This window comes from Ramlibacter sp. (assembly GCF_035548915.1).
Taxonomy (GTDB): Bacteria; Pseudomonadota; Gammaproteobacteria; order Burkholderiales; family Burkholderiaceae_C; genus Ramlibacter.
This window is the reverse complement of record NZ_DASZSE010000050.1, coordinates 1-57671: the sequence shown is the minus strand read 5'-3', so window position 1 is coordinate 57671 and position 57671 is coordinate 1. Positions and strand designations below refer to the sequence as shown.

The following is a 57671-nucleotide window of genomic DNA, read 5'->3' as shown; positions in this document are numbered from 1 at the left end:
CGTTCGACGGCGTGGTGATCAAGGGCGATCTCTCGCAGACGCTCGGGGCGCCCGTGCAGCGCGGCGAGACCCTGATGGTGATCGCGCCCGACAACGACTTTCGCCTGATCCTCGAAGTCGACGAAGCCGACATCGCGGCGATCCAGGTGGGGCAGCGCGGCGAGGTCGCGCTCGCCTCGCGCCCGGGTGAGCCGCTCGGGTTCGAGGTGCGCCGGATCGTGCCGGTCTCCTCGTCGTCCGAAGGACGCAACTTCTTCGAGGTCGAGGGGCGGCTGCAGGACCCGTCGGGCGCGTTGCGCCCGGGGCTCGCGGGCATCGCCAAGGTTCACATCGGATGGCGCCCCCTGGCGATGCTGCTCGCGCACCGGCCGGCGGCCTGGCTGCGCATGGCATGGTGGGGGCTGGTGCCCTGATGGCCGAGCCGCTCGTGAGTCCCGCATGGCACAGGGTGGCGGCGCTGCGGCCGAGCCTCGTGCCGGGCCTGCGCATCGTGCGCCATCTCGTGCGCGATCAGGTGTGGCAGGTGCTCGTGGCGCCTTCGACCGGCGCCCAGCTGCGGCTCAACCCCGTGGCCTACGACCTCGTGGGCCGCTTCGACGGCACGCGCAGCGTCGACGCGTTGTGGCAGGAGGTGCTCGCGCTTCGCCGCGACCAGGCGCCCACGCAGGACGAAGTGCTGCATCTCGTCTCGCAGCTCTTTCGCGCCGGCATGCTGCAGTTCGACGCGGCCCCGCACCTGTCGCTTCTCTTCGCCGATCGCGAAAGGCAAAGCGAGCGCCGCCGCGCGGCGCTGCTCAATCCGCTCATGCTGCGCACTCGCCTCGCCGACCCGGGGCCCTGGCTCGATCGCCTCGCGCCGCTCGCACGGGCCGTGTTCAGTCGCGCGGCATTCGCGATCTGGCTCGCGGCGCTCGCCTGGGCGGTGCTCGCCGCCGGATCGCACTTCGACGAACTGAAGGTGCAGGCGGCCAAGCTCGTCGATGCGCCGCGCAGCTTCCTCATCGCGTGGATCTGCTATCCGTGCATCAAGCTGCTGCACGAACTGGGCCACGGGCTTGCCGTGCGCCGCTACGGAGGCGAGGTGCGCGAGTTCGGCGTGTCGCTCATGTTCCTCGTGCCCGCGCCCTACGTGGACGCGAGCGCGGCCAGCGCATTCGCCTCGCCGCGCGAACGCATGGTCGTGAGCGCGGCGGGCATCCTCGTGGAACTCGCGATCGCGTATGCGGCGCTCGCGGCGTGGCTCGTGCTCACGCCGGGCACGCTGCGCGACGCGGCGCTCGTCGTGCTGCTCATCACGTCGATCTCCACGGTCGCCCTGAACGGCAATCCGCTCATCCGGCTGGACGGCTATCACATCCTCTGCGATGCGCTGCAACTGCCCAACCTCGCCTCGCGCAGCCAGGCCTGGTGGCTGCGGGCGTGGACGCGGCTCGTGAACCGCGAAGCGCCCGCGGCCGACGTGACGCTCGCCGCGGGCGAGCGCAAGTGGCTCATCGCCTACGCGCCGCTCTCGTGGGCGTGGCGGCTTGCGCTGCTGCTCGCGCTCGTCATCTGGGTCGGCAGCCACAGCTGGCTGTTCGGATGCGTGATCGCCGCGTTCGCGCTCGCGTGGCTTGCTCGGCGCGCCTGGCTCTGGCTCGCCGCGGCCGGCCCGCGCGCACAGCGCGGGGGGCTCGCGGCCGGCGCGCTGCTGGTCGTGGCGCTCATTGCCGTGCCCGTTCCCCAGTCCGTGGTCGTGCGCGGGGTGGTGTGGCCCTCCGCCGAAGCGCTGGTGCGACCGCAGGTCGCGGGGTTCGTGCGCGCGGTGGAGGCCGAGGATGGGCGGCAGGTGCAACCCGGCGATCCGCTCGTGGCGCTGGAAGACCCTGTGCTCGTCGCGCAGCGCGATCGCCTCGAGGCCGAGCTCTCGGGGCTGCGCACGCAGCAGTTCGGCACGATGCTCACCGATCCGGTCGCGTTCGAACGGCTTGAGCAGGACGTGCGGCGCGCACAGGCGGAAGTCGACCGCACGCGGCAGCAGCTCGCGCAGCTGGACCTGCGCAGTGCCGCGGGGGGCACGGTCGCCTGGGCGCGGCCCGAGGACCTCGAAGGCCGCTATGCGCGCCGCGGCGAATTGCTCGGCCACATCGTCGCGCGCGGCGCGGTGACGGTGCGGATGGCGCTGCCCGAATACGAATTCGCGGCCGTTCGCGGCCGCGTGCGCGGCGTGGAAGTGGTGCTTGCAGAAACACCGTTTCTCACGCAGGCGGCGCAGCTCGTGCCCGGCTGGCCCGGCGCCAGCCATGAGCTGCCGTCGGCCGCGCTCGGCGACCGTCAGGGCGGCCCCATCCCGACCGATCCGGCCGACAAGGAGGGCACGCGCAGCCGCTTTCCCGTGTTCGTGCTCGAAGCACGGCTCACCGGCGTGCTCGCGGCGGATCGCATCGGCGGACGGGCGTGGGTGAAGCTCGCGCTGCCGCCCGAGCCTGCCGCCTTCCAGCTCGCCCATCGCGCGCGGCAGCTCCTGCTGCGCGAGTTCAGCCCGTCGGGGCGGCTATGAGCGCGGCGGCGGCAAGGACGAATGCGGGGACGACATGGCCCTTCCCGGGGCTGCTCTGGGGCGGGTACCCGCAGCGCAAAGTGCGTGCCGCGCAGCGCCGCCCCGAGCGGCTGCGCGAGGATGCATTGCGCGTGTCGGCCCAGGCGCTGGCCGCGGGCGAGCGCAACGCCGGCGCGGACGCGCTCGAGCGCAAGCTGGCCGAAGCCTGCGAGGCGCTCAAGCGGACGCTGCACGTGCAGCCTCGCTGGCAGCAGATCATGGCCGCGCGGGCCATGCTCGGGGAGCGGCTCGTGGAGATGGACACGGGCGAAGGCAAGACGATCGCGATCGCGCTCGCCGCCGCGACGGCCGCGGCGCTCGGCTCGCCCGTGCACGTGGTCACCGCCAACGACTATCTCGCCGCGCGCGATGCGGGCGAGCTGGCGCGCTTCTATGCGCGCCTGGGCCTGCGCGCGGGCTGTGTGAGCGGCGGCATGGACGAGCGGCAGCGGCGCTTCGCGTATTCCGCGCACGTCACCTACGTCACCGCGCGCGAGCTCGCCTTCGACTACCTGCGCGACGCGGTGAAGAGCCCGCGCGACGGCACGCCGCTCGAGCAGCGTGCGCGGCTGCTCGCGGCGGGCTCCGCGTCCGCGCCGCTGCTGCCGGGCCTGTGCGTCGCGCTGATCGACGAGGCCGACACCGTCCTCCTTGACGAGGCGCGCGTTCCCTTCGTGCTGGCCGAGTCGCGCGGGCGCGACGGCGAGGCCGCCTTTCTCGCGCAGGCTCGGCACTTCGCTTCGATGCTGCGCGAAGGCACGCACTTCCGCCTGGAAGCGGGCGGCTCGGAAGTGCGGCTGCTCGCGACGGCGCACGACGTGCTGCGCCTTTGGCCGCGCGTGAGCGATGCGCTCTTCGACCATCCGGCGCATCGCGAGAACGCGGTCGTCTTCGCGCTCACCGCCCGCCACGTCTTGCGCAAGGGCCGCGACTACCTCGTGCGCGGCGGGGCGGTGGAGCTCGTGGACGGCGCGAGCGGCCGGCTGTCGATCGGCCGAGCGTGGTCGCATGGGCTGCACCAGCTCGTCGAACTGAACGAAGGCCTCTCGCCCACGCAGCCGCACGAGCCGCTCGCGCGGATCACGTTCCAGCAGTTCTTCGCGCGTTACGTGCGGCTCGCGGGAATCAGCGGCACGCTGAACGAAGGGCGGCGGGAGCTCGCGCGCGTCTATGGCGTGCACGTGCTTCGCGTTCCCGCCCACCGGCCGCGCCGCGTCGAGGCCGGGCCGACGCGGCTCTTTGCCGACGGCGCCGCTTTGTGGACTGCCGTCGCGCAACGCGCGCAGACCCTGAGTCGCGCGGACCGGCCGGTGCTGATCGGCGTGGGAAGCGTGGCCGAATCGCAGGCCTTGTCTCGCGTGCTGCGCGAGCGCGGCATCGCGCACCGCGTGCTCGACGCAAGCCAGGGCGAGGAGGAACGTGAAGTGCTGGCCGCGGCCGGCGCGGCGGGCGCGATCACCGTGGCCACGAGCATGGCCGGGCGCGGCAGCGACATCCGGCTCGATGCGCGCGCCGCGGCCGCCGGCGGCCTGCACGTTCTCCTCACGCAGCAGAACGCATCGCCTCGCACCGACAGGCAGTTTCTCGGCCGCGCGGGACGCCAGGGGCAGCCGGGCAGTTGCGAGCACTGGGTCGCCGCGGACCAGGGCCCGGTCGCGCGGCTCCTGCGCGGGCGGCGATCGCGCGAACTGGCGGCGCGCTGCGCGGGGTGGCCCGCGACCGCGCTGCTGCGTGCGGTACAGACACTGCGCGCTTATACTGAGATGCAACAACGTGTAACGCTTCTGCGCGCTACAGAGGCCGAAGGGAGGCATTTCGTGTTCAGCAGGAATTCGATCGCATGAAATCCGTCTTCGGCAGGCTCGCTGGATTGGTTGCTCTGGCGTCGATGCCTGCCGTGGCGGCCGTGCCGTCGCCGCTCGGGTGCCTGATCGAGCCCTTCCAGAGCGCGGAGGTGGGCAGCCCCGTGGTCGGCGTGATCGAGGCGATCCAGGTCGAGCGTGGCGACCGCGTGACGCGTGGGCAGCCGCTTGCGACGCTGCGTGCCGACGTGGAGCGGATGTCGATGGCGGTCGCGCAGAGCCGGGCGAATGCCGTGGGCGAACTGAAGGCCGCGCGTGCCAATGCGGAACTCGCGCGGCAGAAGCTCGCGCGCGCGGAAGACCTCGCGCGCCAGCAGTTCATCTCGGGCCAGGCGCTCGAGCAGGCGCGCGCGGAGGCCGTCGTCGCCGAGAACCGCCTTGCGCAGGCCGAGGAGCAGCGCGGCATCTATGCGAGCGAGCAGCGGCTCGCGCGAGCGCAGCTCGAGCTGCGCACGATCCGCAGTCCGAGCAACGGCGTGGTGGCCGAACGCTACGTGTCGGTGGGCGAGCGCGTGGAGGAAAAGCCGATGTTCCGCGTGGCGGAGGACGACCCGCTGCGCGTGGAAGTCGTGCTGCCCGTGAGCGTGTTCCCGCTCGTGAAGAAGGGCATGCGCGTCACCGTGCTGCCCGAGCTGCCGGGTGCCACGCCGCGCGAGGCGCGGATCATCATCGTCGACCGCATCGTCGAAGGCGCGAGCAACACCTTTCGCGTGCGACTGGAACTCCCCAACCCCGACCGGTCGCTGCCGGCCGGCTTGCGCTGCAAGGCCGAACTCTCGGACGTGGAAATCGCGCTGCATCGCGCAGCCGCGACGCCTCTGCGGCCCACCGCGGCGCGAGCGTCCGCCGCGCCGCCGCCGCACGCTGCATCGCCCGCGCCTGCGGTGCCTTCGATAGCGCCGTCCGCGCAAGGCGCGCTTGCACTGCGGCTCTCGCCACAGCTCGGCGCTGTGCCGAACACCAGGCCCTGAGCCATGTGGCCGCGGCTCCTGCGCACGCTCACCCGGCCGCCTCGCAGGGCGGCGCTGCAGGTGGAAGCGTGCGAGCAGCGGCTGCTCTTTTCGGCCGACACGTCGGCGCTGATCCATGCCGCGCTCGGCCTGGGCGCCGACTTCGAGCCCGCGCCCGTCGTGCGCATGCTCGAGCCGGCGCCGCAGGCCGTCGCGAGTCCCGCGACGGTGACGGCGAGCTACGTGACGACGCAGCTCGCGTTCGAAGCCAATCGGGGGCAGCTTGCCGCGGGCACCGACTTCGCCGCGTTCGGCAGCGGCTATGCCGTGACCCTCGGCGCCGGCAACGCAAGACTCGCGGTGGCCGGCGCATCGCAATCCGTGGAGCTCGCGCTCGTGGGCGCTGCCGCGCCCGCGGGGCAGGGCGAAGGGCTGCTTGCCGCGCGCAGCAACTACTTCGTCGGCGCGGACCCCGCGGGCTGGCACACCGACATCGACAACTACGCCGCCGTGCTGTACCCGGACGTGTATCCGGGCGTGGACCTGCGCTATTACGGCACCCAGAGCCAGCTCGAATACGACTTCGTCGTCGCGCCCGGGGCCGATCCCACGCAGATGGCACTTCGCATCGGCGACGCGCAGGACGTGCGCATCGCGGCCAACGGCGACCTCGTGCTCGTGCTCGCGGGCAGCGGCGAGGAGATCGCGTTTCACGCGCCGCTCGCCTACCAGATGGGCGACGGCGGCCGCGAAGCCGTCGCGAGCCGCTACGTGCTGCAGGCGGACGGCACGGTGCGGTTCGAACTGGGCGCGTACGACACGGCGCGTGAGCTCGTGATCGATCCGGTGCTCGCGTACGCGACCTACTTCGGCGAGCACGCCAAGGAGTCCGCGCTCGACGTCGCCGCGGGGCCCGACGGCAGCGTGTACGTGACCGGCCGCACGCAATCCAACGGCGGCGCCCTCGCGGACGAGCTGGGCGCGGGCGGCGGCGGCGACATCTACGTCGCGCGATTCAGCGCGGACCTCTCGACGCTGCTGTGGTCCACGCGCATCGGCGGCACGGGCGACGAGCAGGGCAACGGCATCGCGGTGGATGCGAGCGGCAACGTCGCGGTCGCCGGCTGGACGAAGTCCAACAATTTTCCACTCGCGAACGCGGACCAGTCGACGAGATCGGGCGGCCAGGACGCCGTCATCTTCAAGCTGAACGCGAATGGCAACGCGCTTGTCTTCAGCACGTACTTCGGCGGCAACGGCGGCGCCGACACGGGCAACGACGTGGCGGTCGACAGCTCGGGCAATGTGTATGCGGCGGGCATGGTCGAGTCGACGCTGCTGGGCCTCGTGAACAGCCAGAACGCATTCCTGAACAAGTACTCGGCCACCGGCACGGCGGTCTACCAGCAGCAGTTCGGGGGCTCGGGCGACGACGCGGCCAATGGCATCGCGGTCGCGTCGGGCGGCGTCGTCTACATGGCGGGCGACACGAAGTCGGACGACCTGCCGGTGCTGGGCGGCGTCCTCGGACTCAGTTCGAAGGATGCGTTTCTCGCGCGCTTCGATGCGTCGGGCAACGTCGTGTACGACACGTACATCGCGAGCGACGACGACGACTTCGCGACCGCGGTGGCGGCCGACGGGGCGGGCCACGCATACGTCGTCGGGCAGACGAAATCTCCGCGAGGTTCCGACTTCGCAACCACGCCGGGGGCCGCCCAGACGGTGCGCGTGAATCACACGACGGGCTACCTTCGCATCTACGACACCAACGTGACGGGCGCGGGCTCGCTGCTGTATTCGACTTTCGTGGGCGGCACGGGCGACGCCAACGGCAACGACGGGGGTGGCTTGAGCGACGATCCCACCGGCGTCGCGCTGAGCGCGGGCAAGGTCGTCATCCTCGGGCAGACGACCACGGCGAATCTCATCACCACGCCCGACGCCATCAGCGCGACGAGCCCGGGCGCGAGCAGCGGCTTCCTGTGGGTGCTCAATCCCGCGGGCGGCGGCACGTCAGACGTGCAGTACGGCACGTACTACGGCAAGAGCCTTGCGACCGGCGGCGTCGCGGTCGCGAACGGCAACGCCTATTTCGTGGGCTCCACGTCCACCGCGGGGCTCGCTACGGCGGGCGCGTACAGCACCACGATCGCGGGCGGGCAGGACGCGCTCGTCGGCGTGCTGCGCCTCGGCAATACGGCGCCCGTCCTCGGAGGCAGCAACGCATTGGCCTCGGTGCTGGAAGATTCGGCAGCGGGTGGCGGCACGCTCGTGAGCGCGCTTCTCGCCGGCCACGTGACGGATGCGGACGCCGATGCCGTGTCGGGCATCGCGCTCTATGCGGCCGACGGCGCGAACGGCACCTGGCAATACACGACGGACGGCGCCACGTGGTCGCCGTTGCCGGCCGTCTCGAGTGGGCACGCGCTGCTGCTCGCGAGCGACGCGCAGACGCGCCTGCGCTTCGTGCCGGGCGCGAATTTCGCGGGGACGGCCGCGGTTTCCTTCCGCGCGTGGGACCGCACGAGCGGTGCCGCCGGCGGATTTTCCGATCTCGCGGGCAACGGCGGCTCGAGCGCGTTCAGCGCGCAGACGGCGGATGCGACGATCGACGTCGCGCCCGTGAACGATGCGCCCGTGCTTGCCACGGGCAATGTGGCGGACCTCGTCGTGCTCGAGAACTCCGGCACGACGAGCCTCGGACTCTCGGGCGTCACGTACGGTCCCGGCGGCGGCGCCGACGAAGCAGGGCAGACGCTCGCGGTCGACGTGGTGGAAGTTCCGTCGCCGAGCTTCGGCGACATCGTGCTGGCCGACGGCACCACGGTGGTGTCGGTGGGGGCGAGCTACACCGTGGCGCAGTTGCAGGGCATGCAGTTTCGCGCGGCCTCGGGCGCGACGGGCGGACCGGCGAGCTTGCGCTACAACGTGCGCGACAGCGGCGGCACGGGCTCGGGCGGCAACGACTCGCTCGCGCAGGCACTCTCCATCACGATCTCCGGCGCGAACCAGGCGCCCGTGCTCGGTGGCGCCCATCCGATGCCCGACCAGCTGGAGGATGCGGCCGCGGGGACGGGCGTGCTCGTCGGCGATCTCATCGCCGGCTTCGTGAGCGATGCGAACGTGAATGCATTGCAGGGCATCGCGGTGACCGCGGCCGACACGTCGCATGGCGCGTGGGAATATTCGACCGACGGCGGCGCGTCCTGGCATTCGCTCGCGGGCGTGTCGGAAACCCAGGCGCGCCTGCTCGCAGCCGACGGCGCGAGCCGCGTGCGCTTCGTGGCCGATGCCGACTGGAACGGCACAGTGGCGATCGGCCTCGTGTTCCGCGCGTGGGATCGGACCGCTGCCGCGGCGGGCGGGCTGGGCGACGCGTCCGTGTACGGCGGGAGCACCGCGTACAGCGCGCAGACCGCGAGCACGAGCGTCGTCGTGCAACCGGTGAACGACGCGCCCACGGGACCCGCGACGATAGCGGACGTGACGGCCATCGAGGCCGGCGGCGCGGTGAGTCTCGGCATTGCCGCATCGGATTACGGGCCCGGCGGCGGCACCGACGAAGCGGGCCAGGCGCTGCATGCCGTGATCACCGCGTTGCCCGACGCGGCGCTGGGCGCCGTGGTGCTGGCCGACGGAGTGACACCCGTCGCCGCGGGTGGCAGCTATACCCTCGCGCAACTCGAAGGCATGCGGTTCCTGCCCTCGGGCGGCAGTGCCACCGGCACTTCGAGCTTCGCCTTCGACGTCGTCGATGACGGCGGTGGTGCGAATGGCGGGATCGATGCGCTGTCGCAATCGCTGCAGGTCACGGTCGTGCCGGCGAATGCGGCGCCCGAGCTTTCGGGCACCGAGGACTTGCCTGCCATCCTCGAAGACGAAAGCGCGTCGCAGGGCACGCTGGTGGCCGACCTCATCGCGGGGCACGTGAGCGACAGCGACCCCGGTGCGCAGCGCGGTATCGCGATCACGGCGGCCGCGAGCGCGAACGGCACGTGGCAATACAGCACCGACGGGGGCGCGCACTGGAGCGACGTCGGCCCCGTGGCGAACGACAACGCGCTGCTGCTCGCGGCCGATGCGGTGACGCGCGTGCGCTTCGTGCCCGCGCCCGACTGGAACGGCACCGCTTCGGGGCTGCAGTTCCGCGCGTGGGACCGCACGCGCGGCACGGTGGTCCTCACGCACGTCGACACGACGGTCAATGGCGGCAGCACGGCGTTCAGTTCGGCCACCGCCACGACGAACATCGCCGTGCAGCCCGTGAACGATCCACCGGTGCCGCTCGGCGGCCCGAACGCGCCGGCGTCCGCGACGATCGGCGGCGCGGACGTGCCGCTCGGGCTTGGAAGTCTCGCGTATTCACCGGGCGGCGGCGTGGACGAGCAGGGGCAGGTGCTGCGAGTCACGATCGATGCGTTGCCCGATCCGGCGCTTGGCACGCTGGTGCTCGCCGATGGCGTCACGCCCGTGTTGCCGGGCACGCCGTACACGCTGCAGGATCTGCAGGGCATGCGATTACGGCCGGCAGCCGCGGGCGCGGGCGGCACCGCGACTGTGTCGTGGACGGTGCATGACGATGGCGGCACGGACCATGGCGGAGTGGATTCGACGGCGGACCATGTCGACGTGGCCGTGGCACCCGCGCCGACGCCTGCGCCAACGCCCGCGCCGACACCTGCGCCGACGCCTGCACCGACGCCTGCGCCGACACCTGCGCCGACGCCTGCGCCGACACCTGCGCCGACACCAGCGCCGACACCTGCGCCGACGCCAGCGCCGACACCTGCGCCAACGCCTGCGCCGACACCTGCGCCAACGCCCGCACCGACGCCTGCACCGACACCAGCGCCGACACCAGCGCCGACACCTGCGCCGACACCTGCGCCGACACCTGCGCCGACACCTGCGCCGACGCCCGCACCGACTCCCGCGCCGACGCCTGCGCCGACTCCTGCGCCGACACCCGCGCCGACACCCGCACCGACTCCCGCGCCGACTCCCGCACCCACGCCGGCCCCCACTCCCGCACCCCTACCCGCGCCCGCGAAGGCGCCCGCACCCATGACGACACCCCAAGCTCCCGCGAAACAGGACGGCTCGTCGCATCGCGTCGCGCTGATCGGCAAGATCGACGACGCCGCGAGCGAAGTCTCGGCATTCCTCGAACAGCTCGGCCTGGAGCCGGTGGTGATCGGCAATGCCACGAGCGCGCTGGCCGCGATCGAACGCGTCGAGGAACTGCGCGGTGTCGACTTCGCGATCATGCTCCCCGCGCGCGACGACGAGGCGCCGCAAGGCATGCTCGCGATCGGCTTTCTGCTCGCGACGCTCGGGCGCTCGAAGATTTGCTTTCTCTCGAAGGCGACACCGTGGCAGGGCGCGTTGCAGGTCGCGCTCGACGAGGGCGGCCTCTGGAAGCTGCTGCTCGCGCGCGAGATGAAGCGAGCCGGTGTCGATGTCGACCTGAACAAGGCGATCTGACCGGCCGGACGGCGGCGCCACCGCAGGGCGCCCCGCCGAACGCCCCGCGCCCGCTCACCGCTTCGCGAGCTTCAGCCGCCGCAAGAGCCAAGGCAGTGTCGGCGCCTGCACGAGCAGGCTGAAGAACACGACCGCGTACGTGCCCACCACGAGCGTGTCGCGCCCCGGAAATTCCGGCAGCGACAGCGCAAGCGCGATCGAGATCCCGCCTCGCACGCCGCCCCACGTCAGCACCTTCACGGCATGCGGCGTGGTGTGCCGCAGCCACGGCCGCACGAGCAGGGCGGGAATTCCCGTGCTCAGGAACCGCGCCGCAAGCACCACCGGCACGAGCATGCACGCGGCGGGCCACAACGCCGCGGTGCCCCCGAGCCCCATCAGCTTGAGGCCGATCAGCCCGAAGAGCAGCAGGTTCAGCACTTCGTCCAGCAGTTCCCAGAACGAGAACAGGTTCGCGCGCGTGCGCTCGCTCATCGCGCTCTTCGCGCCATGATTGCCGATGACGAGTCCCGCGGCCACGACCGTGAGCGGCGCCGACACTTCGATGCGCTCGGCCAATGCATAGCCGCCGGTGGCGAGCGCGAGCGTGAGGATGATCTCCACCGGATAGCTGTCCACTCCTTTGAGGAGCGCGAACGCGGCGTAGCCGAGCACGACCCCGAGCGTGAGCCCGCCCACCAGCAGTTCCAGCAGCATGACGGCGATGTCGGGCGCCTGCGGCGTGCCGCCGCCGGTGGCGATGCCGAGCATCACGAGGAAGGCCACCACGCCCGTGCCGTCGTTGAAGAGGCTTTCGCCCGCGATTTCAGTTTCGAGCGCCTGGGGCACGTCGGCCGTGCGCAGCAGTGCGAGCACCGCGATCGGATCGGTCGGCGAGATGAGCGCACCGAAGAGCAGGCAGTATTCGAGGTCGATGTCGACCCCCATCGCGCCCAGGAGCCACCAGGCGCCGAAGCCGACCAGTACGGTGGAGAGGACGACGCCGATCGTGGCGAGCACGATCACCGGAATCTTCTGCCGCGCGAGGTCGCTCAGGTTGATGTGCAGGCTGGCTGCGAACAGCATGACCGAGAGGAAGCCGTGCAGCAGCAGTTGCGGCAGGTCGAATCGCGCGGCGACGCCGCGTGCCCAGTTCGCTGCGCCGGGAACGAGCGGCGCGGCGAGCGCGAGCACGCCCGAGACCAGCAGTCCGGTCGCCGCGATGCCGATCGCGTCGGGCCAGCCGATCACGCGGTGGTTGATGTAACCGAGGACGGCCACGGCCGCCAGCAGCACGGCGATGAGTTCGAGGAGGGACATGCGGACAGGATAGCCCGTCGGCGTGCTTGCTTTCGCGAGGGAGCGGTCCGGCGCGCCTCAGGAGCGGTGGGAGGAGCGGTGAGAGGAGCGAGGAGAGGAGCGAGGAGAGGAGCGGGGGGGGCGTCTCACGAGCGAGGCGAGCCAGCGAAGCGGTGCGGTGATGCGCCAGCTCGTGCTGCTGCGCAGCGCCGCGAGTTCCGCGTCGCGCGCGGCGAGCTGCGCCTCGCGCGAGGCGAGGAGGCGAGCGAGTTCGGCCTCGTGCAAGCGGTGCTGCTCGGCGGCTTGGCTGGCGAGTTCGAGCTCCGGCGACGACCCTTCAGTGGCGGGCCGCGATGCGGCCGCCTGCGCCTCGGACACGATCGCACCGAACGAGACCGGCCTCGGTCCCGGCAGTCCGCTTTCCACCCCCGCATGCGCCACCCCCGCATGCGCCGCCTCCGCATGCGCCACCTCCGCATGCGCCCCCTCCGCATGCGCCCCCCCCGCATGCGCCACCCCCGCGTGCGCCGCCTCCGCAGGCGCCGCCCCCGCGTGCGCCCCCGCACCCCTGCCGTCATCCCCGCGAAAGCGGGGATCCAGAGCGACCATCTCCCCGGGCACCAGTCGCATCAGCTCCCGCTCGATTCCATCCGCATCGAGCAGCAGGAACGCCTCGGCCGCCTGCACCTGCGCCCCCAGGGTGTACGTCCGGTAGCGATTCAACCCGCGCACCTGCTGCGCATAGTCCTGCTGCGCAAGCTGCGAGGCATACTTCGCACCCGCCGCGTGCTTGCGCTCGACCCAGCGCGTGATGTCGACGAAAACATTGGGCACGAGCGGTGCCCCGACCTCATAGAACGCGACCCGCACCCCGCTCGCGCGCGCGGCTTCGACGGCCAGCCGGGCTGCCGCGCGATGATCCGGATGCACTTCCCACGGTGAAGGCGCATAGACGAGATCGATGCCCCCGTCCCTCACGCAGTCGACGGTCCGCGCCACGAGCGCTTCATCGACGCGAAGCGAACGATCCGCGATGCGCCAGAACGCCGGCTCGCCACAGCCGAGCACCGCGCACGCCGCGCGGCATTCCTGTTCCCTCACCTGAGCGTCACCATAAAGCGCGCCGTCCGTGAGCACGACGACGTGCACCGGCACGCCTTCGTCCGCATGGATCGCCATCGAGCCGCCGCAGCCGAAAGTCTCGTCGTCCGGATGCGGCGCCAGCACGAGTACCGCGCGTGCGGGAATCCGCGCGAGGGCGTGATAGGGGACGAGGTCGTGTTCCACGAACGCGAGTCGGGCAAGGGGTCAGGGATGATAGCGAGCGAGCAGGGCCGAGATGAGCGCGTACAGTGCGCCCGCGCCGAAGATCGCGCCGAGAGCCGGTAACGAGCGCGACGAGCGAGACGAGCGCGACCAGCGCTCCGAAAGAGCCGCCGCATCCGCGGACTTCGCCTCACCCCCTGCCGCCGCGTAGGCGAGCGCGAGCGCGGGAACGATGAAGTAGCGCCCCTGCACCCCGCCCACACTCTGCGCCGGAAACGGCGTCCACGTGACGAGCAGCGCGAAGAACGCGAGGAGCACGCTCGCCGCGGCCGTGCCAAGGAGCAGCAGGCGCGCGTCCGCGGCTTGCCTCAGCTGCGCTCGCGCGAGCGAAACCGCGAGGCACACGGCGAGGCCACCCCAGAGCGAGGGGTACCAGAACGCATCGAGGCCGGTGTCGAGCCAACCGAGCACGCCGATGAACGAGCGCTCGTACAGCCGGGCCAGATCGGGCTGGGCGAGCGACGCTCCGATCAGCCGCACGACCTCAAGAGGATGCTCGACGTAGTAGCGCACCAATTCGCCGGTGCCGTGATCGCGCCGCACGCGCAGGTCGACCGTGTGCGTGATCGCGTAGCCGGTCCAGACGAGCGTCGCGATCACCGCGAGGATGCCCGCCACCGCGTGCGCGCGCGAGCCGCGCCGCCACGCGAGATACACCTGCAACCCGATGAGCGGCGCCACCTGCGCGCGCGTGGTCGCGACGAGGAACATGCAGCCGGCGAGCACCCAGGGCTCCCAGGACGGCCCTTCGCCGGGTTCGAGCATGCGCCGCATGAAGAGCGAAAGCCCAAGCACGGCGAGCGCGGTGGTGATGCCGTCGAGCGTCGGCAGCACCATCTGGAACACCGTCATCGGCAACAGGAGCAGCGCGACGGCCAGCAGGGGCGGACAGTGGATGCGAAACGCCACGACGAGCAGCGCGGCGATGCACCCCATGCACAGCAGGCGCGCGAGCCAATAGCTTTGCAGCACCGTGAGCTCCAGCGCGCGGCCGAGCGCGAGTCCGCTCGCGTGCGGCAGGTACGCGAGCGGGAAGTAGTAGCCGGTCCCGGGAGCCGGTCGAAACGCGCGATCCCGCGTCCAGCGCAGCTCGCGCGTGAGTTCGCTGTGGCTCGCCGTGAGCGCGCGGCCTTGATGCGCGACGATGTCCTCCAGATAGGCCGCGACGAAGGTGTGGAGCACGGGGTCGGTCGTGCCGCCGCTTTCGCCTCCGGGAGGCGTTTCCAGCAGCCACTGGCCCCGACTCAGCATGTCCGCGCGCAGGACGTGGCTGTTCTCGTCGGGCGACTGCATCGGCGGGACGAGCGCGCTCACGCACGCGGCCAGCACCACCAGCACCAACCAGAGCGCCGCGCCGCCCGTGCGCCTCATTCGAGCGATGACACCCACACGCCGGCGAAGATGATGGCGGCCCCCGCGAAGGTCTGCCAGCGCAGGGGTTCGCCGAGCGTGAAGTGGGCGAGCACGGGCACGAAGAAGAACGCGAGCGCGACGAACGGGTACGCGACCGCGAGCGGCACCTGCCGCAGGAGCGCGATCCACATCACGGTGGCCGCGGCGTACACGGCGAGCGCGACGACGAGGTGCGGGTTGAACACCCATTGCTGCCAGCCCCGCCCCTGCATGGAAACGGCCGCGAGCTTGAAAAGCACCTGGCCGGCCGCGAGCGAGGCGACCGTGAGGACGAGGAGGGCGTACTGCGTTCGGGACATGGCGGCTTCGCTCTCAGTCCGGCAGTTCGTCGTGGATGGGCTGGCGCGGCACGTTCGATACGTCGAAGCCGACGAAGGCGAGCAGCAATTGCAGGCCCACGAGCGTGGGGAGCGCCGCGAGCATGATGGTGCCGAGCGGCGCCGCGACGCCGGTCGATACCGAAAGCCACCAGTGCCGGGCGCCGAACACGACGCCGAACGCGAGCAGCGCCGTGCCGAACACGAGCTCCAGCGAGCCGACCGTCATGTCGCGCAGGAAGTAGCTGTAGGCGATGCGCTTCACGAAGTTGCGCACGTGCTTCGCCATGAATTCACCCGCGACGCGTCCGATGCGCAGGCTGCTCGTCTCGTCGCCGTACGACGCATCCATGGGCACGTCCTTCACCACCGCGCGCACGATGCTCAGGCGAAACAGCATGTCGGTCTCGAAGAAGTAGCGCCGGCTCAGTTTGTCGAATGGCACGCGCCGCAGCACCTTCGCGTGGATGGCCGTGAAGCCGTTGGTCGGATCGAACAGATTCCAGTAGCCGGTGGAGAGTTTCGCCATGAACGATAGCACGGCGTTGCCCGCGAGCCGCGCGGGCGGCATCCGGCGGATGTGCGTGAGATCGTAGAAGCGGTTGCCCTTCGTGTAGTCGGCGCGGCCCTCGGCGATCGGCCGCACGAAGCGCGCGATGAGCGCCGGGTCCATCTGCCCGTCGCCGTCGATCTTCACGAGGACATCCGCGCCCGCGGCCAGCGCGGCCGCATAACCCGCCATCACGGCGCCGCCCACGCCCTGGTTCTCGGCGTTGCGCAGGACCACCACGCGCGGGTCCGTGCAGTGGTCCCGCACGTGGTCGCCGCTTCGTTCGGGGCAGGCGTCGTCCACGACGTAGATGCGCCCGACCTCGCTGCCGATCCGCGCGAGCACGCCGAGGACCTGCGCCTTCACGCGGTAACAGGGGATAATGACGGCGATCGTGATCTGCATCGGGCAGGGACTCGCGCGCGATTGTAAAGAACCAGTGATCTCCTCCGATTCCAGCGCGCAGACCGAAGACGCCGCGATCGAGGGGCTGCGCGGACTCGCGGCGCTGGTCGTCGTGGCGGTGCACTTCGCGCCCCTCGTCACGCCGGCGGGCGGCCCGTGGGGCTTCGCGGCCTCGGGCGTCGATCTCTTCTTCGTGCTGAGCGGCTTCGTCTTCGCGCCCTACTTCTTCGGCCGCCGGCTCGCCTGGGCGCCGCACCTCGTGCGCCGGGCGTTTCGGCTCTACCCCCTCTATCTCACCGCGCTCGCGGTGTACGTGCTGCTGAAGCTGCCCGACCCGGCCGCCACGCGCCATCTCGCCGAGCATGTCTTCATGCTGCACACGCTGCGCTCGCCCGAGGTCGCGTTCTTCTACAACGGCGCGTTCTGGAGCCTGCCGCCCGAAGTGGAGTTCTATCTCGCGCTGCCGCTCGCCGCGGGCCTGCTGCGTGGCCGGGGCTTCGGCATGTTGTTCGCGGCAGCGCTCGGGCTGCATCTGGCGCTCGTCGCTCTCGCGGACGGCGCGCAGCCCGCAAGCCCCGCCAGCATCGCGACGATTCATCTGCCCGGGCTGCTGGTCGAATTCTGCCTGGGCGCGGCCGCATGGCAGCTCGCGCGCGAGGGCGGCGCGCGCCGCCTTCGCATGCTCGCGGGGCTGCTCGTGCTGGCCGTCATGCTCTGGCTCTATTCGACCTACATCGCCGAGGATCCGGCGCGCGCCCAGTTCACCGCGCACTGGCTCGCGGGCAACGTCGGCGTCGGCGCGGCGTGCGGTTACGCGCTCGTGGTGAGCGCCCTCGCCGGCCGGCCGAACCCGAGCGGCTGGCGCCTGCGGCTGTGTCTCCTGGGCGGCCAGCTCAGCTACGGGGTGTACCTCTTCCACAACGCGCTGCTGCAGATGCGCGTGAAGTACGGCTGGCCGATCGACGGCTGGGTGGCCGTGGCTTGCTGCCTGCTCGCGACGCTCGCGCTCGCGTGGGTGCTGCACCATGCGATCGAAGCGCCGGCGCGCGATTTCGGCCGCAACCTGAGCCGCCGGCTCGCGCCGGCGCGGCTTGCCTGATCGGCGTCACGCGCGGTCGAAGTGGACCCAGTGCATCGCCCCCGCGGCGTCGCGCAGCAGCGCGGCGTAGCGCGCGGGCTCGAGGAGCTGCCATTCGTCTTGCGTGAAGGGCGAGGGTGCCGCCGTGCGCGGCCGGAAGATGGCCGGCATCAGCAGCGGCGACGGGCTGAACGCCTCCACGGCGTGCGTGCCTGCTTGCGCGTGAAAGTCCTCGAGGGTGCGGCACGGTCGCGGCAGCACTTCGGAAGGCGCGGTCCGCAACGGCCGCGCGAGAGCATCCACGCGCCGCAGTCCGCCGCTCAAGCGCCAGAAGAGCGGGTAGCGCTTGCGAAAGTAGATGTCGCGCGCCTGCGCCATCAAAGGCCCTTTGCTTGCCTTGTGACGGTACTCGTGCACCGCATCGGCGGCGCCGCTCACGCCGAGCGTCCAGCCGCCCGCGCGCAGCCTGAGCGACAGGTCGCTGTCCTCGAAGAACATGAAGTAGTCCGGATCGAACAGGCCGCCGCAGGCGTCGACCGCCTCGCGGCGCACAAGTAGCACGGCCCCGGAGAGGAAGTCGACGCGCGAAGTGCCCGGGCATTCCATCAGCGCGCGCTGGTGACGCAGGTGGTGCCGCGCGGCGATTCGCGCGAGCGCACGAAAGCGCGGCGCGAGGGTGAGCGACAGCGTGTAGGCCGGTGTCTGGGCGAAGGCGGCCGGCAGCAGGAAGGTACGCCGCGGGTTCCACCACATGCGCGGCGAGAGCGCGGCGCAGCGCGGTTGCGCTTCGAGCTCCTTCACGAGCGCTTCGAGCGCGGCGGCCGTGATGCGCGCGTCCGGGTTCAGCAGCAGGAAGAACGCAGCGCTCGACCGCGCATACGCGAGGTTGCAACCGCGGCCGAATCCGAGGTTCGCTTGCGCGTCGATGCATTCGACGCCGTCGCGCCCGCGCAGCGCCTGCGCGAGCGCCTGCGCCTCGGAGGCATCGGCGCTGTTGTCCACGACGAGGATGCGCCCGCGCGGCCAGGGCCCGAGCACGCGCAGCGCCTCGCGCACGTCGGCGGCGCCGAAGTAATTGACGATGCAGATGTCAACGCAGGCGGGCGAGGACATGCCAGGTCTCGGCCGCGAGGCTCGCGCGATCGATGGGCAGCCCGATGCGCTCGGCCGCGGCGGCGAAGTCGGCGAATTCGGGCGGCAGGGCGGGCCCCGCGGACTCGCATCGCTCGACCTCGAAGCCTTCGCGCTCCAGCAGTTCGCGCAGGCTGCGCGCGGTGAAGAAGCGCACGTGCGTCGTGCACAGCACACCGACCGGCAGATAGTCGAAGCGGCCCTGCGCGAGGTCGCGGACCACCGACCAGTGGCCGATGTTCGGCACCGACAGGAGAAGCCATCCGTTCGGGCGCAACAGCCGGCGCGCGCGAGCGAGCATCGCTGCCGGCTCGGCCACGTGTTCGAGCACGTCGAGCAGGCTCACCGCGTCGAAGTGGCCGTCGAGCGCGGCATCCAGATCCTCGATGCGGCCGCGCATCACGTGCAGCCCCGGGTGCCGCGCCGCTCGGTCGGCCGCGGCGCTCGGCTCCACGAGCCAGGCCTTCCCGCCGCGCGCTTCGACGAAGGCGCGCGCGAAGCCGCCTTCGCCGCCGCCCACGTCGAGCAGCGTGCGCACGTCGCCGGGCAGCAGCTCGAGCATTTCCCCCCGCGCGAGCTGCTGATAGCCGGCGTAGGAATGCACGAACGCCCGCGGCGCGCGAACGGCACGCGCCCCGAAGCGCGCCGGCACGTCCTCCCAGGCAAGTGTTTCGTCGGCGCGCAGGACTTCGGCCGCCTGTGCCGCATCCACCATGAAGGCCCAGGCAACGCGATCCGCAGGAGCCGGGGCCAGGGGAAGGGCCACCGGCAGCGCGGCGCGCCGCGCCACGTAGGCTTCGAAGTCGGCTCGCGTCGTGTAGGCCGGGCACCACTCGCCCGCGGCATCGCGCGGATCGGCCGCGACGGCGCACGCGGCTGCGGATGCGTCGAGGCAGCCCGCAAGCTCGTCCGCGAGCGACGGCGCGGCGAGCAGCGCGGGATGCAGCAGGACGAGCAGCCGGTCGGCGCGGCAATCGCGCAGATCGTCGGCGGGCGCGCGTTCGCCGATGGCGCGTTCGTGCCATCCCACCACGTTGTTCGCGGTGCCGAGCGCCTCGCGCAGCATCGCCACGCCGCAAGCGAGTTCGTCGCAGCCCGCGAGCGTGCTGTCGGTGAGCAGCAGCACCTGGATCGTCTTCGGCGCCGCGGGCGCAAGCGGCATGGCCGTGAGCAGGTCCGATGCCCACCAGCCGCCCGGGTCCGCCTCGATCGCGTCACCGAGGAACCGGTAGCAGGCCGCGACGGTCTGCGGATCTTCGGCCGGCCCGATCGCGCTCATCTCGATGCGGTAGCGCCGCCCGCCCAGGTGGCGGCACACGAACGCACCGATGTCGCTGCCGGTCGCGCGCGCCAGGCGCAGTGCGCCGCCGGCGAGCCGCCGCGTTCCGCCGGCGAAGGGCACGACCATCTCCGCCCCGTCGGGCAGCACCGGCGCGTCGCCGATGATCACGAGCACCTCGCCGCGGCCGAGCATCCGGTAGAACTCGCGCGGCGGGGTCTTCTCGTGGTCGGGTACCTTTCCGCCGTTCAGGTAGCGCTCCAGGCCGCGGTACTTGTCGTCGAAGTGCCGCTGCACGGCCGGGTCCACGCGCGGGTCCTGCGTGACCGAGGAAGACATCGAGTTGATCGTCGCACCCGTGGCGCGTCCGAGAAACGCGATGCCGAGAAAGAAGCTCTCGAAGTGCGCGGTGACGAGCACGAGGCCGCGGCTGCGCCCGGCGAGTAGTTGCCGCGCGTCGCCGGGCCCCGCGATTTCGCATTCGAGATCGTCCACGCGGCCGCCGGCGGCCAGGCGCGACTCGTATTCGTCGCGCGCTTCCGCGACGAAGCGCCCGCGCGTCCAGGCTTCGATGTCGGCGGGGGGCGCATCGGGCCGCAGTTCGCGGTAGGCGATCGCGCACTGCCGCCGCAAATGCCGAAACCCGAGCGCCATCGATCGCCAGTCGCGGCCCAGCATCGCGTTGAGCTCGCCCCGCACGCGGGCGAGCCAGTGGCCGAGGGGGATCGGCAGCCGCGCGAGCGCGGGCAGCACGCAGGCGAAATCCCAATGGTGAACGCGGCGCGCGATCTCCCAGCCCCAGCGGCGAAGGAAGGAGTCGTGCGCCACGTCAGGCGCCGCGCGGATGGGAGACGAAGCGCTCCACGTCGCCGGGTCCGCGGATCGTGAGCCACGACGTGTGGATCGGCATGCGGCTCCGCCACTTCGCCTCGAATGCGCGGCCGCTCGCGAGGATGCGTTCGGCGAGACCCGCGGCGATGTCGCTGCCCGAGGGCGTGTCCGACCAGTGCTCGCAGTACGCGTCGACGATGGCCGCCTGCTGGCCGGCGGCCTGCGCCTGCAGCACGAGGTCCGTCGCATAGAAGTCGAACGCGAGCGCCGGGTCCAGCCGCAGGCGCGCATCGGCCCGCACGGCGAAGAGCAGCTCGTCGAGACTGTCGGCGCGGCGCGGAAGCGGCGACGCCTCGCGCAGCAGCGTGCCGCGATCCAGCACGTGCCCCGCGCGCGTTTCTCCGTCGAGCCCGTACACGCCCGCGACCGAGAGCGCATCGAACGCTTCTTGCGCCTGCCGCAAGCGGCCGAGGAAGAGCTCGTCCCAGCCGGCGGGCAGAAAGACGTCCTGGTGGACCCAGACGAGCCAGGTGCCGGTAGCCGTGCGCAACGATTCGATCGCGCCGTTGAATGCCTGCGCGGCCGACCGGGCATTGAAGTGCGCAATGAGCGGATAGCGGCCGCTTGCGATGCAAGGCGAGGCGCACAACCGCTCGCGCAGCACCTCGAGCCGGCTCACGGCGGTCACGAAGACGAGTTTTTCGGCTGGAATGGAAGTCATAGGAAGTCGGTATCGCCGCCCGTCAACCACCAGTCGAGCCGGGCCAGGTCGGACTCGGCGATGTCGGAGCGACAGGGAATCCCGATCCATGCCGCAACCGCCGTGTGCTCGATGCGGGTGGGCGTGAGCGATTGTGCCACCGCGGGCGAGGCCCACATGGTGAGCCGCTTCGCTCCCGCGCGCTGCGCCGCCTGCGCGCACGCCGCCCAGGCAGGCGGCAGGTCCACCGGGCGGCCGATCCAGTCGAGCCACTGCGCGGCCTCGCCGGTGAGGTCCAGGATCGCCACGCCCGCCGCGCCGCCGAGCCATCGGTCGCGCAGCGCGATCGCGCGGTAGGTGCGGCCCGGCCGCTCGAAGAAGCGCCAGCGCACGTAGGCGGTAGTGCGCTCGCCGAGGACCTGGCCTCCGCAGGCGGCCAGCATGCGGCGCCAGGCGCGCTCGACGGTGGCGTCGAACCGGGCGTCGCGCTCGTCGAGCGGCACCGCGGCCCACCGCCAGCCCAGCTGCGGCCGAGCGGTCGCGAGGTTCCACGTGAGCCCGTGCACGGGGCCGCCGTCGTGCAGCAGCTTCGACTTCACGGCCAGCCGCAGGTGCCGGTCGCTCGGAAACCCGAAGGCGATCGTGTGCTCGCGCCCGGCGCCCACGTGCGCATCGTAGAACGCTTGCGACACGTGGAAGAAAGGGCCGCGGCGCGTGAGGATGCCCCGCCACTCGGGGGTCACCATCACGTCGCCGATCTGGATGCCGCTTCGGCTTTCGCCTCGCACGCGCAGCGCCCGCGGCAAGCCCGCGCAATGCGCGACGAGCTGTCCTTCGTGCCACATCCCGGTGCCGAAGCCGCCGCCGCGCACGTACTTCCACTCGTACCACGCGTCGCTCGCGCCCTCGCCGAAGACGCGCCGGTGCAGGGCGACGAGTGCGGCGGCGTCGTCGGGCACGAGGTCGCGCAGCTCGAAAGCATGGCCCGCGATGTCGATGCGGCGCGGCACCGGCTCCTCGGCCCGCGCGGTCATGCCTGCCACTCGTGCGCGAGCGTGACGAGCCCCTGCTCGAGCCCGGTCTGCGTCACGTGCAGCAGCACGCACCGGTCCACCTGCTCGTACAGGTGCACCCCGTCCTCCGAAATCAGGAAGGCGGTGATCCAGTAGTCGCCCTTCAGGAGAGGCAGGCGCGGGAACACGATGCTCGCGCGGCCGCGCCCGGCTTGCATGCGCAAGGCGACGCCGTCGTTGTGGCTGGACGCGCTCGCGACCGTGAGGCCGTTCGCGTCGGAGATGCCGAGGGCCACCGCGGGAACGGGCAGGGCCGGATCGGCCGCGAATTCGAACGTGAGGGCAAGATCGCTACGGCCGCTTCGCAGCGCGAGCTCGGTGCCTTCGCAGCCGTCGGCCGAAGCGCCCACGCGCGTGATCCACGCCGCGCCCGTGCCGGGATTGGCTGCCGTGTCCGCATGCGAAGCGCGCGCGGGCGCGAGCGCCGCGTTCAGGCTCGCCTGATACGCAGCCGTGACTTGCGCCGCTGCGCCGATCTCGCGCAGCTGCCCGGCTTCGATCCACATCGCGCGCGAGCAGAGCGCCTCGACCTGGTACATCGAGTGCGAGCAGAAGAGGATCGTCTTGCCCGCGTCCTTCAGGCGCATGATGCGGTCGAACGACTTGCGCGCGAATGCGCCGTCGCCCACCGAGAGCGCCTCGTCGATCACGAGGATGTCCGGCTCGACGGCGGTCGCGACCGCGAACGCGAGGCGCATGAACATGCCGCTCGAATACGTCTTCACCGGCTGGCCGATGAAGTCGCCGATGTCGGCGAAGGCGATGATCTCCGCGAGGCGCTCGTCCACTTCCGCGCGCGAAAGCCCGAGGATCGCCGCGTTCATGTACACGTTCTCGAGCCCGGTGAAGTCGGGGCTGAATCCGGCGCCGAGTTCCAGCAGCGGCGCGATGCGCCCGCGCACGTCGAGCCTGCCTTCGGTCGGCTGAAGCGTGCCGCACACGAGCTGCAGCAGCGTCGACTTGCCCGCGCCGTTGCGCCCGACGACGCCCATCACTTCGCCCGGCGCGATCTCGAAGTCGATGCCGCGCAGCGCCCAGAATTCGCGCGCGTAGCGGCGCCGCGCGCCGAAGAGCAGCTGCTTCAGGCGGTCGGCCGGCCGGTCGTAGAGGGCGTAGCATTTGCCGAGCCCGCTCGCGTGGATCGCTGGCAGCCCCACCGTGTTCAGACGACTTCCGCGAAGCCCGGGCGCACGGCCCGGAAGAAGGCCGCGCCGCCTGCCGCAATGGCGACGCACACGGCGAAATTCAGCGCGAGCGCGCTCCACGACGGCCACGTGCCTTCGAGCAGCACCTGGCGCGTGCCCGTGATGAGCGGCGCGAGCGGATTCACGACGAGCCACGGCCGCAGCGCGGCGGGCACCGCTTCCAGCGGAAAGAAGATCGGGCTCATGAACATGAGGAGGCTCAGCAGGAGCGCAATCAGCTGGCCGATGTCGCGGATGTACGCGCCAAGCGCCGCGAGCCACCAGCCGAGTCCCACCACGAGCGGCGCAAGCGGCAGCCACACGAGCGGCAGCGCGACGAGCGTGGCCGGCAGGCGCCCCGAGTCCCACCACGAGAGCGCGAGCAGGAGCACGAGCGCGATGGCGAGGTGAACGCCCGCCGCGAGCGCGCTTGCCCACGGCAGCACTTCGAGCGGGAAGCGCACCTTCTTCACGAGGTGCGGCTGGTCGAGCACCACGCGCGGCGCGCGGCTCACGCATTCGGCGAAGAAGTTGAAGAGCGCGAGTCCGCAGTAGAGGCGCACCGCGAAGCCGATGTTGCTGCCTTCCGGGGCGCTGCCCCAGCGCACGCCGAAGATGTGGCGGAACACGAAGGTGTAGACGGCCAGCGTCAGCAGCGGCGTGAGAACGGCCCATCCGAGGCCGAGCCAGGAGGCGCGGTAGCGTGCGTGGACGTCGCGTTCGGCGAACTGGCGGATGAGGCCGGCGTGCCGCCACGGGACGAGATAGGTAACCAGCGAGCTCATCGCCGGGGGGATTCTAGCAGCGGGGTCTTCGCGGGCGCCCCGGACGGGAACGGTTGATGCTTGCGCCTTTCCCTGCGGCACCGACCCGCGTGCCGAGGAGGTGACTCATGACCACGGACTTCTCTCACGTGAGGCCCGGCGACAACGGCTACGTGTCCGGCGGATTGCGCGACTTCTTTCTCTACCGCGATCTGGGCGTCGCCGCCGCGACGCACGGCAAGGTGATCGCGCACCTCGTGAAGGCGAATATCGCACCCGAGAGGGGCACGGGCTGGCACCGGCACGAGGCGGAGTTCCAGATCGTGATCATGCTCAAGGGCTGGGCGCGCTTCATGTACGAGGACCAGGAGACGCTCGTGTCGGCCGGCGACTGCGTGCATCAGCGCCCGGGCATCCGGCACTACCTGTTCGACTATTCGCCCGACATGGAGTACCTGGAGATCGTGTCGCCCGCCGACTTCAGGACGGTGGACGTGGAGCCCGTGTGCGACATCCCCGAGCCCACGCCGTGGGTGGAGGAGTCGACGAGCTAAGAGCGGGTGACTTACTCCCTCTCCCTCCGGGAGAGGGAGCAAGTCACGACGTTCCCAACTAGAACTCGGCGTCCAGTTCCTCGACTTCGTCCGGCTCCTCCTGCGCGAGCGCGACCCACGCCTTCATCGCGGGCAGCTCCATCACGCGCTTGCAGTAGGCGGCGCAGGCCTTGTCCAGCGCCACGTCGTAGGTGAGAAAGCGCGTCACGACCGGCGCGTACATCGCATCGGCCATGCACGGCTTCGCGCCGAAGAGGTACGGCCCGCCGTAGCGCGCGAAGCAGTCGCGCCATATCGCGACGATGCGCTCGATGTCGGCCTGCGCCCGCGACCACACCTTGAACCCCGGAAAGCGCGCCTTGATGTTCATCGGCAGCGCCCCGCGCATCGCGGAGAAGCCGGAATGCATCTCCCCGCAGATCGAGCGGCAATGCGCTCGCGCGGCGGCGTCGGCGGGCAGCAGCCCCGCCTTGGGCTTGATCTCGTTCAGGTACTCGCCGATCGCGAGCGTGTCCCAGACCTTGATGCCGTCGCTCTCCAGCGCCGGCACGAGCATGGAGGGCGACAGCAGCAGGATCTCCGCCTTCATCGCCGGATCGTCCGGCGGGATCATCTTCTCGGTGAAGTCGAGGCCGGCAAGCTTCGCCATGAGCCAGCCGCGCAGGGCCCAGGCGCCGTAGTTGCGGCTGCTGATCGTCAATCGGGGCTTGGCCATGACAGCGCTCCTCGCGGAAATCGGGGCTGCCTCCGACCCCGTGCCCCCGAGCAGCAAGCGCCATGCCACCGTTCTGGCGCGCAACTTGCCTTCATCCGCACCACAGAGGGCCGCGAGGCACCCGGAGTCGAGCATGCTCTATCACGCCTACCAGGCGCATTGCGACGCGCTGTCGCCGCTCAGGCTCCTTGCGCAGCAGCAGGGAGCGGCGCTGCGCCTGCCCCATGGCGAAGGCGCGCCGTTTCGCAAGCTCAGGGCGGCGCTGGAGGTCTTTTCGCAGCTGCGCCTCACGCATGCCCGGCCCGCCTACGGCATCGATTCGGTCGCGACCGACGCACGCGTGTGGCCCGTGGTCGAAGAGGCCGTGTTGCGCCTGCCCTTCGCGACGCTGCTTCGCTTCCGCAAGGTCGGAGCACCGCCCGCGCCCCGGGTCCTGCTGGCCGCGCCGCTGTCGGGCCACTTCGCGACGCTGCTGCGCGAGACCGCGCGCACGCTGCTCGAGGACCACGACGTCTACATCACCGACTGGCACAACGCGCGCGACGTGTCGCTGCGCGAGGGCGCCTTCGGCCTGGACGACTACATCGACTACATGGTGCGGTTCCTGGCCGCCCTCGGGCAGCGCGCGCATCTCGTCGCCGTTTGCCAGCCGTGCGTGGCCGCGCTCGCGGCGACCGCGGCGATGGCGAAGTCCGGGCATCCGTGCGAGCCGCTCAGCCTCACGCTGATGGCCGGCCCGGTGGACTGCCGCGTGAACCCGACCGAGGTCAACCGCCTCGCCACCGCGCATTCGATGTCCTGGTTCGAAAGCCGGCTCGTCTTTCACGTGCCCGCGCCGCATCGCGGCTTCATGCGGCGCGTGTACCCGGGCTTCGTGCAGCTCACGGCCTTCATGAGCATGAACCTGGAGCGCCACCTCGAGCAGTTCCGGCGGATGTACGACCTGCTCGCCGCCGGCGAGGACGAGGAGGCCGCGGCGATCCGCCGCTTCTACGACGAATACCTCGCGGTCAACGACCTGCCGGCGGAGTTCTACCTGGAGACCGTGCGCCGCGTCTTCCAGGACTGCGACCTCGCGCGCGGCGAGCTCTTCTGGCGCGGCGAGCGCGTCGACCCGTCGGCGATCCGCCGCACGTGGCTGCTCACCGTGGAGGGCGAGCGCGACGACATCTGCGCGCCCGGTCAGACAGTGGCTGCGCACGATCTGTGCACCTCGATCCGTCCGTACATGATGTCCCACCACGTGCAGACGGGCGTCGGGCACTACGGCGTCTTCAGCGGCAAGCGGTGGAACACCCAGATCTACCCGCGCGTGCGGGAGATGATTCATTCGGCCGAGGCCGCCGCGGCGCCCAGGGTCCGCGCGGAGGCACCGGCGATCGCCTGACGCCTGGCCTTGCCGCCCGCCGGCGGGCGGCGCCGCTCTGCGGTGCGCCACCGATTGCGGCCCGCCCCGATTCGTGCGACAAGGAGGTGCCCCGCACGGATGGAGTCTGCGCATGGCCAGATGGCACCTTCTCGACAACGTCATCGGCGACCGGCGGCCGGACCTCGGCAGCGCCTCGGCGGTGCGCGAACTCGAAGCGACGCCCTACGACGATCGCATCGCGGCCGAAAGCACCTACGACGTGCTGCAGCTCGGCGCGGGGCGCGACCCCGACGCGCCCGCCCTGCAGTTCCTCGCGAACGCCGACCCCGAGGAGACTCCCGTCACGCTCAGCTACCGGCAGTTCATCGCCGGCGTGACGCAGGCCGCGAACATGTTCCACGATCTCGGCGTCGGCCCCGGCGACGTCGTGAGCCTCTTGCTGCCGCTCGTGCCGCAGGCCTTTCTCTCGCTCTTCGGCGCGCAGGCCGCCGGCATCGCCAACCCGGTGAACCCGCTGCTGGAAGCCGGACAGATCGCCCAGATCCTGCGCGCCGCGGGCACCAAGGTGCTGGTCACGGTCGGCCCGGCCGCGAGCGCCGAAATCTGGAGCAAGGTGCAGCGCCTGCGCGGCGAGCTCACCGAGCTGAAGGCGATCGTGGTGGTGGGCGCGCCGACGCACGACGAGACGGGCTTCTTCGCCTACGAGGCGCTCGCTTCGGCGCAGCCGGCCGACCGCCTGAAGAGCGGCCGCCATATCCGCGCGGAGGACACCGCCTCCTACTTCCACACGGGCGGCACCACCGGGATGCCGAAGCTCGTGCGGCACACGCACCGCAACGAGGTGTACCAGGCGTGGGTGATCGGCCTCATGCTGCCGAGCAACCTCATCCTCTTCGGGCTGCCGCTCTTTCACGTCGGCGGCGCGCTCACGCAGGGTCTCGGCATGTTCGGCACCGGCGCGACCGTGGTGGTGCTGTCCGCCGCGGGCTGGCGCAACCCGGCGTCGGTGCGCAACGTCTGGCGGCTCGTCGAGCGCTACCGGCCGCGTGTGTTCGGGGCCGTCCCGACGGTGCTTGCCGCCGCGCTCGCGGTGCCCGTGGGCGATGCGGACGTGTCGAGCATCCGCTGCTGCTCCGGCGGCGGCTCCGCGATCCCGGTTGCGGTGGGCGAGGCTTACCAGCTGCAATTCCACGCGCCGGTGCTCGAGGTCTACGGCATGACGGAGACATCGAGCGTGCACACGATTTCCTATTCCGACCGCGAAGTGCGGCTCGGCTCCGTCGGGCAGCCCGTGCCCTACAGCCGTGTGCGCATCGTCGAGATGGGTGCCGAGGGCAGGTACGTCGACTGCCCGAGCGGGCGAATCGGCATCGTCGCGATGGCGGGCCCGGGCGTCTTCAGCGGCTATGTGAGCGACAAGCACAACCGCGACGCGTTCGTGGAACCCGGCTGGGTGAATTCGGGCGACCTGGGCCGGCTCGACGAGGCGGGCTATCTCTGGATCACCGGGCGCGCGAAGGACCTCATCATTCGCGGCGGCCACAACATCGATCCCGCCCCGCTCGAGGAGATACTCTTTCGTCACCCTTCGGTCGCCTTCGCCGCGGTCGTCGGCGAGCCGGACGCGTATGCGGGAGAGCTGCCCGTCGCGTATGTCCAGCTCAAGCCCGGATCGCGGGCCGAGGCGGCCGAGCTGGCCGAGTACATCGCCTCGCAGACTCCCGAGCGTGCGGCGACGCCGGTGCATGTGTACTTGCTCGATGCGATGCCGCTCACCGGCGTGGGCAAGGTGTTCAAGCCGCAACTGCGCTGGGACGCGGCCGAGCGCAAGGTGGGCGCGATGCTGAGCGATCTCGATCGGCCGGGGTTGCATCTGGCGGTGTCGGTGGCCCCGCACGACCTGCTGGGCAGCCTGATTACGGTACGCGCGCATGGGCCCCGTGCCCCGCAGCCCGAGCGCGACGCGCTCGAGGACGAAGTCCACGCACGGCTCGCGCCGCTCGTGACGCGGCACGAGATCGTCTGGGAATGAGGCAGGGGCACGGCATGCGGCCCCGGCAGGAGGAAGGAGTGGATGTATAACTGGGCCGGATGACGCCGCATCCGAAACTGCCGCGCGCAAAACGCGTGCTGCTCCTCATCGACTTCATCAATCCGCTCGACTTCCCCGGCGCGGAGAAGCTCGCGCAGCCCGCGGTGCGCGCTGCCCGGGCGACGGTGCGGCTGCGCGACCGGCTGGACGGATCGAAGGTGGCCGTCGTGTATTCGAACGACAACTACGGGGTGTGGCAGTCCGACTTCCACAGCCTCGTGGCCCAGTGCATCGGCCGCAATGACGAGAGCGGCCGCATCTCGCGGATGCTCTCGCCGCGGCCGACCGACATCACCCTGCTGAAGCCGCGCCACTCCGCCTTCTTCGGCTCGCCGCTCGAGCTGCTGCTGGATGCGATGGAGACCCGCGAGCTCATCCTTGCGGGCCTGGCCACCGACATCTGCGTGCTCATGACGGCGGCCGATGCCTTCTTGCGCAACTACCGTGTGATCGTCCCGCGCGATTGCACGGCGGCCGAAACGCCGCGTGCCAAGGCCGAGGCGCTGCGGTACATGGCGGGCATCCTGAAATGCGAGATCGTTTCCTCTCGTGACCTGCGCTGATGCGCGCCCGAGGGGGAGTTTCTCCCTCTCCCGGAGGGAGAGGGGGAAACTTCCCTGCTGCGGCGCAATTCCTAGCTAACCGCGCTGCACGAACCGCCTGTTGAACCACTCCCGCAGCATCCGCTTTTCGTAGTACAGCGGCTCTTCCGAGCGTACCGTCGACAGACCGCGCGTGTACTGCGGATCGCTCACCCATTCCTCTCCGCTCAGGGCTGTCCGGCCTGCGACTTGCACCGTGTAGCGCAGCTGGATGCGCGGGATATCCGCGGCGCCACGCACCGTGCGCACGCGCACCGCGGCAGAAGGCTTCACGGTGCCCGCCAGATCGACGTCCAGCAACTCGATTCGCACGCTCGTGTCGGGCGGCAGCAAGCGCGCGCCCAGGCCCTCGAGGAAGCGCGAGAGCGCCTGCACGTTCGCCTTCTCGTCCCACGCCGTGTTGCCGGCATCCACGAAATGGTCGGCGTTCACGGCCACCACCTCGACAGTGCCCGCATGAGCGAGCTGAGCGAACGCGAGCTGAGCGAACGCGAGCAGAAGCGAGGCACGGATGAGACAGCGGGTCAGCGTTTTCATGGGGCGTCTTCCTTGTACCGGTTCGGCCGGGCTCCTCATTGGACCCCGACAGCGCAGCGGAGTTCTCGCGCTCAGGCTCACTCGCAAAGGCGCCGAATCTCCGGCGGGATCTCCACCGCGCGGATGCCGCGTTCGTCGCCCGGCTTGCGGGCGGCGAAGATGCGGACCTCGTCGCATTCCAGGATGAGGTCCGCCGCGCGCATGACCCGGTAGCGCTGCACGAAACTCTTGCCGCGCCACTCGGCAATGGACGTGTGGAGCTCCAGCATGTCGCCATAGCTCGCGGTCTTCACGAACCTCGCGTGCGTGTCGACGATCGGCGTGCCGATCACGCCCAGCGTCTTCTCGGTCTCGTGCCAGGGCGGCACGCCGCACTCGACGAAGAAGTGCCGCGACGCCGCGTCCATCCAGCGGAAGAAGTTCGGGAACCACACGATGCGCGCCGGGTCGCAGTCGCCGAACTCCACGCGGACGGTGTAGACGATGTCTTTCACGATCCGCCTCCGGGCCGCCGCCCCAGGGCGGATCGCGCCGCCTCGGGGGGCGGCGCGGTGCACGAAGTGACAAGCGTCGGGGCCGGCGTCATCCCATTCGTCCCGGCAGCCACAGGGCGATGAGCGGAAAGGAGATCAGGATCACGAGCCGCGTGATGTCGGTCGCCACGAACGGCAGCACGCCCTTGAAGATGGTCGTGAAGCTCACGTCCTTCACCACGCTCTTGATCACGAACACGTTCATGCCCACCGGCGGGTGGATGAGCCCGAGCTCCACCGTCATCACGATGATCACGCCGAACCAGATCGGATCGAACCCGAGCTGCGTCACCACGGGAAAGACGATCGGCACCGTGAGGATGATCATTGCCATGGCGTCCATCAGGCAACCGAGCACGAGGTACATCACCATGATGAGCGCGAGCACGCCGTAGGCGCCGATGCCCAGGCCCGTGAGGAACGCGGTGAGCTTCTGCGGTACCTGCGTGATGGTGAGGAAGTAGCCGAACATGAGCGCGCCGATCAGCACCGTGAAGACGGCCGCGGCGGTACGCGTGGCGGTGAGCAGCGCCTCCTTGATCTTCGCGCGGTCGAGCTTGCCGCGAACGAGACCGAGGATGAAGGCGCCGCTCGCGCCCACGCCGCCGGCTTCGGTCGGCGTGAAGAAGCCGCCGTAGAGGCCGCCGATCACGAAGACGAAAAGCACGAGCGGCGCCCACACCGCTCTCAGGTCCTTCAGGCGTTCCGGCCACGGCTTGAGCTCGCCCTTGGGCAGCCACCCGGGGCGCACGCGCACGATGAGAACGATCGTGAGGACGTAAAGGAGCATCGCGAAGAGGCCCGGGATCACGCCCGCCATGAAGAGCTTGCCGATGTCCTGCTGCGTGAGGATGGCGTAGACGGCAAGCACGGTGGAAGGCGGCAGCATCGCGCCGAGCGTGCCGCCGGCCGCGATCACGCCGGTGGAGAACGATTGCGGATAGCCGAAGCGCCGCATCTCGGGATACGCGACGCTCGAAAACGTCGCGGCGGTCGCGACGGACGAGCCGCAGATCGCCGCGAAGCCGCCGCAGGCGAGCACGGTCGCGACGCCGAGGCCGCCGCGGAAATGGCCGATCATCGAGTTCGCCGCCTTGAAGAGTTCGCGGCTCACGCCCGACACCGAGACGAATGCGCCCATCAGCATGAACATCGGGATCACGCCGAACGTGTAGTCGGTGACCGTGCGCATCGACGTCTGCCCCACGAGCTTCAGCGCGGGAAGGGCCCCCGCGATCATGCCGTAGCCCGTGATGCCCACGAGCCCCATCGCCATGCCGACGGGCACGCGCAGCAGCATGAGCGCGAAAAGCGCGACGAATCCGGCGAAGGCGAGGACGTCCGGGTCCACTTACTCCACCTGGTCGAAATGCTGGTCGTGCAGGGCTTCGGGCTGGAAGACGAGACGCCACGTGCGAATCGCGATCAGCGCGACCGCGCACACGTCGCCCGCCCACGCCACCGCGTAGAACGGCCACGTCGGGATGTTGAGGTCGTAGGTGAGCACGTGGTCCTGCCAGGTGAGGCGGACCTTGTCCACGAGCATGACGGTCTGCACGGTCACGACGAAGAGCAGCACGAGCGTGGCGAACACGTCGATCAGGCGCTTCTTGCGCCGGCTCACCGCGGCCCACACGAGGTCCACGGTGATGTGGCCGCCGCGGTAGCTCGTGGCCGCGATCCCCCAGAAGATGAGGATGCCCAGCAGCATGCGGCCGAAGTCGTACGAATCCGGGATCGACGTGCTGAAGAACTTGCGCAAGACGACGTTCACGAAGATGTTGAGCGCGACGATGCCGACGAACATCGCCGCGAGCCACTCGATGGTGTCGATGAAGCGGTCGGCGAAGGAACGTGGCTTCGTCATCGATGCTTGCGCGGGTTGGCGAAGGCGCACCCCGCCACGGGCTTACAACGCCGCCTTGTACTTCGCCAGGCTCGCCTTCAGCGAATCCATCGCCTGCTTCGGGTCCGCGCCCACTTTCTTCACGCTCTCGGCCCACTGGGCTTCACCGGGCGCCACCGCCTGACGCCACGCGTTGAGCTGCTCGGGCGTGAGCTTGTAGATCTCGTGCCCCGGCTGCGCGAGCTTCTGGTGGCCGGCGCTTTCGAAATCCGCCCAGGGCGACGCGACCTTCTCGGCCCACTCGGTGGTGCAGTGATCGTCGATCACCTTCTTCTGCGCGGCCGACATCGCGTTGTACTTGTCCTTGTTCATGACCCACACGAAAGGCGTCACGTAAAGCGGCACGTCCATGTGGTAGTTCACGACCTTGTCGATGCCGAAGAGCGGAATCGAGCCCCACGGAAAGGTGATCGCGTCGGCCACGCCGCGCTCCAGCATGTCGCGCGCCTCGGGCGCGGAAGCCTGCACGTTGGTGCCGCCGAGCGAAGTCACCATGTTGCCGATCGTGCTCGTGGCCGGGCGAATCTTCATGCCCTTGATGTCGGTGGGCAGCGTGATCTTCTTGCGCGCGTGGAACGTGCCGGGGTCGTGCACGAACGCGAAGCAGAAGTGCACGTCCTTCATCTCCTGCGCGGCGTACTGGCGATACCACGCGTCGATGGCGGCCGTGCCGCCCTTGGCGTTGGCGAAGAGAAACGGCAGCGACGCGCCCGCCATGATCGGAAAGCGCCCCGGCTGGTAGCCCGGATTCACGTAAGCGAAATCGGCGATACCGTCGCGCGCCATGTCGTAGTGGTCGAACGCCTTGCCCAGCTGCTCGCTCGGAAAAAGCGTGGCGCCGATCGTGCCGCCCGAGGCCCGCTTGATGTCCTCGGCCCAGGCCTGCAAAGAGGGATTGAGCGGATGCTGCGCCGGCACCCAGCTGGACATCTTGAGCATGACGGGCTTGTCTTGCGCCTGCGCGGAAAGGGCGAGCGCGGCGGCCGCGGCAGCGAGCGCGGCGGCGGCCAGGCGCAACAGGGTGCGGGGGGGTTTCATGAGGCGTGTCTCCTTCGCGTCAAATATTTAATTTATTAAGCATGTCGCGCCAATGGGGTGTTACCCCATGGCGGTCGCCTTCGGCTTTCGCACGAACCGGATCGGCTGCTCCGTTGGCGGGCGCGGCGGTGCGCCGTGGCGCGCGAGCGCGGCATCGAACGCCCGGCCGCCGTCGTCGGCCAGCGCGGCTTCGCGCGCGGCGGCGACGGCCTGCGCGGCCGCACGGGGATCGGCGCCCCGCGCGAGGTGATCCAGCGTGTGCAGCAGGTTCTCCTTGCCGCGCTCGTTGGTCGCGCCATAGCCCTTCACGAGGCGGCCGCTTGCCGCGATCTCATGGCCCAGGTGCCAGTCTCGCCGCGTGCCTTCTTCCAGGGCGGCGAGCCAGTGCTCGATCATCCGCTGCTCGGCGGCGTAGCGCGCGCCGCGCACGCGCAGCCACCTGAGCGAGGCGAGCGTGCGCAAGGCGAGCATGCCAGGCACACCGTGCGAAGCGATCTTCAGCGGCAGCGCCCAGGGGGCCTTGCCCCGCCCGGCGCGGCGGCGGTCCCATGCGACGAGGCGGGCTGCGAGCGCGGGCGGCAGAAGCGCCGCGAATTCGGGCACGCCCGGCTTGAAGTGGTCGTAGACCTTCAGCAGGTCGCCGTCGGACGACTTCACTTCGCGCCTCACCCGCTCGAAGCGCGAGGCGCGGCTTTTCAGGTCCGCCACGCGCACGATGTCGTCGAAGGCCATCCAGAGCGCGAGCCAGCGCGCGGTCTCGCGCGCGATCGCGTGGCGGTGCTCGCCTGCCGGGTCGGCGTCGCGCTCGGCGGCGAGCACGTCCCGCAGGCGGCGAAAGTAGAGCTGCGCGTAGCGCTCGTCCTGGTATTCGAGCACGCGGTCGTAGCCGAGGCGGGCGAACTCCCGAACGCTCTCGGGGAGCGTGTCGCTCGGGTGGGCGGCGGTGCCGCCGGGTGGGAGCGCCGCTACCTTCGCGCTGGATGCGAAGGTGGTGGCGGCGGCGCGAGCCGTGACGATGTCGAACGCGCGAGCGAAGCCCCTGCGGCTCGCTTCATCGCCCACCACGGATTCGTACTGCGCGCGAGTGAACGGGAACACACCGCAGCCCGCGATCGCGCCGAACATCACCGCGCTCACGGCGGTGCCGCACGCCTGCGCCACCGAGTTCATGTCGAACACGCGATGCTCGCGGCTGAAGTCGCGCACGAGCTGCTCGAGATCGCCGTTCGCGAGGCGGCCGTCGCCGAGCTGCATGCGCTCCGAGGTGGTCAGCGCGCGATTCGACGACGTGACGACGAGCGTGCGATCGGACGCCGTCATGCCGTTCGCGACCTGCCTCGCGGTTTCGAGCAGCTCGGAGGACACCAGCGCATCCAGTGCGCCCGGCACCGGATTCAGGCTGAACACCGGGCGCCTGCCGCCCAGCCGGTCGATCGGTTCCGCAAAGACTTCGATGTAGTAGGTGGTCGCGCCCGTGCGCTGCGCCACGCCCGGAATCGACGTCGCCTGGGCGGGATAGCCCGCGCGGCGCGCCGTCTCCACGAGCCATTCGGTGAGCACGCCGCCGCCTTCGCCGCCGAGCGCGCAGATGAGCAGGGTGATCGGTCTCATGCCGGCTGCAGCGCGCGCACCACGGCGCCGCGCAACGAAGCGAGCAGGCGCTCGTGCCACTTCGGGTTGCGCACGACCTCGGCGCGGTAGAAGCTCGGGCAGAGCGTCGCCGCGTGCGCGTTCTCGCCGCACAGGCCGCAGCCCACGCATCCGTCGATGACGGTGGCCACCGGGTCCACCTTCAGCGGGTCGGGATTGTCCTTGAGCGTGAGCGTCGGGCAGCCCGAAAGGCGGATGCACGCGTGGTCTCCGTTGCACACGTCCTCGTCCACGCCGTATTTCACGCGCACCACGCGTTCGCCGCGCTCGAGCAGCTTCGCGATCCACGGCTTCAGCCGGCGCTGGCGTTCGAGCTGGCATTCGCCTTCGGCCACGATCACCTTCAGGCCGTCGAAGTCCGAAGTGAAGGCTTCGGTGAGCGTCCTGCGCACGTTGTCCACTTCGTAGGTATGGACGGTGCGCAGCCACCGCACCCCCAGGCCCTCCAGAGTCGACTCGATCGTGCGGTTGGTGTGCGCGAGGCTCAGGCCCTTGTCGGACGCATCGAGCTTCGCATCCTCGCGCGGCGTGGAGATGAGCTCCTGCGTGCCGGTGGCGGACGTGTAGCCGTTCTTGAAGATCACGAGCACCGCGTCGTCGCCGTTGAAGAGGGCCGATTGCACGCCCGTGAGCAGGCCGTTGTGCCAGAAGCCGCCGTCGCCCATCACGGCCAGCGTGCGCCGCCGCATCATGGGCGAGACGCCCGCGCGCGAGGCGAGCGACATGCCGTAGCCGAGGATCGAATGGCCCATCGAGAACGGCTCGAAAGTGGCGAACGCGTGGCAGCCGATGTCGGCGGCGATGTGGACTGCGCCCACCTCGCGCTGCGCGAGCTTCAACGCGGAGAAGACCGGGCGCTCGGGGCAGCCGACGCAGAAGGTGGGCGGACGGGCGGGGAGAGGGGTGGCGAGGTGGGTCGCGGCGGCGCGTCGGCGCGCGTCGAGGGAGGCGAGCCACGCGGGGCCCTCACCCCTGCCCTCTCCCAGAGGGAGAGGGAGAAAAGTCAACAGGCCGCGGGTGAGGACTTCAACCGTGTATTCGCCGCCCATCGGCAGCACGTCCTTGCCTCGAAGCGCCGTGCGGATGTCGAGCCGCCGCAGCAAGGTCGCGATCTCCTGCTCGATGTACTCCGGCTGGCCCTCCTCGACGACGAGCACCTGCTCCTTGCCCGCGCAGAATTCCGCGATCTGCTCGGGCACGAGCGGGTACGTCACGTTCAGCACGAGGATCGGGATCTCGCATTCGCCGAACGCATCCGCGAGGCCGAGCTGCTGCAGCGACCGCACGAGCGCGTTGTACAGGCCGCCCTGCACGACGATGCCGAGGTCGCCGCGGCGTCCGGCGAAAAGTTCGTTCAGGCCGTTGCCGACGATGTATTCGCGCGCCGCGGGCATGCGCTGCTCGTGCTTGAGCTTCTCCTGCCGGAACGTCACCGGCGGGTGCGCGAGCCGCATGTAGTCGAACGCGGCGGGACGGTCCATCGGCGAGCGCGTCGAAATCGCGGGCGCGACGTTGTCCTTCGCCTCGAAACTTCCGCGCACGTGGCAGGCCCGGATGCGCAGCTCGAGAACGACGGGCATGTTCGACGTTTCCGAAAGGAGAAAGCCCTGTTCCACCATCCGCACCATCACCGGCAGATCGGGCCGGGGGTCGAGCAGGCACATGCCCGACTTCATCGCATAGGCGTGCGTGCGCTCCTGGATCACCGACGCGCCTTCGCCGTAGTCCTCGCCCACCACGATCAGCGCGCCGCCGGTCACCCCGGGCGAGGAGAGGTTCGACAGCGCATCGGCCGCGACGTTCGTGCCCACGATCGACTTCCACGTGACGGCGCCGCGCAGCGGATAGTGGATCGAAGCGCCGAGCATGGCGGCGGCCGAAGCCTCGTTGGCGCACGCTTCGACGTGCACGCCCAGCTCGTCCAGGTAGTCGCGCGCCTGCACCATCACGTCGAGCAGATGCGACACGGGCGCGCCCTGATAGCCGCCCACGTAGGCGACGCCGGACTGCAGCAATGCCTTCGTGATGGCGAGGATGCCCTCGCCGTGAAACGTGTCGCCGGCGGCGAGGCGCAGCGACTCGATCTCCTTGCGGAATGAAACTTCCAAGCGTGTGTCTCCTGCCAGCGTGGGAGTTTGAACCTTCGCCGGGCATCCATCAACAAAGCGAGGTGACTATCGACGAGGTAGCCCTCCCCGTCAACGCATGGCACAGGGGCCGCGGCCGACCGCGTCGCGCGCCGCCTCAGCGGACACGCGACAGGAAGTACGCGAGCAAGTCCAGCTCGTCCGCGCTCGCGGGCACGAGCGCTTCGTTCATGGCCTGCGTGTAGCCCACGCGCCTTGCCTGCTTGAACTCGCGCAGCACGCGTCTCAGGTAATCCTCGCGCTGGCCGGCCAGGCGCGGCACCTGGGCGCCGCCCGCGAGGTCGGCGCCGTGGCACTGGGTGCATTGATTGCGCCGCGCGATGTCGCGCGCGCGGGCCATGCGCGCGGCATCCGCGTCCGCGGCGGGCGGCAGGCTCGCATCGGGCAGCCGGCCGATCAGGTCGGAGAAGCCGCGCAGGTCATCGTCGGAAAGCGTGCTGGCCACGGCCGTCATCGCCGCGTTCGTGCGCCGCCCGGCGCGAAACAGGAAGAGCTGCGTCGCGGCGTAGAAGGCGGGCTGGCCCGCGAGGGACGGCGTATCGGGCGTCGTGCTCACGCCCTCGCTGCCATGGCAATTCGCGCAGAGCGCGGCCCAGCGCTGGGCATAGGTCGGTGGCTGCGCCTGGGGCTGCGCCTGCGCGGGCGCCGCGGCCGCAGCGACGGCGAGGCCCAGGACGGCAGCCCCGAGCCGCATCAGCGCGCGTACGTGATGCGGTACACCGCGCCGTTGTGGTCGTCGCTCACGAGGAGCGAGCCGTCCTTCATCACCATCACGTCCACGGGCCGGCCGAGATATTCGTTGTTCTCGACGAGCCCCGTCATGAACGGCTCGACCTTCGCGATGCCGCCCTTGCCGTCCGGGTAGGCGACGACGATGTCGGCCGCGTACTTCTGCGTGCGGTTCCACGGGCCATGGCGCGCGATGAAGATCGCGCCCTGGTATTGCGCGGGGAACATCCGCCCGCTGTAGAAGCGCATGCCGAGCGGGGCCGCGTGCGGGCCGAGCAGGGCGGCGGGCTTCGTGAAGTCCGAGCAGCTCTTGCCCCAGCCGAACTCCGGATCGGCGAAGTCGCCCTGGTGGCAATACGGATAGCCGAAGTGCTGGCCCGGCCCCGTCACGTGGTTCAGCTCGTCGTTGGGCATGTCCTCGGAGAGCCAGTCGCGCTGGTTGTCCGTGAACCAGAGCTCGTGCGTCTTCGGGTCCCAGTCGAAGCCGACGCTGTTGCGCACGCCGCGCGCGACCGTCTCGACGCCGCTGCCGTCCAGGTTCATGCGCAGGATGCGCGCGTGGTTGTCGTCCGGCTCGCAGATGTTGCAGGGCGCGCCCACCGGCACGTAGAGCTTGCCGTCGGGGCCGATCTTGATGAACTTCCAGCCGTGCGGGATGTCTCCGGGAAGCTTGTCGTAGACCTTCACGGGCGCGGGCGGGCGGTCCAGGCTCGACTCGATGTTGTCGAAGCGCACGATCTCCTTGGGCGTGGCGACGAAGAGCGAGCCGTTGTGGAATTCGATGCCGTTGGGCAGTTCCATCTTCTCGGCGATCGTCTTCACTTCACGCTTGCCGTCGCGGTTGGCGATCGCGTAGACCTTGCCCGCGACGAAGAGCGAGCTCACGAACACGGTGCCGCGGTCGCCTTCGCGCAGGCCCCGCGCATCGAGCAGGTTGGACGCATACACCTCGGCATGGAAGCCGGGCGGCAGCTTCAGCTTCGCGATCGGCAGCTTGTCCGCCGGGGTCGCGACAGGGAATGCGGGCACCGGCGCCATCTTGGCGACTGTCGGATTCTTCGGGCGTCCCACCGCCCAGAAGGGCTCTTCCTGTGGCTGCTGCGCAAGCGCGCTCGCGCCGAGCGAGAGCAGGCCCGCAACAGCGGCCCTGCGCAATGCGATCCGGGAAATGGAACTGCCGAACACCCTCATGGTCGTCTCCTTGTGCGGCGGGGAGACGGAGTGTGCGCTGAATGGCGCAGTCCGACAATATTGCGGTGCAACGCCAAAGCGGCGGTCGCCGCCCGGGCCGTGAGGGCCGAGGGCTCGAGCCTGTTGCGCTCAGGGCAGCTCCGCCCCGCCCATCCGTGCGACGATCACCGAGGCCCGGTGCGAGAGATAGGCCGAGTTCGGCACTTTCTCGAAGTACTTCGGCCGCGGCAGCATCACCGCGAGGCGCGCGGCTTCGTACGGCGTGAGCTGCGACGCCTCCTTGCGGTAGTAGTGGCGGGCGGCGGCTTGCGCGCCGAACACGCCCTCGCCCCACTCCACGCTGTTCAGGTAGATCTCGAGGATGCGCTCCTTCGACAGCATCCGCTCCAGCGCGAAGGTGAGCACGATCTCCTGCCCCTTGCGCAGCAGGGTGCGCTCGCCCGAGAGCAGGAGATTCTTCGCGAGCTGCTGCGTGATGGTGGAGCCGCCCACGATCTTCGGCGGCCGCTGCGGCGCGCGCGAAAGCTGCGCGCGCCGCGCCGCGGCCTCTTCGGCCTTCTCGTTGCGCTGCCACGCCTTCTCGAGCGCCTCCCAATCGACGCCGTCGTGATTCACGAAGGTATCGTCCTCGGAGGTGATCACCGCCCGCTTCAGGTGATCGGAGATGCGCGCATAGGGCACCCATTGCTGCTGCCACGGCAGGCGGCCCTTCCTCTGGTTCGCGATGCGCCACGCCTCCGAACGCTGGAACGCCGTCGACTCCGGATCGACCTGCGCCATGAGCGCGATGCGCGCGATGAAGAACACCTCGAGCATCGCCGCGGCCACCGCGACGAGAAGAACCCAGCGCGCGAGCGCCTTCATCGCGCGAGCGTGGCGCGCAACTCGTCCAGCACCCGCGCGGTGGGCGGGCGCACGCCGCGCCAGACGAGGAAGGCTTCGGCCGCCTGTTCCACGAGCATGCCGAGCCCGTCGCGCGGCTGGGCGCCATGCGAACTCGCCCACTGCATGAAGCCGCGCGCGGCCTCGCCGTACATCATGTCGACCGCGAGCGTTCCCGGCTTCAGGACGGAAGGCGGGACGGGCACGCCCGCGCCCGCCATGCTCGCGGCCGTGCCGTTGACCACCACGTCGTACGCGCCGCGGACTTCATCGAGGCCGCATGCCGTCACTTCGACGCCTTGCGCGCGCGCCAGGTCGCGATGGCGATCCACCAGCGCCTGCGCCTTGTCCGGCGTGCGGTTGCACACCACGATCCGCGCGGGCTTCGCGGCGATGAGCGGCCCGAGCACGCCCGAGACCGCGCCGCCCGCGCCCGCGAGCAGCACCTCGCGGCCGGCGAGCGGGACGCGCGCGTTGTCTTCGATGTCCTTCACGAGGCCGACGCCGTCGGTGTTGTCCGCGAGGATGCGTTCCCCCTCGAACACGAGAACGTTCGCGGCCTGCGCGAGCGCGGCACGCCCGGCGAAGCCGGTGGCGATCCGCGCGGCCTGGAACTTGAACGGCACGGTGATGTTGCAGCCCTTGCCGCCTTCGGCGCGGAAGGCCCGCACGGCTTCGGCGAAGCCGTCGAGGGGGATCAGCCGGCGTTCGTAGGCGATGTCCTCGCCCGTGAGCTCGGCGAACCGCGCGTGGATCCAGGGCGATCGGCTGTGTTCCACGGGGTTGCCGAGGACGCAATACTTGTCCATGGGAGCAAAGATGAATCAGCGGCTCGTGAGCCGGGTCTCGAGCGTCTCGTCGCGGGTGAACTTGAAGCGGGAGACGACGACGATCTGGTCGGCGCGCCGCCGCATCGCGGGGCTGAACTCGCCGAAGGGGCCGGCCGAGCGGGCGATGTGCTGCGCCCGGCGGTCGAGCAGCCCGTCGCCGGAGCCTTCCACCACTTCGGTGGAAAGCACGCGGCCGTCGTTGTTCACGGTCACGATCATCGTGAGCTCGCCATAGAGCTTCTTGCCCGCCGCCGTCGGGAAGTTCTGCGTGCCGCGGTCCTCGATCTTGCGGCGCAGCGCGTCGTAGTAGATCGCATAGACCTCCTCGCGCGTGGCGGGGCTGATGTAGCGCTTCTTGGGCCGGGCGTTTTCTTCCTCGATGCGCTTTTCGATTTCCGCAAGGAGCTTGATCAGGTGGCGGCGCTTTTCCTCCTGCGCCTGCGCGTCCGGGTCGGTCGCGGGCTGCTTCGGGTCCGGCGGGGGGAGGGCGGCGAGCGCGCGCTTCACCTGCGCGAGCAGCACCATCTGCTGCTCCTGCATCGCCTCGATCTTGCGCTGCGCCTCCTCGGCGGAGTCGCCGAGCTCGGTGAATGCCGAAGGCGGCAGCGGCGACATGGCGCGGCCCTTCTCGGCGTCGCCGCCACCGGCAAGCGACGCCTGCGCGATCACCTGCGCGCGGTCCGCATGTTCGTTGGTGCGCGCGTTCACGAGCACCACCTCGAGCGGGGCATCCTGGAACACGCGATTGAATCCCTCGGGGTCCACGAATCGCAGCGTGAGCAGGCTTCCGTGGATGAAAAGCGAGATACCGAGAGCGATCTGCAGGTTGGTGAACGACTTGATGAACGAATTCACGAGGAGGTATTTTCTCCGGCTGCGGGCGCCTGCGCAGTGTCGTCCACATCGACGGCGATGGCAATCGGGCCCGCCACGGTTTCTTCCTCGCCTTCGTCGTCTTGCGGCGACAATTCCGCGCTCGCCGTGTCCAGGCGCTGGACCATCGTGCCGGTCACGTCCAGCGCGATCTCGTCGATCGCGCCCAGGCGCACGCGCACTCTCGCGCCCCGGGGCAGGTCGCCCGCCCCGAGGACGGGCAGCACGAGCGGCACGTCCTCGGCGCGCGCGAGGTTGTCCTTGAAGACGGTGGCGACCAGCTCGCGCACCTCGTTTTGCCGCAGCCAGCGCAGCGTCCAGAACCGCTCCATCGCCGCCTGGTGGCTGTTGTAGGCGGAATAGGCCGCATCGAAGGCGGAGATGATCGAAAAGAGCTCCGCGTCCTTCGGCTTGAAGGGCGCGGCAAGCGCCGCAGTGCGGCCGTGGCGTGCGGCAGCGACGATCTGCCACTGGTTCACGAGGTCGGTGTAGCGGCGCAGCGGCGAGGTGCTCCAGGCGTAGCTTTTCACGCCGATCCCCGCGTGCGGCAGCGACTTCGTTCCCATGCGCACCTTCACGCCCGGCGCGAGGCTCGCCTGGCTGCGATAGATGGCGGGCACGCCCAGGTCGGCGAGCCACTGGCCCCAGGTGCTGTTGGCGAGGATCATCGCCTCCGACACGATCAGGTCCAGCGGCGAGCCGCGCCGCCGCACGGTGATTTCCACCTGCTCGTCGCCGGTCGGTTCGCGCCCATCGTTGCCTGCGAGCCGGAAGTTGTAATCCGGACGACTGAAGTTTTCCGGCTTGCCGCGCGCGATCTCGCGCTGCGCCTTGAGGTGCTGCGCGAGCCGGAAGAAAAACGAGAGCGGCTCGCGCACCCGAAGCGCGGCTTGCGGTGCGTCGCCCTGCGCGCCCGCCGGATTCGCAAGCCAGGCTTCGGTGAGGTGCGCATCGAGCTGGTCGTGCCTCAGATTCGCGACGATCGGCACGCGTTCGAGCCGCGTTTCGCTTCCGAGCACGGCGAGCGATGCCTCGTCGAGCCGGACGTAGAGCGAGACGGCCGGGCAGTCGCGGCCCTCCTGCAGCGTATAGGCCCGCACCACGTCGTCCGGCAGCATCGTGATCTTGTACCCGGGCATGTACACGGTCGACAGGCGCTCCCGCGCGAGCTGGTCCAGCGCGCAGGCGGGCTGCAACGCGAGCCCGGGTGCCGCGATGTGGATGCCAACCGTCACCGTGCCGCTGCCCAGGCCCTGCACCGAGAGCGCATCGTCGATTTCCGTGGTGCTGGAATCGTCCACGGAAAACGCCTGCACGTCCGCGAGCGGCAAGTCCTCGTGGATCGCGGGCGCGGCCAGCGGCGGAAAACCCGTGCCCTTCGGGAAATGTTCCAGCAGGAACCGGCGCAAGTGGAACTGGTAGGGCGAATCGATCGCGCCCGCCTTCTGCAAGAGCGCGAGCGGCGCCTGCTGCGCGTGGCGCGACGCTTCCACCACGGCCTTGTACTCGGGAGCGTTCTTGTCCGGCTTGAAAAGGATGCGATAGAGCTGCTCGCGCACGGCCGCGGGGCAGCTGCCCGCTTCGAGCTCGCTTGCCCATGCGCAGATTTGCTCCTGCACGGCTTTTTTCTTCTCGATGGCGGCCAGGGCCTGCCGCACAGTCTCGGCCGGCGCCTTGCGAAACCGCCCCTTGCCCGCGCGGCGAAAGTAATGCGGCGCCTCGAAAAGGCGCAGGAGCGCGCCCGCCTGCTGGGCGAGCGTGGGGCGGTCGCTGAAGTAGTCGCGGGCGAGGTCGTTGAAGCCGAAGTCCTCGTCGGGTGCGAATTCCCAGGCAAGGTCGAGATCGATGGTGGCGGCGACCGACTGCGCATCGGCCATCAGCTCGCCGGCGGCGGGCTGGTCGAACTTCAGCAGCACGCTCGTGGACTTGACCTTCACGCGCTTGCCGCTGTCGAGCTCCACCTGCACCGAGGTTTGCGCTTCCGAGAGCACGCGGCCGGCGAGGAATTTGCCGGCGTCTTCGAACAGGACGAACATCGAGCGATTGTCCCATGCGCACCGAGGCGCGTCGCCCGGCTAGGCGCCCGATCGCGCGAGCCCGAGGAACGCGAGCACTTCGTCCAGGTAGTCCTCGAACTCCGGGATCGCGTGGTCGCTGCCTTCCAGTAGGCGCACGTGCGCGCCGGGATACCTCGCGGTCATCTCGCGCCAGTCGAGCACTTCGTCGCCCTTCGCGATCAGCGCGAAGTAGTCCCCGGGACGGGCGACGGGCCCATGCTCCAGCGCCCGCAGCTCATCGACGAACTCCGGCGCGAACCGGAAGCGTGTCGCGGGATCGTGCCAAGCGACTTGCTCGCCCACGTATTTCGCGAGGTCCCGCGCGGCGTGAACCGCCGGGTTCAGGAGCACCGCCTTGCATCCTTTCGTTTCGGCGACGTGGGTCGCGTAGAAGCCGCCGAGCGACGAGCCGATCACGCCCATGCGTTCGGCGGGCCAGTCGCGGATGCCTTCTTGCACCATGGCCATCGCTTCGCCCGGCGACGGCGGCAGTTGCGGGCACCACCACGTCACTTCGGGATGGTCCCGCCGCACGCGCCCGGCCACACAGCGCGCCTTGAACGATTGCGGCGAGGAGCGAAACCCGTGCAGGTAGACGAGATGTGTAACGGGGAGGCGGGCGGCGGGCCGGTCGAGTGTCATCGGCGGATCATAATTTCGGCATGTCCGCTGTCTTCGAAAAACCGCCGCTCGCGCAGCGGCTCGCGCCGATGCTCCAGGGCTTCGACGGCCCGCTCGCCTTCGCCTGCCTCGTTCTCGCCTGCGCGGGCCTCGTCACGATGTATTCGTCCGGCTACGACTACGGCACGCGCTTTTCCGATCACGCGCGCAACATGGTGCTCGCCACGATCGTCATGTTCGTGGTCGCGCAGGTGCCGCCGCAGCGGCTGATGAGTTTCGCGGTTCCGCTCTACACGCTCGGCCTCGCGCTGCTCGTGGCCGTGGCGGTCTTCGGCATCACGAAGAAGGGCGCGAAGCGCTGGCTGAACGTCGGCATCACCATCCAGCCCAGCGAAATCCTGAAGATCGCGATGCCGCTCATGCTCGCCTGGTGGTTCCAGAAACGCGAAGGCCAGCTGCGCCCGCTCGACTTCATCGTCGCGATGGTGCTGCTCGCGGTGCCGATCGCGCTCATCGTGAAGCAGCCGGACCTCGGCACCGCCGTTCTCGTGCTCGCCGCGGGCCTGGCGGTGATCTTCTTCGCGGGGCTTTCGTGGAAGCTGATCGTGCCGCCCGTGGTGCTCATGATCGCGCTCGTCGTGTGCGTCGCCGTGTTCGAGTCCGACCTCTGCGCGCCCGGCTTTCGCTGGCCCGTCCTGCACGACTACCAGCAGCAGCGCATCTGCACGCTGCTCGACCCCACGAAGGACCCGCTCGGCAAGGGCTTTCACATCATCCAGGGAATGATCGCGATCGGCTCGGGCGGCTTTCTCGGCAAGGGCTTCATGCAGGGCACGCAGACGCATCTCGAATTCATTCCCGAACGCACGACCGACTTCATCTTCGCGTCGTTCTCCGAGGAGTTCGGCCTCATCGGCAACCTCGGGCTGATCGCCGCCTTCATGTTCCTCGTGTTCCGCGGGCTTTCGATCGCGCTGGATGCGCCGACCCTCTTCGCGCGGCTGCTCGCGGGCGCGATCACGATGATCTTCTTCACGTACGCCTTCGTGAACATGGGCATGGTGAGCGGCATCCTGCCGGTGGTGGGGGTGCCGCTGCCCTTCATCTCCTACGGGGGCACCGCGATGGCGACGCTCGGGATGGGGCTCGGCATCCTCATGTCGATCGCGAAGTCCAAGCGGCTGGTGCAAAGCTAGTGGCGGCTTGCGGTGGCGACTGAAGCGAATCCACGCGACCCCGAACGGGTTGCCGCCGCTTCCCGCGTCGCGCTCGTCGGCGCGGGCACCATGGGCGGCGCGATGGCCGCGCGGCTGCTGGACGAGGGCTGGACCGTGCGCGTGCACGACATCGTGCGCGCGAGGGTCGATGCGCTCGCGGCGATGGGTGCGACGGCTTGCGCGTCGGCGGCCGAAGCCGCGCGCGGTGCTTCGGCGCTGATCGTGTGCGTGGTGGACGCGGCGCAATGCGAGGACGTCCTGTTCGGCACCGATGGCGCGTCGCACGTTCTGCGGCCCGGCCAATGCGTCGTGCTCTGTCCCACCATCGCGCCCGAAGACGTCGAACACTTCGCCGCCCGGCTCGCGCATCGGGGCATCGATGCCATCGACGCTCCGATGTCCGGCGGCCCGGTGCGCGCCCGCGACGGCAGCATGAGTCTCATGGTGGCATGCGAGAGTGCGGTATTCGAGCGGCATCGCGCGCTGCTGCAGGCCTTGAGCTCCCGGCTCTCGCGCATCGGGGAGCGCCTGGGCGACGGCGCGCGGACCAAGCTCGTGAACAACCTGCTCGCGGGCATCAACCTCGTGGGTGCGGCCGAAGCCATCGCGCTCGCGCAGCGCCTTGGGCTCGACGCCGCCCGCACGCTGGAGGTGATCGGCGAGTCGAGCGGCCAGAGCTGGATCGGCACCGATCGCATGCGGCGGGCGCTGCAAGGCGACACGAAGCCGCAGGCGCTCATGACGCTGCTGCACAAGGACACGCGGCTCGCGCTCGAAATGGCGCGGGCGTGCGGCTTCGAAGGGCCGCTCGGCGCCGCGGCGCACGGCGTGTTCGATGCCGCTCTGCGCGCCGGGCTCGCGGATGCCGACGATTCGGCCTTGCTGCGCCTGCTCGCCGGGCAGCACAATCCGCCCCGGAATTGACCGCAGAATCCACGTCACAATCCGCCGCACAATCCGCCGCACAATCCGCCGCACAGTCCGCCGCAGACATGACAACGATCCTGATCGTCGAGGACGACGATGCCATCCGCAACAACATCACCCGCCTCCTGAAGCTGGAGGGGTACGAGATCGTGGCCGCCACCAACGGCCGCGAAGGGTTGGAATGCGCGCGGGCGCACCGGCCGGACGTCGTGATCTCGGACATCGGCATGCCGGAGATGGACGGCTTCGAGTTGCTGCAGGCGCTGCGGGGCGAGCGCTCGCTCGCGTCCATGTCGTTCATGATGCTCACCGCGCTCGACGACCGCGCCAGCATGCGGCGCGGCATGACGGCGGGGGCGGACGACTACCTCGCCAAGCCCTTCACCCGCGTGGAACTGCTGGAAGCGTTGCAGGGGCTCCTCAAGAAGCGCGGGCGCATCGAAGAAACGATCGAGTCGGCGGTGCGTTCCCGCGAGGAGCACCTGCGCCTCGCGTTCACCGAAAGCCTGGGCGGGCGGCGGCTCGCCGACAAGTTCGGGCTCGAGCCGCCCGCCGGAGCCGTCACCGACCAGGTGATGCGGGCGACGGTGCTTTTCTCCGACATCCGCGGCTTCACGTCGCTCGCGGAAAAGCTGAGCGCCAACGAAGTCGCCGAACTGCTCACCGACTACTTCGAACGCGTGACGGTGCCTGTACTCACCAACGGCGGGCGCCACCTCAAGTTCATCGGCGACGGCCTGATGGCGGTGTTCGCCGAAGGGCAGGGCGGCTCGCCGCTCACGGCGGCCCGGCGCGCGATCTCCGCGGCGCTCGCGCTCGCGCTCGCGGCGCACGAATTCCGCGGCTGGCTCGACCAGCGGTTTCCGAAGCGCGGCCTGCCGCCCTTCGCGATCGGTGTCGGCCTGCACGCGGGCGAGGTCGCGATCTGCCGCGTGGGCACCGTCGACAACCGTGACACGATGCCGATCGGCGAGGCGGTGAGCTCCGCGGCGCGGCTCGAATCGTCGAGCAAGGAGCTCGGCTGGACCGTCGTCGCGAGCAACGCGGTGCTGCAGGAAGCGGGCGACGGCGTGCAGACGGGCGGCATGACCTCGCTGGAAGTCGAAGGCCGCTCGGGCTATCTCGACGTGGCCGAAATCGTGGGGCTCGTCACCAACATCGACGACAAGCGCCACGGGATGGCGACCCTCACGGAGCGCGCGGCCGAAATCCGCACCGCGGTGCAGGTGAATTCCGAGATCACCGCGCGCGCGGTGAAGGGCGCGCTCAATTCGAAGCTCTCGGCCTTCAAGCACCACGCCTTCGGCGCGGACGGCGAGCCGCTGCGGCTGAAGGGCTACCGGCTCGTGCGCAAGATCGGCGCGGGCGGCATGACCGAGGTGTACCTCGCGGTGCGCGAGGAAGACGGTCTCGCGGTCGTGCTGAAGGTGCTTTCCGCCGGCGGCAGGGCGACGAGCGCGAACCTCTCGCGGTTCATCCAGGAATACACGCTGCTGTCGAAGATCGAGCATCCGAACGTGATCCGCATCTACGACCAGGGCTTCACCGACGACCACGCGTACATCGCGATGGAGTACTTCCCGCGGGGCGACCTGCGCGGCGAGCTGAAGGCGGGGATGTCGCAGCACCGCGTGCTCGAAGTCGTGCACCAGGTCGCCACCGCGCTCGATGCGATCCACACCCGAGGCGTGATTCACCGCGACCTGAAGCCGGAGAACATCATGCTGCGGCCCGAGGGAAGCGTGGCGCTCGCGGACTTCGGCGTCGCGAAGTCGATGCTGCAGCAAGACGGCCTCGGGCTCACCGAGACGCGGCACGGCGACGTCGTCGGCACGCCCTACTACCTGAGCCCGGAGCAGGCGTCCGGCGCGCGGATCACACCCTCCACCGATCTCTATAGCCTGGGCGTGATGCTGTACGAGATGCTGACGGGCGAGCGGCCCTTCGTGGCGGAATCGCTCGACATGCTTCTGGCGCGCCACGTCTCCGCGCCGACGCCCCTTCTGCCCCCGCCCCACGAGCCGCTGCAGCCCGTGCTGGAAAAGCTGATGGCGAAGAAACCCGAGGACCGGTACCGCTCGGCTTACGGCCTCATCCAGGATCTGCACGAGCGAACCCTGCTCCGAACGAGGCCGGGCGCCACGGCTTGACGCGCCGCGGCCTAGAATGGCCGGATGATCTCCCGCGAACCCACCCTCGAGCGGCTGGCCACGGCCAGGCAGCTGCTGCTCGATCCCTTCGGCCTGGACGAAACGCACCTCAGCCGCGCGCTCGGCGTGATCGGCGCGCATCACGTGGACGAGGCGGATCTTTACTTTCAGTACACGCGCAGCGAAGGCTGGAGCCTGGAAGAAGGCATCGTGAAGACCGGCAGCTTCAGCATCGACCAGGGCGTGGGCGTGCGCGCGGTGAGCGGGGAGAAGACGGCTTTCGCCTATTCCGACGACATCTCCGAGGCTTCCTTGCTGGACGCGGCGCGCACCGTGCGCTCGATCGCGCTCGCCGCGGCGGGCACGCGCGTGAAGGTGCCCGCGCGAAAGATCGCGGGCACGCGTTCGCTCTACGGCGGCATCGACCCGATCGGCTCGCTCGACAGCACGGCGAAGGTGCAGCTTCTCGAGCGCGCGGAGAAGATGGCGCGCGCCCGCGACCCGCGCATCGTGCAGGTGATGGCCGGGCTCGCGAGCGAATACGACGTCGTGCTCGTCGCGCGCGCGGACGGCACGATCGCGGCCGACGTGCGCCCGCTCGTGCGCGTGTCGGTGACGGTGATCGCCGAGCAGCATGGCCGCCGCGAGATGGGCTCCGGCGGCGGCGGGGGCCGCTTCGGGCTCGAGTATTTCGACGACGCGCGCATCGCCTCGTACGTGGACGACGCGGTGAAGGCCGCGCTCACGAATCTCGAATCGCGGCCGGCTCCGGCCGGCGAGATGATCGTGGTGCTCGGCCCCGGCTGGCCTGGCGTGCTGCTGCACGAGGCCGTGGGCCATGGCCTCGAGGGCGACTTCAACCGCAAGGGTTCGAGCGCGTTTTCCGGCCGCGTCGGCCAGCGCGTCGCCTCCAGGGGCGTGACGGTGCTGGACGACGGCACGCTCGACGACCGCCGCGGCTCGCTCAACGTCGACGACGAAGGCAACGCGAGCCAGCGCAACGTGCTGATCGAAGACGGCATCCTGCGCGGCTACATCCAGGATTCGATGAACGCGCGCCTGATGGGCGTCGCGCCCACCGGCAACGGCCGGCGCGAAAGCTACGCGCACATCCCGATGCCGCGCATGACCAACACCTACATGCTGGGCGGCGAGCACGACCCCGGCGAGATCGTGGCGAGCATGAAGAAGGGCCTCTACGCCACCAACTTCGGTGGCGGCCAGGTGGACATCACGTCGGGCAAGTTCGTCTTTTCGGCCAGCGAAGCGTACTGGGTGGAAGACGGCAAGATCCAGTACCCGGTGAAGGGCGCCACGATCGTGGGCAACGGGCCGGATGCGCTCACGCGCGTCACGATGATCGGCAACGACATGAAGCTCGACACCGGCGTGGGCACCTGCGGCAAGGAGGGCCAGAGCGTGCCCGTGGGCGTGGGGCAGCCGACGCTGCGCATCGACGGATTGACGGTCGGCGGCACCGCCTGAGCGGCGCTTGCCGCGCGGCGCTGCGCTGGGATACTCGGCGCAAGATGTCATGAACGAGTCCACCCGTCCCTTGCGCCTGCCGCTGGACCCCTCGACGAACCTGCCGAGCATCCAGACGTTCGGGGAGCTCAGCAACTTCCTGCGCAGTGCCGTCTCCGACGAGGACACGCGGCAGATCACCGACAGCATGGCGCTCCTTGCGAACCACATCGAGGCGATCGTCGCGGCGCTGCGTCTCGACCGCCAGCGCGACCGCATCGCGCCGCAGCTCGTGGACCTGCTCACGGTGCTGCGGGAGCACCGCAACCTCATCGTGGGCCTCGGGCTGCCGTGGCGCGGCCTCTACGAATACGCGGCCTACCTGCAGGCGCTCAACAACTTCCGCGTGCTGATCGGGCAGTGGCTGCTCGACGGCGCACCGCATGCGAGCGAGCTGCCCGCGACGGCGGAGGACTTCCAACTCGTCGCGTGGCGAACGCTCGGAGAAGGCATGCTGCTCGTCGACATGTACGACCAGTGGCTCGCCACCGAGCCGGCGGACAGCACGCCCGCGGCCGAGCCGAAGCCCACCGAGCCGCAGGTGGTGCGCGCGATCCAGTGGTGGAAGAAGCTGCGGCTTTGAGCGTGTGGTACATTCGACGCATGGTCCGCGTCCGCGCCTCTTTTTTCTTTGGCTACTTTTGGTTCTCCACGCCCCCCGGCGGTAGAGAGGTCTGAACGTACCCGCGACGCGCAACCCCTCCAACGAAACCGCCGGCACCCCCGGCGGTTTTTTCTTTTCGTCCGCAACGATTTCGAAGCACAAGGAAGAAGAGCCGACATGACTGCGAAGACCGCCAATCCCGAAGCGTGGCAAGTGCGCCCCGTCGACAAGACCAGCCAGACCGACGACGCGCGCATCAAGGACATCACCGTGCTGCCTCCGCCCGAACACCTGATCCGTTTCTTCCCGATCGCGGGCACGCCGGTGGAGGCGCTCATCACGCGCACGCGCCGCAGCATCCACGACATCATGGTGGGCAAGGACGACCGGCTGCTCGTGGTGATCGGCCCGTGTTCGATCCACGATCCGGCGGCGGCGCTCGACTACGCGCGGCGGCTGAAGGAGGCGCGCGAGAAGCATCGCGATGCGCTCGAGATCGTGATGCGCGTCTATTTCGAAAAGCCGCGCACGACCGTCGGCTGGAAGGGGCTCATCAACGATCCTTATCTCGACGAGAGTTTCCGCATCGACGAGGGGCTGCGCATCGCGCGGCAGATGCTGATCGAGATCAACCGGCTCGGGCTGCCGGCCGGCAGCGAGTTCCTCGACGTGATTTCGCCGCAGTACATCGGCGACTTGATCTCCTGGGGCGCCATCGGCGCGCGCACGACCGAAAGCCAGGTGCACCGCGAGCTCGCGAGCGGCCTGTCGGCGCCGATCGGCTTCAAGAACGGAACGGACGGCAACATCAAGATCGCGACCGATGCGATCCAGGCGGCGGCGCGTGGGCATCACTTCCTGTCGGTGCACAAGAACGGCCAGGTCGCGATCGTGCGGACCAATGGCAACCGCGATTGCCACTTGATCCTGCGCGGCGGCAAGGTGCCCAACTACGATGCGGCGAGTGTGGCTGCCGCGTGCAAGGAGCTCGAATCGCAAAGGCTCGAGCCGGTGCTGATGGTGGATTGCAGCCATGCGAACAGCAGCAAGCAGCATGAGAAGCAGCTCGATGTCGCGCGCGACATTGCCTCGCAGATCGCGCGCGGATCGCGGTCGGTGTTTGGGTTGATGGTGGAAAGCCACCTGAATGGCGGCGCGCAGAAGTTCGCGCCGGGGAAGGACGATCCGGCCCGGCTGGAATACGGCAAGAGCATCACGGATGCGTGCATCGGGTGGGGGGAGTCGCTCGGTCTGCTGGACGTGCTGGCGGATGCGGTGAAGGCGCGGAGGGGGAGGTAGCGGGGGATGCTCACCCGCGGGTCGCTTCTTGCCCCTTTGCGGGTGGCGGGTGTTCGCTCTCCTTGACTTCGGACTTGGGTTGAATTGCCCTTGCAGGGCGGCGCCTTGCTTGCCCTATGGCATGGGTGTCGGACTTGGGTTGCATTGCCCTTGCAGGGCAGCACCTCGCTTGCCCTATCTCTCCCCCCCGCCCCTCTCTTCCCCAGCGGGGAAGAGAGGGGAGCCAAACACCGATTTGGGCTCGTCGGGCCGACAAAGGGCCGAAGACCCGATAGGTCGGGTGGCGGGGCGACATGTGTAGCTCCGTGACCACCATGGCGCGCGACGGCGGACATGCGCAGGCTCGTTGTCGTTTCTAAATTTGGAGCACCGCCCGACCTTGCGGGTCTTCGGCCCTTTGTCGGCCCGACGAGCCCAAATCGGATGTCCGTGTTAGCTCCCTCTCTTCCCCGCTGGGGAAGAGAGGGCGGGGGGAGAGATAGGGCAAGCGAGGTGCCGCCCTGCAAGGGCAAATAAACCCAAGTCCGACACTAATGCGATAGGGCAAGCGAGGTGCTGCCCTGCAAGGGCGACGCAACCCAAGTCCGAACCCCTTGCGATAAGGCAAGCACGGCGCCGCCCTGCAAGGGCAATTTCACCCAAGTCCGCGAGACCCACGCGAAAGAGCAAGTCAACGCGCCGACGCCGCCGCGTCCACCCCCTCCAGCCCCGCGAGCAGCTTCTCGTGAATCCCGCCGAACCCGCCGTTGCTCATGCACACGATGTGATCGCCACGCCGCGCGGCACGCAGCACCTGCCGCACGAGCTGCGCGACGTCGTCCGCAACCTGCGCACGCTCACCCATCTCGCCGAGCACCTCGCGCGGATCCCACCCAAGTCCACCCGCGTGGCAGAACGACAGATCGGCCGCCTCCAGACTCCACGGCAGCTGCGACTTCATCGTGCCCAGCTTCATCGTGTTGCTGCGCGGCTCGAACACCGCAAGGATGCGCTCGCCGCCCACCTTGCGGCGAAGACCGTCGAGCGTGGTGCGGATCGCGGTCGGATGATGCGCGAAATCGTCATAAAGCGTCACGCCCCGCACCACCCCGCGCACTTCCATTCGCCGCTTGACGTTGCGAAACGTCGCGAGCGCTTTGGCCGCCTCCGCGGGTGCAACACCCACGTGCTGCGCGGCGGCAATCGCGGCCAACGCATTGAGCTGGTTGTGAACGCCGGTGAGTTCCCATTCGACTCGTCCCACCACGCGGCCGTGTTCGAGCACGTCGAAGTTGCCCGGTTCGCCCTCGGCGAAAAAGTCGCTCGACGCCGCGCCGAAGCTGCGCACCTCGCTCCAGCAGCCCTGGTGCAGCACGCGAGCGAGACTCTCCTCCAGACCGTTCACGACGACGCGGCCACTCGCGGGCACGGTGCGCACGAGATGGTGGAACTGCCGCTCGATCGCGGCGACGTCGTCGAAGATGTCGGCGTGATCGAATTCGAGGTTGTTGAGGACCGCCGTGCGCGGCCGGTAGTGCACGAACTTGCTGCGCTTGTCGAAGAACGCCGTGTCGTATTCGTCCGCTTCGATCACGAAGCACTTGCCACGCCCGAGCCGCGCGGAGACGCCGAAATTCACCGGCACGCCACCTACGAGGAAGCCAGGGTCGAGTCCGGCCCGCTCGAGGATCCACGCAAGCATCGACGTGGTCGTGGTCTTGCCGTGCGTGCCGGCCACCGCGAGCACATGGCGGCCCTGCAGCATTTCTTCGGCGAGCCATTGCGGGCCGCTCGTGTAGCGCTCCCCGGCATCGAGGATCGCTTCCATCAACGGATAGCGAGGCGTGCCGTCGGCCAGCCGCGCGCGGGAGACGACGTTGCCGACGACCCAGATGTCGGGCTGCAACGCGAGCTGCTCGACGCCGAACCCCTCGACCAGGTCGATGCCCAGCGCGCGAAGCTGGTCGCTCATGGGCGGATAGACGCCGGCGTCGCAGCCGGTCACTTCATGGCCGGCTTCGCGCGCTAGCGCGGCCAGGCCACCCATGAAGGTGCCGCAGATGCCGAGGATGTGAATGTGCATCGCCCGATTATCGTGGGCAGACCCATCCCGCCCCGTCATTCCCGCCCCGTCATTCCCTCCCCCCTTCGTCATTCCCGCGAAGGCGGGAATCCAGTGGGCAGACGCGAAGACGACGCCTTGGAATCAAGCCGGGTAACGTTCGCGCAGCTTCATCTTCCAGAATTTGCCGGTGGACGTGCGCGGGATCGCGTCGATGAATTCATAGCGGTCCGGCAACTGCCACTTCGCGAAGCCATGGTGCAGCAGATGCGGCCCGAACTCTGCCGCACCGGCTTTTGCGTCCTTCTTCAGCACGACGCACGCGAGCGGACGCTCGCCCCACTTCTCGTCGGGAACGGCGATCACCGCGGCCTCCGCGACGGCGGGATGCGCCATCAGCGCGTTCTCCAGGTCCACCGAGCTGATCCATTCGCCCCCCGACTTGATCAGATCCTTGGTGCGATCGGTGATGCGCACGAAACCCAGCGAATCGACGGCGGCCACGTCGCCGGTGCGCAGCCACTCGTCTTCGGTGAACTTGTCGCGCGCGACCGGCACGTTGTGATAACTGCCCGTGATGAAGGGGCCGCGGACCTGGATCTCGCCGACCGACTTGCCGTCCCAGGGCTCTTCGCCCGCATCGCCCCACACGCGCAGGTCCACGAGCGGCACCGGCACGCCCGCCATCGCCGCGCGGCGGTACTTCTCGTCTTCGCTCGCATCGTGCAGTTCGGCGCGCGGGTACGAAACCGTGCATACGGGCGAGGTTTCCGTCATGCCCCAGCCCTGCAGGATCCAGATGCCGTGCCGGTCGAAGGCGCGAATGAGCGCCTCGGGCACGGCCGCGCCGCCGACGAGCGAGCGCATCCCGCGCGGGAGCGTCCAGCGGCCGTGGTTGGGCGAATCCTTCGCCTGGGCGGCGTCGTAGGTCTGGATCAGCGCCATCCAGATCGTGGGCACGCCGAGCGAAAGCGTTGGCGGCTCGATCTGCATCAGGTCGAGGAGGTCGTCCGGGTGCAGGTGCGGGCCGGGGAAGACGACCTTCACGCCCATCATCACGGCTCCGTAGGGCATGCCCCAGCAGTTCGCATGGAACATCGGCGTGACGGGCAGCACGACGTCCGTGCCGCGCAGCCCCCAGAAGTCGCCGAGACTCGCGACCAGCGTATGCAGCACCGTCGAGCGGTGGGAATACACCACGCCCTTCGGCCGCCCCGTCGTGCCCGACGTGTAGCACATGGCCACGGGGTCGTCTTCCTCGTGCGGCACGTAGTCGAAATCGTCGGGGTCGCCGGTTTCGAGGAAGGCCTCGTAGTCCGTCGCGCCTTCGACGCTCGTGCTTGCGGGCTTGCCGGCAAAGGGAACCACGATCACCTTTTCGAAGCGGTGCAGCTGCGCGAACTGCTGGTAGAGCGGCAGGAGCACATCGTCCACGACGAGGAAGCGATCCTCGGCATTGCCCGCGATCCAGCCGATCTCGGCCGGGGCGAGCCGCAGATTGAGCGTGTGCACCACGCCGCCCGCCGCGGGAATGCCGAAGTAGCACTCCAGGTGCGCATGGTGGTTCCAGCAGAGCGTGGCGACGCGGTCGCCCTTGGCAAGCCCCGCTTTGCGCAGCGCGGAGGCCAGGGCCCGCGTGCGCCGGTAGAAGTCGGCATAGGTGTGCCGCTTCAGGCTCTTGTCCGGCAGGCGCGACACGATCTCGTTGCCGCCGAAGAGCCGCCCCGCGCGCTCCAGCAGATGGTTGAGCGAGAGGGGGACCGGCATCATCGTGCTCTTCACTGGCATCTCCTCTTCGTCATGCCCGTACACCGACGGTGCCTCGCACTGTAAGTGCACAATGGCCCGATGGACAGCCTCGCGTTGGAAATTGCCGCGACCGCCGCTCGGATCGTCGTGGAGGAAGGGCTGGAATTCGGGCCGGCCAAGCGCCGCGCCGCAAAGCAGCTCGGGCTCGCGGCCCGCGCGCAGCTCCCGGACAACGAGACGCTGGAAGACGCGGTGCGCGAATACATCAGCGTGTTCTGCGCGGACACGCAGCCCGCCGAACTCGCGGCGCTGCGCAAGCTCGCGCTCGCGTGGATGGACCGGCTGAAGCAGTTCCGCCCCTACCTTGCAGGAGCCGTGTGGCACGGCACGGCGACCCGGCTGTCCGACATCTATATCCAGCTCTTCTGCGACGACCCCAAGTCGGCGGAGATCGCGCTGATCGAAAACCGCGTCGACTACGAACCGCGCACGGTCACGGGCTTCACCGGCGAGCAGGTCGAGGCCCTGAGCCTCACGGCCTTCAGCCGCGAACTCGACGAGCCGATCGGCGTGCACCTCATGATCCACGACCACGACGACGTCCGGGGCGCGCTCAGGCGCGACTCGCGCGGCCGCGTCCCGCGAGGCGACATCGCGGCCGTGCGCGCACTTGTGGAGGCGGGCCAGTGAGCGCGATCGGGCCAACCGAGAATGCGCCCGCCGAAACCGCGCCGCGCGCGGACGCTGGGGCGGGCGACGCCGCCGCACCGCCCCTGCCGGCGGCTCGATCTCGCCGGGCGCTGCTTGCCGGCGCCGGCGCCGCAGCGCTGCTCGCCGGTGGGGCTGCGGCATGGTGGCGCCTGCGCGTCGACGAATCCGCGGGCAGCATCGATGCGCTCTGGCCGCTTTCCTTCCGCACGCCCGAGGGCGCAACGCTTGCGATGGCGGGTTTTCGCGGCAAGTCCCTGCTCGTGAACTTCTGGGCGACGTGGTGCCCGCCCTGCATCGACGAGTTGCCGCTTCTCGATGGCTTCTACCGCGAACACGCGTCCAAAGGCTGGCAAGTGGTCGGCCTTGCCATCGACCAGCCGAGCGCGGTGCGCGCCTTCCTGCAACACACGCCGGTGGCTTTCCCGGTCGGACTGGCGGGCTTGCAGGGCACCGAGCTCACGAAGACACTCGGCAACGAAGTCGGTGGCCTGCCGTTCTCCGTCTTCGTCGACGCGTCCGGCAAGATGCGCGAGCGTAGAATCGGCCGGCTGAGCCGACCCGACCTCGATCGCTGGTTTGCGTCCGGCTGACACCGGCCCCCCTGGTTCGAAGCGGCGGCCTTTCATCGAGCAGATGGAAGAAAATTCCCGGCAAATGCGGGAAGTAACGGAATTTTGCTGTAAATTCCCGATCCTTCCAAAGAAATACCGGAGAAGACGATGGACCTGCGCAAGCTGAAGACGCTGATCGATCTGGTCTCGGAGTCCAACGTCTCGGAGCTCGAGATCACCGAAGCCGAAGGCAAGGTCCGCATCGTGAAGGGCGGTGGAGCCGTGGTGCAGCACGTGGCCGCGCCGGCGGCGCTCGTGCCGCCCGCGATGCCCGCCGCGGCGGCCGCGCTCGCGCCGGCCGCGGCA

Annotated in this window: 46 protein-coding genes and 1 pseudogene (1 of these 47 running past the window's edge); 19 read left to right on the top strand and 28 right to left on the bottom strand. The window is 69.7% G+C overall.

Annotated elements, in window-relative coordinates:
* The 5 genes from VHA82_RS21590 to VHA82_RS21570 all read left to right on the top strand — a co-directional run.
* A protein-coding gene (locus tag VHA82_RS21590) for an efflux RND transporter periplasmic adaptor subunit (protein WP_325547234.1) crosses the window boundary here: on the top strand, positions 1 to 413 show its final stretch. Its footprint begins 970 nt before the window's first position; only the last 413 of its 1383 coding nucleotides appear in the window; the start codon falls outside the window, past its left edge; it ends in the stop codon at positions 411 to 413.
* A complete protein-coding gene (locus tag VHA82_RS21585) occupies positions 413 to 2539 on the top strand; it encodes a PqqD family peptide modification chaperone (protein ID WP_325547233.1) in 2127 nt (708 codons plus the stop codon). The genes VHA82_RS21590 and VHA82_RS21585 overlap by 1 nt, the downstream gene beginning before the upstream one ends.
* A gap of 80 nt (positions 2540 to 2619) precedes the next feature.
* On the top strand, positions 2620 to 4422 hold the full coding sequence (locus tag VHA82_RS21580; RefSeq protein ID WP_325547232.1) for a preprotein translocase subunit SecA: 1803 nt from the start codon (positions 2620 to 2622) through the stop codon (positions 4420 to 4422).
* The gene (locus tag VHA82_RS21575; protein WP_325547231.1) at positions 4419 to 5411 is read left to right on the top strand and encodes an efflux RND transporter periplasmic adaptor subunit; all 993 of its coding nucleotides are present in this window, start codon (positions 4419 to 4421) and stop codon (positions 5409 to 5411) included. Before VHA82_RS21580 ends, VHA82_RS21575 begins: the two co-directional genes overlap by 4 nt.
* Positions 5412 to 5414: 3 nt before the next feature.
* A complete protein-coding gene (locus tag VHA82_RS21570; protein WP_325547230.1) occupies positions 5415 to 10877 on the top strand; it encodes an SBBP repeat-containing protein in 5463 nt (1820 codons plus the stop codon).
* A gap of 54 nt (positions 10878 to 10931) precedes the next feature.
* On the opposite strand, the gene VHA82_RS21565 is transcribed toward VHA82_RS21570, so the two are convergent.
* The 5 genes from VHA82_RS21565 to VHA82_RS21545 are packed head-to-tail and all read right to left on the bottom strand — an operon-like array spanning position 10932 to position 16166.
* Positions 10932 to 12176, bottom strand: coding sequence for a sodium:proton antiporter (locus VHA82_RS21565; RefSeq protein WP_325547229.1), 1245 nt, complete (start codon positions 12174 to 12176; stop codon positions 10932 to 10934).
* 57 nt (positions 12177 to 12233) lie between these two features.
* Entirely contained in the window at positions 12234 to 13442 is a 1209-nt protein-coding gene (locus tag VHA82_RS21560; RefSeq protein ID WP_325547228.1) for a PIG-L deacetylase family protein, read from the bottom strand.
* 21 nt (positions 13443 to 13463) lie between these two features.
* Positions 13464 to 14852 (bottom strand): DUF2142 domain-containing protein, encoded by a 1389-nt coding sequence (locus VHA82_RS21555; RefSeq protein WP_325547227.1) that lies wholly within the window; start codon positions 14850 to 14852, stop codon positions 13464 to 13466.
* A complete protein-coding gene (locus VHA82_RS21550) occupies positions 14849 to 15193 on the bottom strand; it encodes an EamA family transporter (protein WP_325547226.1) in 345 nt (114 codons plus the stop codon). Before VHA82_RS21550 ends, VHA82_RS21555 begins: the two co-directional genes overlap by 4 nt.
* 13 nt (positions 15194 to 15206) lie before the next feature.
* Positions 15207 to 16166, bottom strand: a complete 960-nt coding sequence (locus tag VHA82_RS21545) for a glycosyltransferase family 2 protein (protein ID WP_325547225.1) — start codon at positions 16164 to 16166, stop codon at positions 15207 to 15209.
* A gap of 34 nt (positions 16167 to 16200) precedes the next feature.
* Here VHA82_RS21545 and VHA82_RS21540 point away from each other — a divergent pair, with 34 nt between their 5' ends.
* Positions 16201 to 17265, top strand: a complete 1065-nt coding sequence (locus VHA82_RS21540) for an acyltransferase (protein ID WP_325547224.1) — start codon at positions 16201 to 16203, stop codon at positions 17263 to 17265.
* Positions 17266 to 17271: 6 nt separating this feature from the next.
* Here VHA82_RS21540 and VHA82_RS21535 read toward each other — a convergent pair whose 3' ends face one another.
* The 6 genes from VHA82_RS21535 to VHA82_RS21510 are packed head-to-tail and all read right to left on the bottom strand — an operon-like array spanning position 17272 to position 24227.
* Positions 17272 to 18357: a glycosyltransferase gene (locus tag VHA82_RS21535; RefSeq protein WP_325547223.1), complete on the bottom strand. Its 1086-nt coding sequence runs from the start codon at positions 18355 to 18357 to the stop codon at positions 17272 to 17274.
* Positions 18335 to 20482, bottom strand: coding sequence for a methyltransferase domain-containing protein (locus VHA82_RS21530; RefSeq protein ID WP_325547222.1), 2148 nt, complete (start codon positions 20480 to 20482; stop codon positions 18335 to 18337). The genes VHA82_RS21535 and VHA82_RS21530 overlap by 23 nt, the downstream gene beginning before the upstream one ends.
* 1 nt (position 20483) lies before the next feature.
* Positions 20484 to 21206, bottom strand: coding sequence for a hypothetical protein (locus tag VHA82_RS21525; RefSeq protein ID WP_325547221.1), 723 nt, complete (start codon positions 21204 to 21206; stop codon positions 20484 to 20486).
* Complete coding sequence (locus VHA82_RS21520; RefSeq protein WP_325547220.1) at positions 21203 to 22219, bottom strand: GNAT family N-acetyltransferase; 1017 nt, start codon at positions 22217 to 22219, stop codon at positions 21203 to 21205. The genes VHA82_RS21525 and VHA82_RS21520 overlap by 4 nt, the downstream gene beginning before the upstream one ends.
* On the bottom strand, positions 22216 to 23415 hold the full coding sequence (locus VHA82_RS21515) for an ABC transporter ATP-binding protein (RefSeq protein WP_325547219.1): 1200 nt from the start codon (positions 23413 to 23415) through the stop codon (positions 22216 to 22218). The genes VHA82_RS21520 and VHA82_RS21515 overlap by 4 nt, the downstream gene beginning before the upstream one ends.
* A gap of 5 nt (positions 23416 to 23420) precedes the next feature.
* Complete coding sequence (locus VHA82_RS21510; protein ID WP_325547218.1) at positions 23421 to 24227, bottom strand: ABC transporter permease; 807 nt, start codon at positions 24225 to 24227, stop codon at positions 23421 to 23423.
* A 107-nt stretch (positions 24228 to 24334) separates the two neighbouring features.
* Here VHA82_RS21510 and VHA82_RS21505 point away from each other — a divergent pair, with 107 nt between their 5' ends.
* Positions 24335 to 24760, top strand: coding sequence for a cupin domain-containing protein (locus VHA82_RS21505; protein WP_325547217.1), 426 nt, complete (start codon positions 24335 to 24337; stop codon positions 24758 to 24760).
* Between the two features lie 58 nt (positions 24761 to 24818).
* On the opposite strand, the gene VHA82_RS21500 is transcribed toward VHA82_RS21505, so the two are convergent.
* Positions 24819 to 25475: a glutathione S-transferase family protein gene (locus VHA82_RS21500; RefSeq protein ID WP_325547216.1), complete on the bottom strand. Its 657-nt coding sequence runs from the start codon at positions 25473 to 25475 to the stop codon at positions 24819 to 24821.
* A gap of 133 nt (positions 25476 to 25608) precedes the next feature.
* On the opposite strand from VHA82_RS21500, the gene VHA82_RS21495 reads away from it, so the two are divergent.
* The 3 genes from VHA82_RS21495 to VHA82_RS21485 all read left to right on the top strand — a co-directional run bounded on the left by VHA82_RS21495 (position 25609) and on the right by VHA82_RS21485 (position 29499).
* Positions 25609 to 26862: a polyhydroxyalkanoate depolymerase gene (locus VHA82_RS21495; protein ID WP_325547215.1), complete on the top strand. Its 1254-nt coding sequence runs from the start codon at positions 25609 to 25611 to the stop codon at positions 26860 to 26862.
* 112 nt (positions 26863 to 26974) lie between these two features.
* Positions 26975 to 28876, top strand: coding sequence for an acyl-CoA synthetase (locus tag VHA82_RS21490; protein ID WP_325547214.1), 1902 nt, complete (start codon positions 26975 to 26977; stop codon positions 28874 to 28876).
* A 59-nt stretch (positions 28877 to 28935) separates the two neighbouring features.
* Positions 28936 to 29499, top strand: coding sequence for an isochorismatase family cysteine hydrolase (locus tag VHA82_RS21485; RefSeq protein ID WP_325547213.1), 564 nt, complete (start codon positions 28936 to 28938; stop codon positions 29497 to 29499).
* 75 nt (positions 29500 to 29574) lie between these two features.
* Here the strand turns inward: VHA82_RS21485 and VHA82_RS21480 are convergent, their stop codons facing one another.
* From VHA82_RS21480 to VHA82_RS21415, 14 genes are all read right to left on the bottom strand, one after another.
* Positions 29575 to 30075: a DUF3016 domain-containing protein gene (locus VHA82_RS21480; RefSeq protein ID WP_325547212.1), complete on the bottom strand. Its 501-nt coding sequence runs from the start codon at positions 30073 to 30075 to the stop codon at positions 29575 to 29577.
* A gap of 77 nt (positions 30076 to 30152) precedes the next feature.
* A complete protein-coding gene (locus VHA82_RS21475; protein WP_325547400.1) occupies positions 30153 to 30572 on the bottom strand; it encodes an acyl-CoA thioesterase in 420 nt (139 codons plus the stop codon).
* An 85-nt stretch (positions 30573 to 30657) separates the two neighbouring features.
* Entirely contained in the window at positions 30658 to 31959 is a 1302-nt protein-coding gene (locus VHA82_RS21470; RefSeq protein WP_325547211.1) for a TRAP transporter permease, read from the bottom strand.
* Complete coding sequence (locus tag VHA82_RS21465; protein ID WP_325547210.1) at positions 31960 to 32475, bottom strand: TRAP transporter small permease; 516 nt, start codon at positions 32473 to 32475, stop codon at positions 31960 to 31962.
* Positions 32476 to 32517: 42 nt separating this feature from the next.
* Positions 32518 to 33552: a TRAP transporter substrate-binding protein gene (locus VHA82_RS21460; RefSeq protein ID WP_325547209.1), complete on the bottom strand. Its 1035-nt coding sequence runs from the start codon at positions 33550 to 33552 to the stop codon at positions 32518 to 32520.
* A gap of 60 nt (positions 33553 to 33612) precedes the next feature.
* Positions 33613 to 35163, bottom strand: coding sequence for an indolepyruvate oxidoreductase subunit beta family protein (locus VHA82_RS21455; RefSeq protein ID WP_325547208.1), 1551 nt, complete (start codon positions 35161 to 35163; stop codon positions 33613 to 33615).
* Positions 35160 to 37310, bottom strand: coding sequence for an indolepyruvate ferredoxin oxidoreductase subunit alpha (locus tag VHA82_RS21450; protein ID WP_325547207.1), 2151 nt, complete (start codon positions 37308 to 37310; stop codon positions 35160 to 35162). The genes VHA82_RS21455 and VHA82_RS21450 overlap by 4 nt, the downstream gene beginning before the upstream one ends.
* A 136-nt stretch (positions 37311 to 37446) precedes the next feature.
* Positions 37447 to 38043 carry a c-type cytochrome gene (locus VHA82_RS21445; RefSeq protein ID WP_325547206.1) on the bottom strand — a complete coding sequence of 199 codons (597 nt, stop codon included), beginning with the start codon at positions 38041 to 38043 and terminating at the stop codon, positions 37447 to 37449.
* Complete coding sequence (locus VHA82_RS21440) at positions 38043 to 39269, bottom strand: PQQ-dependent sugar dehydrogenase (protein WP_325547205.1); 1227 nt, start codon at positions 39267 to 39269, stop codon at positions 38043 to 38045. Before VHA82_RS21440 ends, VHA82_RS21445 begins: the two co-directional genes overlap by 1 nt.
* 129 nt (positions 39270 to 39398) lie before the next feature.
* Positions 39399 to 40133, bottom strand: coding sequence for a monofunctional biosynthetic peptidoglycan transglycosylase (gene mtgA / locus VHA82_RS21435; protein ID WP_325547204.1), 735 nt, complete (start codon positions 40131 to 40133; stop codon positions 39399 to 39401).
* Positions 40130 to 40972: a shikimate dehydrogenase gene (gene aroE / locus VHA82_RS21430; RefSeq protein ID WP_414708683.1), complete on the bottom strand. Its 843-nt coding sequence runs from the start codon at positions 40970 to 40972 to the stop codon at positions 40130 to 40132. The genes mtgA and aroE overlap by 4 nt, the downstream gene beginning before the upstream one ends.
* Before the next feature lie 3 nt (positions 40973 to 40975).
* Positions 40976 to 41836 carry a TonB family protein gene (locus VHA82_RS21425; protein ID WP_325547202.1) on the bottom strand — a complete coding sequence of 287 codons (861 nt, stop codon included), beginning with the start codon at positions 41834 to 41836 and terminating at the stop codon, positions 40976 to 40978.
* Positions 41833 to 43890 carry a ribonuclease catalytic domain-containing protein gene (locus tag VHA82_RS21420; protein ID WP_325547201.1) on the bottom strand — a complete coding sequence of 686 codons (2058 nt, stop codon included), beginning with the start codon at positions 43888 to 43890 and terminating at the stop codon, positions 41833 to 41835. The genes VHA82_RS21425 and VHA82_RS21420 overlap by 4 nt, the downstream gene beginning before the upstream one ends.
* Positions 43891 to 43929: 39 nt before the next feature.
* Complete coding sequence (locus VHA82_RS21415) at positions 43930 to 44553, bottom strand: YqiA/YcfP family alpha/beta fold hydrolase (protein WP_325547200.1); 624 nt, start codon at positions 44551 to 44553, stop codon at positions 43930 to 43932.
* 20 nt (positions 44554 to 44573) lie between these two features.
* Between VHA82_RS21415 and rodA the strand changes: the two genes are divergently transcribed.
* The 6 genes from rodA (at position 44574) to VHA82_RS21385 (ending at position 52253) form a co-directional block, all read left to right on the top strand.
* Positions 44574 to 45728: a rod shape-determining protein RodA gene (rodA, locus tag VHA82_RS21410; RefSeq protein WP_325547199.1), complete on the top strand. Its 1155-nt coding sequence runs from the start codon at positions 44574 to 44576 to the stop codon at positions 45726 to 45728.
* A 12-nt stretch (positions 45729 to 45740) separates the two neighbouring features.
* On the top strand, positions 45741 to 46673 hold the full coding sequence (locus VHA82_RS21405) for an NAD(P)-dependent oxidoreductase (protein WP_325547198.1): 933 nt from the start codon (positions 45741 to 45743) through the stop codon (positions 46671 to 46673).
* A gap of 68 nt (positions 46674 to 46741) precedes the next feature.
* Positions 46742 to 48826, top strand: a complete 2085-nt coding sequence (locus tag VHA82_RS21400) for a protein kinase domain-containing protein (protein WP_325547197.1) — start codon at positions 46742 to 46744, stop codon at positions 48824 to 48826.
* A gap of 24 nt (positions 48827 to 48850) precedes the next feature.
* Positions 48851 to 50311, top strand: coding sequence for a metalloprotease TldD (gene tldD, locus VHA82_RS21395; protein ID WP_325547196.1), 1461 nt, complete (start codon positions 48851 to 48853; stop codon positions 50309 to 50311).
* A gap of 49 nt (positions 50312 to 50360) precedes the next feature.
* Positions 50361 to 50933, top strand: a complete 573-nt coding sequence (locus VHA82_RS21390) for a hypothetical protein (RefSeq protein WP_325547195.1) — start codon at positions 50361 to 50363, stop codon at positions 50931 to 50933.
* Between the two features lie 198 nt (positions 50934 to 51131).
* Complete coding sequence (locus VHA82_RS21385; protein ID WP_325547194.1) at positions 51132 to 52253, top strand: 3-deoxy-7-phosphoheptulonate synthase; 1122 nt, start codon at positions 51132 to 51134, stop codon at positions 52251 to 52253.
* 670 nt (positions 52254 to 52923) lie between these two features.
* On the opposite strand, the gene mpl is transcribed toward VHA82_RS21385, so the two are convergent.
* Both mpl and VHA82_RS21375 read right to left on the bottom strand, forming a co-directional pair.
* On the bottom strand, positions 52924 to 54315 hold the full coding sequence (mpl, locus tag VHA82_RS21380; RefSeq protein ID WP_325547193.1) for a UDP-N-acetylmuramate:L-alanyl-gamma-D-glutamyl-meso-diaminopimelate ligase: 1392 nt from the start codon (positions 54313 to 54315) through the stop codon (positions 52924 to 52926).
* A 123-nt stretch (positions 54316 to 54438) separates the two neighbouring features.
* The gene (locus VHA82_RS21375) at positions 54439 to 56082 is read right to left on the bottom strand and encodes a long-chain fatty acid--CoA ligase (protein WP_325547192.1); all 1644 of its coding nucleotides are present in this window, start codon (positions 56080 to 56082) and stop codon (positions 54439 to 54441) included.
* Between the two features lie 60 nt (positions 56083 to 56142).
* On the opposite strand from VHA82_RS21375, the gene VHA82_RS21370 reads away from it, so the two are divergent.
* The 3 genes and pseudogenes from VHA82_RS21370 to VHA82_RS21360 form a co-directional block, all read left to right on the top strand.
* Positions 56143 to 56733 carry a hypothetical protein gene (locus VHA82_RS21370; RefSeq protein WP_325547191.1) on the top strand — a complete coding sequence of 197 codons (591 nt, stop codon included), beginning with the start codon at positions 56143 to 56145 and terminating at the stop codon, positions 56731 to 56733.
* A gap of 83 nt (positions 56734 to 56816) precedes the next feature.
* Positions 56817 to 57344 carry a TlpA disulfide reductase family protein gene (locus tag VHA82_RS21365; RefSeq protein ID WP_414708682.1) on the top strand — a complete coding sequence of 176 codons (528 nt, stop codon included), beginning with the start codon at positions 56817 to 56819 and terminating at the stop codon, positions 57342 to 57344.
* Between the two features lie 129 nt (positions 57345 to 57473).
* Positions 57474 to 57671 (top strand): annotated as a pseudogene (locus VHA82_RS21360) (acetyl-CoA carboxylase biotin carboxyl carrier protein); the annotation flags it as partial.

Bases quoted from the DNA above. Each gene is read 5' to 3' on its own strand.
- rodA (WP_325547199.1), top strand. From the start codon at position 44,574: ATGTCCGCTGTCTTCGAAAAACCGCCGCTCGCGCAGCGGCTCGCGCCG.
- VHA82_RS21415 (WP_325547200.1), bottom strand. From the start codon at position 44,553: ATGACACTCGACCGGCCCGCCGCCCGCCTCCCCGTTACACATCTCGTC.
- VHA82_RS21485 (WP_325547213.1), top strand. From the start codon at position 28,936: ATGACGCCGCATCCGAAACTGCCGCGCGCAAAACGCGTGCTGCTCCTC.
- VHA82_RS21390 (WP_325547195.1), top strand. From the start codon at position 50,361: ATGAACGAGTCCACCCGTCCCTTGCGCCTGCCGCTGGACCCCTCGACG.
- VHA82_RS21550 (WP_325547226.1), bottom strand. From the start codon at position 15,193: ATGTCCCGAACGCAGTACGCCCTCCTCGTCCTCACGGTCGCCTCGCTC.
- VHA82_RS21455 (WP_325547208.1), bottom strand. From the start codon at position 35,163: ATGAGACCGATCACCCTGCTCATCTGCGCGCTCGGCGGCGAAGGCGGC.
- VHA82_RS21510 (WP_325547218.1), bottom strand. From the start codon at position 24,227: ATGAGCTCGCTGGTTACCTATCTCGTCCCGTGGCGGCACGCCGGCCTC.
- VHA82_RS21570 (WP_325547230.1), top strand. From the start codon at position 5,415: ATGTGGCCGCGGCTCCTGCGCACGCTCACCCGGCCGCCTCGCAGGGCG.
- VHA82_RS21375 (WP_325547192.1), bottom strand. From the start codon at position 56,082: ATGCCAGTGAAGAGCACGATGATGCCGGTCCCCCTCTCGCTCAACCAT.
- tldD (WP_325547196.1), top strand. From the start codon at position 48,851: ATGATCTCCCGCGAACCCACCCTCGAGCGGCTGGCCACGGCCAGGCAG.
- VHA82_RS21505 (WP_325547217.1), top strand. From the start codon at position 24,335: ATGACCACGGACTTCTCTCACGTGAGGCCCGGCGACAACGGCTACGTG.
- VHA82_RS21480 (WP_325547212.1), bottom strand. From the start codon at position 30,075: ATGAAAACGCTGACCCGCTGTCTCATCCGTGCCTCGCTTCTGCTCGCG.
- VHA82_RS21445 (WP_325547206.1), bottom strand. From the start codon at position 38,043: ATGCGGCTCGGGGCTGCCGTCCTGGGCCTCGCCGTCGCTGCGGCCGCG.
- VHA82_RS21575 (WP_325547231.1), top strand. From the start codon at position 4,419: ATGAAATCCGTCTTCGGCAGGCTCGCTGGATTGGTTGCTCTGGCGTCG.
- VHA82_RS21545 (WP_325547225.1), bottom strand. From the start codon at position 16,166: ATGCAGATCACGATCGCCGTCATTATCCCCTGTTACCGCGTGAAGGCG.
- VHA82_RS21370 (WP_325547191.1), top strand. From the start codon at position 56,143: ATGGACAGCCTCGCGTTGGAAATTGCCGCGACCGCCGCTCGGATCGTC.
- VHA82_RS21520 (WP_325547220.1), bottom strand. From the start codon at position 22,219: ATGACCGCGCGGGCCGAGGAGCCGGTGCCGCGCCGCATCGACATCGCG.
- VHA82_RS21490 (WP_325547214.1), top strand. From the start codon at position 26,975: ATGGCCAGATGGCACCTTCTCGACAACGTCATCGGCGACCGGCGGCCG.
- VHA82_RS21465 (WP_325547210.1), bottom strand. From the start codon at position 32,475: ATGACGAAGCCACGTTCCTTCGCCGACCGCTTCATCGACACCATCGAG.
- VHA82_RS21420 (WP_325547201.1), bottom strand. From the start codon at position 43,890: ATGTTCGTCCTGTTCGAAGACGCCGGCAAATTCCTCGCCGGCCGCGTG.
- VHA82_RS21400 (WP_325547197.1), top strand. From the start codon at position 46,742: ATGACAACGATCCTGATCGTCGAGGACGACGATGCCATCCGCAACAAC.
- mpl (WP_325547193.1), bottom strand. From the start codon at position 54,315: ATGCACATTCACATCCTCGGCATCTGCGGCACCTTCATGGGTGGCCTG.
- VHA82_RS21500 (WP_325547216.1), bottom strand. From the start codon at position 25,475: ATGGCCAAGCCCCGATTGACGATCAGCAGCCGCAACTACGGCGCCTGG.
- VHA82_RS21385 (WP_325547194.1), top strand. From the start codon at position 51,132: ATGACTGCGAAGACCGCCAATCCCGAAGCGTGGCAAGTGCGCCCCGTC.
- VHA82_RS21440 (WP_325547205.1), bottom strand. From the start codon at position 39,269: ATGAGGGTGTTCGGCAGTTCCATTTCCCGGATCGCATTGCGCAGGGCC.
- VHA82_RS21525 (WP_325547221.1), bottom strand. From the start codon at position 21,206: ATGACTTCCATTCCAGCCGAAAAACTCGTCTTCGTGACCGCCGTGAGC.
- mtgA (WP_325547204.1), bottom strand. From the start codon at position 40,133: ATGAAGGCGCTCGCGCGCTGGGTTCTTCTCGTCGCGGTGGCCGCGGCG.
- VHA82_RS21495 (WP_325547215.1), top strand. From the start codon at position 25,609: ATGCTCTATCACGCCTACCAGGCGCATTGCGACGCGCTGTCGCCGCTC.
- VHA82_RS21555 (WP_325547227.1), bottom strand. From the start codon at position 14,852: ATGAGGCGCACGGGCGGCGCGGCGCTCTGGTTGGTGCTGGTGGTGCTG.
- VHA82_RS21565 (WP_325547229.1), bottom strand. From the start codon at position 12,176: ATGTCCCTCCTCGAACTCATCGCCGTGCTGCTGGCGGCCGTGGCCGTC.
- VHA82_RS21585 (WP_325547233.1), top strand. From the start codon at position 413: ATGGCCGAGCCGCTCGTGAGTCCCGCATGGCACAGGGTGGCGGCGCTG.
- VHA82_RS21535 (WP_325547223.1), bottom strand. From the start codon at position 18,357: ATGTCCTCGCCCGCCTGCGTTGACATCTGCATCGTCAATTACTTCGGC.
- VHA82_RS21460 (WP_325547209.1), bottom strand. From the start codon at position 33,552: ATGAAACCCCCCCGCACCCTGTTGCGCCTGGCCGCCGCCGCGCTCGCT.